50 protein-coding genes are annotated in these 55,808 nt (G+C 65.9%); 25 read left to right on the forward strand and 25 right to left on the reverse strand.

All coding sequences use genetic code 11. The features are described 5' to 3' along the window. From AC1DS6_RS31460 to AC1DS6_RS31470, 3 genes are all read right to left on the reverse strand, one after another. Window positions 1-1,166: methyl-accepting chemotaxis protein (locus tag AC1DS6_RS31460; RefSeq protein ID WP_477103885.1), on the reverse strand; the 1,166-nt coding region annotated here is incomplete at its 3' end. 45 nt (window positions 1,167-1,211) lie between these two features. Beyond that, the gene (locus AC1DS6_RS31465; RefSeq protein ID WP_477103886.1) at window positions 1,212-1,688 is read right to left on the reverse strand and encodes a chemotaxis protein CheW; all 477 of its coding nucleotides are present in this window, start codon (window positions 1,686-1,688) and stop codon (window positions 1,212-1,214) included. Window positions 1,689-1,857: 169 nt separating this feature from the next. Beyond that, window positions 1,858-2,241, reverse strand: a complete 384-nt coding sequence (locus AC1DS6_RS31470; RefSeq protein WP_441635414.1) for a response regulator — start codon at window positions 2,239-2,241, stop codon at window positions 1,858-1,860. Between the two features lie 396 nt (window positions 2,242-2,637). On the opposite strand from AC1DS6_RS31470, the gene AC1DS6_RS31475 reads away from it, so the two are divergent. Next, window positions 2,638-3,390 carry a hypothetical protein gene (locus tag AC1DS6_RS31475; protein WP_477103887.1) on the forward strand — a complete coding sequence of 251 codons (753 nt, stop codon included), beginning with the start codon at window positions 2,638-2,640 and terminating at the stop codon, window positions 3,388-3,390. Window positions 3,391-3,438: 48 nt separating this feature from the next. Here the strand turns inward: AC1DS6_RS31475 and AC1DS6_RS31480 are convergent, their stop codons facing one another. The 3 genes from AC1DS6_RS31480 to AC1DS6_RS31490 all read right to left on the reverse strand — a co-directional run bounded on the left by AC1DS6_RS31480 (window position 3,439) and on the right by AC1DS6_RS31490 (window position 8,056). Then, window positions 3,439-5,388 (reverse strand): putative bifunctional diguanylate cyclase/phosphodiesterase, encoded by a 1,950-nt coding sequence (locus tag AC1DS6_RS31480; protein WP_477103888.1) that lies wholly within the window; start codon window positions 5,386-5,388, stop codon window positions 3,439-3,441. Window positions 5,389-5,520: 132 nt separating this feature from the next. Continuing rightward, window positions 5,521-7,254: a methyl-accepting chemotaxis protein gene (locus AC1DS6_RS31485; protein WP_477103889.1), complete on the reverse strand. Its 1,734-nt coding sequence runs from the start codon at window positions 7,252-7,254 to the stop codon at window positions 5,521-5,523. Between the two features lie 196 nt (window positions 7,255-7,450). After that, window positions 7,451-8,056, reverse strand: coding sequence for a flavin reductase family protein (locus AC1DS6_RS31490; protein WP_441635442.1), 606 nt, complete (start codon window positions 8,054-8,056; stop codon window positions 7,451-7,453). A 349-nt stretch (window positions 8,057-8,405) separates the two neighbouring features. Here AC1DS6_RS31490 and AC1DS6_RS31495 point away from each other — a divergent pair, with 349 nt between their 5' ends. After that, on the forward strand, window positions 8,406-8,711 hold the full coding sequence (locus AC1DS6_RS31495; protein ID WP_441635422.1) for an H-NS histone family protein: 306 nt from the start codon (window positions 8,406-8,408) through the stop codon (window positions 8,709-8,711). A gap of 175 nt (window positions 8,712-8,886) precedes the next feature. Here AC1DS6_RS31495 and galE read toward each other — a convergent pair whose 3' ends face one another. Together galE and AC1DS6_RS31505 are read right to left on the reverse strand one after the other, a co-directional pair. After that, a complete protein-coding gene (gene galE / locus AC1DS6_RS31500) occupies window positions 8,887-9,906 on the reverse strand; it encodes a UDP-glucose 4-epimerase GalE (protein WP_441635424.1) in 1,020 nt (339 codons plus the stop codon). Window positions 9,907-10,079: 173 nt separating this feature from the next. Next, window positions 10,080-11,111 (reverse strand): tyrosine-type recombinase/integrase, encoded by a 1,032-nt coding sequence (locus AC1DS6_RS31505; protein ID WP_441635426.1) that lies wholly within the window; start codon window positions 11,109-11,111, stop codon window positions 10,080-10,082. A 365-nt stretch (window positions 11,112-11,476) separates the two neighbouring features. Here AC1DS6_RS31505 and AC1DS6_RS31510 point away from each other — a divergent pair, with 365 nt between their 5' ends. Both AC1DS6_RS31510 and AC1DS6_RS31515 read left to right on the forward strand, forming a co-directional pair. Beyond that, window positions 11,477-11,857: a nuclear transport factor 2 family protein gene (locus tag AC1DS6_RS31510; RefSeq protein ID WP_441635444.1), complete on the forward strand. Its 381-nt coding sequence runs from the start codon at window positions 11,477-11,479 to the stop codon at window positions 11,855-11,857. A 45-nt stretch (window positions 11,858-11,902) separates the two neighbouring features. After that, a complete protein-coding gene (locus AC1DS6_RS31515; protein ID WP_441635428.1) occupies window positions 11,903-12,904 on the forward strand; it encodes an NAD(P)H-dependent flavin oxidoreductase in 1,002 nt (333 codons plus the stop codon). Window positions 12,905-13,006: 102 nt separating this feature from the next. On the opposite strand, the gene AC1DS6_RS31520 is transcribed toward AC1DS6_RS31515, so the two are convergent. After that, on the reverse strand, window positions 13,007-13,558 hold the full coding sequence (locus AC1DS6_RS31520; RefSeq protein WP_441635430.1) for a PadR family transcriptional regulator: 552 nt from the start codon (window positions 13,556-13,558) through the stop codon (window positions 13,007-13,009). Window positions 13,559-13,931: 373 nt separating this feature from the next. On the opposite strand from AC1DS6_RS31520, the gene AC1DS6_RS31525 reads away from it, so the two are divergent. Next, window positions 13,932-14,153: a hypothetical protein gene (locus AC1DS6_RS31525; RefSeq protein ID WP_441635432.1), complete on the forward strand. Its 222-nt coding sequence runs from the start codon at window positions 13,932-13,934 to the stop codon at window positions 14,151-14,153. 198 nt (window positions 14,154-14,351) lie between these two features. On the opposite strand, the gene AC1DS6_RS31530 is transcribed toward AC1DS6_RS31525, so the two are convergent. The 7 genes from AC1DS6_RS31530 to AC1DS6_RS31560 all read right to left on the reverse strand — a co-directional run bounded on the left by AC1DS6_RS31530 (window position 14,352) and on the right by AC1DS6_RS31560 (window position 23,702). Next, window positions 14,352-15,371 (reverse strand): Bug family tripartite tricarboxylate transporter substrate binding protein, encoded by a 1,020-nt coding sequence (locus AC1DS6_RS31530; RefSeq protein ID WP_045235483.1) that lies wholly within the window; start codon window positions 15,369-15,371, stop codon window positions 14,352-14,354. Window positions 15,372-15,495: 124 nt separating this feature from the next. Next, entirely contained in the window at window positions 15,496-16,227 is a 732-nt protein-coding gene (locus AC1DS6_RS31535; protein WP_045235484.1) for an SDR family NAD(P)-dependent oxidoreductase, read from the reverse strand. A 215-nt stretch (window positions 16,228-16,442) separates the two neighbouring features. After that, window positions 16,443-17,645, reverse strand: a complete 1,203-nt coding sequence (gene pcaF / locus AC1DS6_RS31540; RefSeq protein WP_441635435.1) for a 3-oxoadipyl-CoA thiolase — start codon at window positions 17,643-17,645, stop codon at window positions 16,443-16,445. 84 nt (window positions 17,646-17,729) lie between these two features. Then, complete coding sequence (locus tag AC1DS6_RS31545) at window positions 17,730-18,377, reverse strand: 3-oxoacid CoA-transferase subunit B (RefSeq protein WP_043357060.1); 648 nt, start codon at window positions 18,375-18,377, stop codon at window positions 17,730-17,732. Between the two features lie 20 nt (window positions 18,378-18,397). After that, window positions 18,398-19,081 carry a 3-oxoacid CoA-transferase subunit A gene (locus tag AC1DS6_RS31550; protein WP_441635438.1) on the reverse strand — a complete coding sequence of 228 codons (684 nt, stop codon included), beginning with the start codon at window positions 19,079-19,081 and terminating at the stop codon, window positions 18,398-18,400. Between the two features lie 401 nt (window positions 19,082-19,482). Further along, window positions 19,483-22,560 carry an AAA family ATPase gene (locus AC1DS6_RS31555; RefSeq protein WP_477103890.1) on the reverse strand — a complete coding sequence of 1,026 codons (3,078 nt, stop codon included), beginning with the start codon at window positions 22,558-22,560 and terminating at the stop codon, window positions 19,483-19,485. Beyond that, entirely contained in the window at window positions 22,557-23,702 is a 1,146-nt protein-coding gene (locus AC1DS6_RS31560) for an exonuclease SbcCD subunit D (RefSeq protein ID WP_477103891.1), read from the reverse strand. The genes AC1DS6_RS31555 and AC1DS6_RS31560 overlap by 4 nt, the downstream gene beginning before the upstream one ends. A 235-nt stretch (window positions 23,703-23,937) precedes the next feature. Between AC1DS6_RS31560 and AC1DS6_RS31565 the strand changes: the two genes are divergently transcribed. Next, window positions 23,938-24,282, forward strand: a complete 345-nt coding sequence (locus tag AC1DS6_RS31565) for a YgiW/YdeI family stress tolerance OB fold protein (protein WP_441631919.1) — start codon at window positions 23,938-23,940, stop codon at window positions 24,280-24,282. 42 nt (window positions 24,283-24,324) lie between these two features. Here the strand turns inward: AC1DS6_RS31565 and AC1DS6_RS31570 are convergent, their stop codons facing one another. Then, the gene (locus AC1DS6_RS31570; protein ID WP_477103892.1) at window positions 24,325-25,302 is read right to left on the reverse strand and encodes a Bug family tripartite tricarboxylate transporter substrate binding protein; all 978 of its coding nucleotides are present in this window, start codon (window positions 25,300-25,302) and stop codon (window positions 24,325-24,327) included. 380 nt (window positions 25,303-25,682) lie between these two features. Here AC1DS6_RS31570 and AC1DS6_RS31575 point away from each other — a divergent pair, with 380 nt between their 5' ends. The 5 genes from AC1DS6_RS31575 to AC1DS6_RS31595 all read left to right on the forward strand — a co-directional run bounded on the left by AC1DS6_RS31575 (window position 25,683) and on the right by AC1DS6_RS31595 (window position 32,800). Then, a complete protein-coding gene (locus AC1DS6_RS31575; RefSeq protein WP_477103893.1) occupies window positions 25,683-26,567 on the forward strand; it encodes a helix-turn-helix transcriptional regulator in 885 nt (294 codons plus the stop codon). A 76-nt stretch (window positions 26,568-26,643) separates the two neighbouring features. Continuing rightward, window positions 26,644-26,970: a hypothetical protein gene (locus AC1DS6_RS31580; RefSeq protein WP_045235492.1), complete on the forward strand. Its 327-nt coding sequence runs from the start codon at window positions 26,644-26,646 to the stop codon at window positions 26,968-26,970. Window positions 26,971-27,149: 179 nt separating this feature from the next. Next, complete coding sequence (locus tag AC1DS6_RS31585) at window positions 27,150-29,438, forward strand: TonB-dependent receptor (protein ID WP_441631914.1); 2,289 nt, start codon at window positions 27,150-27,152, stop codon at window positions 29,436-29,438. A gap of 255 nt (window positions 29,439-29,693) precedes the next feature. Then, entirely contained in the window at window positions 29,694-31,910 is a 2,217-nt protein-coding gene (locus tag AC1DS6_RS31590) for a TonB-dependent receptor (protein WP_441631927.1), read from the forward strand. Window positions 31,911-32,002: 92 nt separating this feature from the next. Continuing rightward, window positions 32,003-32,800: a tetratricopeptide repeat protein gene (locus AC1DS6_RS31595; RefSeq protein WP_441631912.1), complete on the forward strand. Its 798-nt coding sequence runs from the start codon at window positions 32,003-32,005 to the stop codon at window positions 32,798-32,800. On the opposite strand, the gene AC1DS6_RS31600 is transcribed toward AC1DS6_RS31595, so the two are convergent. Together AC1DS6_RS31600 and AC1DS6_RS31605 are read right to left on the reverse strand one after the other, a co-directional pair. Continuing rightward, window positions 32,769-32,975 (reverse strand): dodecin, encoded by a 207-nt coding sequence (locus AC1DS6_RS31600; protein WP_045235494.1) that lies wholly within the window; start codon window positions 32,973-32,975, stop codon window positions 32,769-32,771. The genes AC1DS6_RS31595 and AC1DS6_RS31600 overlap by 32 nt on opposite strands. 160 nt (window positions 32,976-33,135) lie before the next feature. Then, complete coding sequence (locus AC1DS6_RS31605; RefSeq protein ID WP_441631909.1) at window positions 33,136-34,107, reverse strand: LysR family transcriptional regulator; 972 nt, start codon at window positions 34,105-34,107, stop codon at window positions 33,136-33,138. A gap of 421 nt (window positions 34,108-34,528) precedes the next feature. On the opposite strand from AC1DS6_RS31605, the gene AC1DS6_RS31610 reads away from it, so the two are divergent. Both AC1DS6_RS31610 and AC1DS6_RS31615 read left to right on the forward strand, forming a co-directional pair. Beyond that, window positions 34,529-35,935, forward strand: coding sequence for an amidase (locus tag AC1DS6_RS31610; protein ID WP_477103894.1), 1,407 nt, complete (start codon window positions 34,529-34,531; stop codon window positions 35,933-35,935). An 85-nt stretch (window positions 35,936-36,020) separates the two neighbouring features. Beyond that, window positions 36,021-37,025, forward strand: coding sequence for a Bug family tripartite tricarboxylate transporter substrate binding protein (locus AC1DS6_RS31615; protein WP_441631905.1), 1,005 nt, complete (start codon window positions 36,021-36,023; stop codon window positions 37,023-37,025). Between the two features lie 7 nt (window positions 37,026-37,032). Here the strand turns inward: AC1DS6_RS31615 and AC1DS6_RS31620 are convergent, their stop codons facing one another. Then, the gene (locus tag AC1DS6_RS31620) at window positions 37,033-37,956 is read right to left on the reverse strand and encodes a LysR substrate-binding domain-containing protein (RefSeq protein WP_441631903.1); all 924 of its coding nucleotides are present in this window, start codon (window positions 37,954-37,956) and stop codon (window positions 37,033-37,035) included. A gap of 95 nt (window positions 37,957-38,051) precedes the next feature. Here AC1DS6_RS31620 and AC1DS6_RS31625 point away from each other — a divergent pair, with 95 nt between their 5' ends. Beyond that, complete coding sequence (locus AC1DS6_RS31625; protein ID WP_441631901.1) at window positions 38,052-39,194, forward strand: tartrate dehydrogenase; 1,143 nt, start codon at window positions 38,052-38,054, stop codon at window positions 39,192-39,194. A 37-nt stretch (window positions 39,195-39,231) separates the two neighbouring features. On the opposite strand, the gene AC1DS6_RS31630 is transcribed toward AC1DS6_RS31625, so the two are convergent. After that, complete coding sequence (locus AC1DS6_RS31630) at window positions 39,232-40,281, reverse strand: PAS domain-containing protein (RefSeq protein ID WP_441631899.1); 1,050 nt, start codon at window positions 40,279-40,281, stop codon at window positions 39,232-39,234. Window positions 40,282-40,638: 357 nt separating this feature from the next. Between AC1DS6_RS31630 and AC1DS6_RS31635 the strand changes: the two genes are divergently transcribed. The 6 genes from AC1DS6_RS31635 to AC1DS6_RS31660 all read left to right on the forward strand — a co-directional run bounded on the left by AC1DS6_RS31635 (window position 40,639) and on the right by AC1DS6_RS31660 (window position 47,520). Then, window positions 40,639-42,264 (forward strand): BCCT family transporter, encoded by a 1,626-nt coding sequence (locus tag AC1DS6_RS31635; RefSeq protein WP_477103895.1) that lies wholly within the window; start codon window positions 40,639-40,641, stop codon window positions 42,262-42,264. Between the two features lie 80 nt (window positions 42,265-42,344). Then, window positions 42,345-43,466, forward strand: coding sequence for an aromatic ring-hydroxylating oxygenase subunit alpha (locus AC1DS6_RS31640; protein WP_441631895.1), 1,122 nt, complete (start codon window positions 42,345-42,347; stop codon window positions 43,464-43,466). 15 nt (window positions 43,467-43,481) lie between these two features. Next, window positions 43,482-44,930: an NAD-dependent succinate-semialdehyde dehydrogenase gene (locus AC1DS6_RS31645; protein WP_477103896.1), complete on the forward strand. Its 1,449-nt coding sequence runs from the start codon at window positions 43,482-43,484 to the stop codon at window positions 44,928-44,930. A gap of 46 nt (window positions 44,931-44,976) precedes the next feature. Next, window positions 44,977-45,945, forward strand: coding sequence for a PDR/VanB family oxidoreductase (locus AC1DS6_RS31650; protein ID WP_477103897.1), 969 nt, complete (start codon window positions 44,977-44,979; stop codon window positions 45,943-45,945). Between the two features lie 64 nt (window positions 45,946-46,009). Further along, on the forward strand, window positions 46,010-47,092 hold the full coding sequence (locus tag AC1DS6_RS31655) for a porin (RefSeq protein WP_441631889.1): 1,083 nt from the start codon (window positions 46,010-46,012) through the stop codon (window positions 47,090-47,092). A 173-nt stretch (window positions 47,093-47,265) separates the two neighbouring features. Further along, window positions 47,266-47,520, forward strand: a complete 255-nt coding sequence (locus tag AC1DS6_RS31660; RefSeq protein WP_477103898.1) for a hypothetical protein — start codon at window positions 47,266-47,268, stop codon at window positions 47,518-47,520. Window positions 47,521-47,552: 32 nt separating this feature from the next. On the opposite strand, the gene AC1DS6_RS31665 is transcribed toward AC1DS6_RS31660, so the two are convergent. Together AC1DS6_RS31665 and AC1DS6_RS31670 are read right to left on the reverse strand one after the other, a co-directional pair. Next, a complete protein-coding gene (locus tag AC1DS6_RS31665) occupies window positions 47,553-48,296 on the reverse strand; it encodes an SDR family oxidoreductase (RefSeq protein WP_441631925.1) in 744 nt (247 codons plus the stop codon). Window positions 48,297-48,465: 169 nt separating this feature from the next. Beyond that, the gene (locus tag AC1DS6_RS31670; protein ID WP_477103899.1) at window positions 48,466-49,374 is read right to left on the reverse strand and encodes a LysR family transcriptional regulator; all 909 of its coding nucleotides are present in this window, start codon (window positions 49,372-49,374) and stop codon (window positions 48,466-48,468) included. A 297-nt stretch (window positions 49,375-49,671) separates the two neighbouring features. Here AC1DS6_RS31670 and AC1DS6_RS31675 point away from each other — a divergent pair, with 297 nt between their 5' ends. The 3 genes from AC1DS6_RS31675 (at window position 49,672) to AC1DS6_RS31685 (ending at window position 53,109) form a co-directional block, all read left to right on the forward strand. Further along, window positions 49,672-50,406 (forward strand): DNA/RNA non-specific endonuclease, encoded by a 735-nt coding sequence (locus AC1DS6_RS31675; RefSeq protein ID WP_441631883.1) that lies wholly within the window; start codon window positions 49,672-49,674, stop codon window positions 50,404-50,406. A gap of 216 nt (window positions 50,407-50,622) precedes the next feature. Next, window positions 50,623-51,330 (forward strand): dienelactone hydrolase family protein, encoded by a 708-nt coding sequence (locus AC1DS6_RS31680; RefSeq protein ID WP_441631881.1) that lies wholly within the window; start codon window positions 50,623-50,625, stop codon window positions 51,328-51,330. 243 nt (window positions 51,331-51,573) lie between these two features. Continuing rightward, entirely contained in the window at window positions 51,574-53,109 is a 1,536-nt protein-coding gene (locus AC1DS6_RS31685) for an acyl-CoA synthetase (RefSeq protein ID WP_441631879.1), read from the forward strand. A 118-nt stretch (window positions 53,110-53,227) separates the two neighbouring features. On the opposite strand, the gene AC1DS6_RS31690 is transcribed toward AC1DS6_RS31685, so the two are convergent. Both AC1DS6_RS31690 and AC1DS6_RS31695 read right to left on the reverse strand, forming a co-directional pair. Further along, entirely contained in the window at window positions 53,228-53,923 is a 696-nt protein-coding gene (locus AC1DS6_RS31690; RefSeq protein WP_276288985.1) for a glycine zipper 2TM domain-containing protein, read from the reverse strand. A 152-nt stretch (window positions 53,924-54,075) separates the two neighbouring features. Then, complete coding sequence (locus tag AC1DS6_RS31695) at window positions 54,076-54,528, reverse strand: MarR family winged helix-turn-helix transcriptional regulator (RefSeq protein WP_477103900.1); 453 nt, start codon at window positions 54,526-54,528, stop codon at window positions 54,076-54,078. Between the two features lie 206 nt (window positions 54,529-54,734). On the opposite strand from AC1DS6_RS31695, the gene AC1DS6_RS31700 reads away from it, so the two are divergent. Both AC1DS6_RS31700 and AC1DS6_RS31705 read left to right on the forward strand, forming a co-directional pair. Continuing rightward, window positions 54,735-55,304 carry a YggT family protein gene (locus tag AC1DS6_RS31700; protein ID WP_276288986.1) on the forward strand — a complete coding sequence of 190 codons (570 nt, stop codon included), beginning with the start codon at window positions 54,735-54,737 and terminating at the stop codon, window positions 55,302-55,304. A 169-nt stretch (window positions 55,305-55,473) separates the two neighbouring features. Next, entirely contained in the window at window positions 55,474-55,788 is a 315-nt protein-coding gene (locus AC1DS6_RS31705) for a hypothetical protein (RefSeq protein WP_441631875.1), read from the forward strand. Window positions 55,789-55,808: the final 20 nt, after the last annotated feature.

A 55,808-nucleotide genomic window follows, 5' to 3' on the forward strand; every position in this document is an offset into this window, starting at 1 on the left:
GCATTCAGCGCCAGGATATTGGTCTGGAATGCAATGCCTTCGATCACGCCGATGATGTCGACGATCTTCTTCGATGCCCCATTGATGTCGTCCATGGTCTGCACCACGCGGCCGACCACTTCGCCGCCCTTGACGGCTGTCTCCGATGCATTCGCCGCCAGGCCGCTGGCCTGCCGCGCGTTGTCCGCGTTCTGGCGCACCGTGCTGGTCAGCTCTTCCATGCTCGATGCGGTTTCTTCCAGCGACGCGGCCTGCTGCTCGGTACGTTGCGACAAGTCGCTGTTGCCCGCGGCAACCTGGCGGGTCGCCGTGGAGATGCTCGACATGCCCTCCTGAATCTCGCCAACCACCGACAGCAAACTGCGCTGCATGGTGCGCATGGCACGCGCCAGCGCACCGACCTCGTCGCTCGCGCGGTAATCCAGGCGCGTGGTGAGGTCGCCGGCCCCCATGCGCAGCGCGAAATCGAGCATGTCCTGCACCGGCCGGTTCACGCGCGCCAGCAGCAAAGTGCCGGCGACGAACGAGGACACCAACGCCAGCGCGAAGCCACCCCACAGCCAGGGCCGCAGCGAACCCGCTGCCTCGCCGCCTGCCAGCGCTTCAAAAGCGGCCAACGCAGCCAGAAACCACACCAGGCCCGCCACTTGCGACATCAGGATGCGCCGCTTCAACGTGGTCTTGGTGAGGCGCCCCGGCAATCCCGCCAGGCCGCGCCGTACCACAGCGCCATCGCGCACCGCGAGTCCATGGCCCTTGCCCTCGCGCAGGCGCGCATATGCCGCGCTGGCCGCCTCCACCTGCTCTCGCTGCGGCATCGAGCGCACGGAGGTGTAGCCCACCAGTTGGCCGTCGACGACCGTAGGCGTCACCGTGGCGGTGACCCAATAGAAGTCCCCGTTCTTGCGCCGGTTCTTGACGATACCGACCCACGAGCGGCCAGCCTGGATCGTCTTCCACAGATCCGCGAATGCTTCCGGCGGCATATCCGGATGGCGCACCAGGTTGTGCGCGGCGCCGAGCAATTCCTCTGCATCGAAGCCGCTAGTCTCGATAAAGGCGCGATTGGCAAACGTAATGCGCCCTTTGAGGTCAGTCCGGGAAATCAGGTAATCGTCTGCGGAGAGCTTGTGCTCTCGGGAGGTAACGGGTTGGTTATTTCGCATGGATGGAGGACTGCGTGGATCGGGCTCTGTCTGTTTGCAGCCGCTTCAAGCGGCCGCGGCTGCTTCAAGCGCTGCGAGCTCTTCGGTGTCTAGCAGTTTCTCGATATCGACAAGGATCAGCATGCGGTCTTCGACCGAGCCAATGCCGCGGATGTATTCGGTGTCCCCGGACAGCTGGGGTGCCTGACGGATCTGGCCCGGCGCCAGCGTCAGCACGTCGGACACGCCGTCGACCACGATGCCGGTGATGCGCTCGTGCAGGTCGACGATGATCACCACGGTGTACTGGTCATAGTTGACCGTGTTCTGGCGAAACTTGATGCGCAGGTCGATGATCGGCACGATGATGCCGCGCAGGTTGACCACGCCTTTGAGGTAGGCCGGTACATTGGCGATCTGCGTGACATTCTCATAGCCACGGATCTCCTGCACCTTGAGGATGTCGACGCCGTATTCCTCGCCGCCCAGCCTGAACGCGAGGAATTCCTCTCCCGCGCCCTCTGTCTTGTTCCCGCTTTTCATTTTCCTGGCTCCCGCTGCCATGACCGGCCATCGCGCGCAGCCAAAGCCACGGCTGGCCGGCCCGAAAACGGGCAGCCTTGCCGAGACCCGGCCTGCGCCAAGGCACGAATATCGTTTACCTCTTAACGGCAGTAGGCCGCGTGCCTGAAGGGAAACAATGACAAGGCATTTACCCTACCTTCGAGGGGTCCAGCAGCGCGCCGACGGCTTCCATCAGCTGATCGGGATCGAAGGGCTTGGCGAGGAAGCCGGAGGCGCCGGCATCGCGGGCCTGCTCACGTACCTGGCCGTCGACCTCGGTGGTCAGCATCAACATCGGGATTGCGGCATAGGCCGGAGTCTTGCGCAGCGTGCGGATCAGGGTCAGGCCGTCCGTGCCGGGCATGACCTGGTCGGTCACCAGCATGCCGAACGACGTATCCATGGCCAGCGCCAGGGCCTCGTCGCCATCGGCGGCCTCGGATACGGTGTAACCTCCGGCGCGCAGGCAGGCGCCGATCATGCGGCGCAAGGAGGGAGAATCGTCGACGACTAGAATATGAGGCAAAGACATAACGGCTCCGTTGACAGCACGATGGTGAGTCCACAAGCCCAGGTCCTGGCCCGGTGGACCGATATTCGTTCTCGCCTGGGACGGCGGCGGCGGGCAAACCCGAGCGATTTCCCTGTGCGTTCCCATGCCAGGGACCACGCGGATGCAAGCTGCTACGGCACTCGCGCAGCGCGGTGCGAACCGCGCCCCTGCGGGGAATATCGGCAGCGTTGGCCGAAACCGTAGTACGGTTGCGCTGATAAGCGCAGATTTGTTACCCCCCGGTTATGGGGTGCATCCGCTCGCCGAGGGTCGGCATACTACGGCCGCCGCGCAAAACGTCCCACTCCCATTGCTGGCCGTGGACGGTTTGCGCTACCCGGGGCAGTGGCACTGCAACACTATCGGAACGTCAACATGTCGAACTTGCCAGGCCCGCAGTGGAGCAAACGGGAAGTCCCGGAATCGCGTCAAACCGACAAGCTCACGGTGCTCATCCAAGGCGCGCCGGACGCATTGCTGGCGCCGCTGCCGGATTTCGGCGGACGGCTGCACTGGGTATCGCGGCGTCCGCGCCAGCCGGCCGATGTGCAGCTGGTCATCGTGGAGCGGCAGATCAGCGCAGCCATGGCACAACGCCTGCGCGCGCTGCGGCACCCCGATCGCCTCGTTGTCACCCTGCTCGTCGATGGCCCGGCGTATGCCACGACGGGCTGCGGGCCCATCGTGCCGACCACCGCCGAGGGACTGCCACGCACCCTCGAATTGCTTTCCTCGGTGTTGTTCGCGCCGGTGCTGGGGGATGGGCCCATGCCCCTGACATGGCGGGATGTACAGGCGGTGGCCAGCCGCGATGCAATCGGCCTGGCATTGCACGTGGAAACCACCAGCGAGGCCAGCATGGCGGATGAGCTGCTGATGCAGCTGGCGCGCTTCCACGGACGTACCCGCATCGAACCCGAGGCGCTGCTGGCCAGTATTTACCTGCCGCGGGGATTGCCATCGCTGGTGAATTGCAGCCAGCAGCTGCGCAGGCTGGGGGCGCTGACGGGGCACTATTGCGAGACCCGGTTTGCGTTGCTGGTGCCGGAAAGCGGGCGATTTACCCGCCTGCTGGCGTTGTTTCCGTCTGCCGGAGCGCTGCCTGACCCTTATACGCCCAGGCGGTAAACGGGTGAGTGCCGGATGTCGCTGGATTTCCGAGCGGCATCTCACGCCTCAATCCCCCGAGACCAACTCCGCGAACGCCCCCGGATCCAAGGGATGCGACAACAAATACCCCTGCACCTCGTCGCAGCCCATCGCCGCCAGAATATCCAGCTGCGAATTCGACTCCACCCCTTCCGCCACCACCCGCATCCGTAGCTCATGCGCCAGCGCCACCATCGACCCGACGATGGCTCGGCCTTGCGGGTCGGCATCCAGCCCGCCAATCAAAGTACGGTCGATCTTCAGTGTCCCGACGCGCAACCGTTTCAGATACCCCAGGCTGGAATAGCCGCTGCCGAAATCGTCCAGCGCGACATGGATGCCAAGCGCTTGCAACTCGGCCAGCGTCTCCAGCGACTGCGCGATATCCTTCATCGCCGCGGTTTCGGTGATCTCGAGCGTGACGGCCGACGGTGGAATGTCGTGCTGATGGATCTGCTCGAGCAGGTATTGCGGGAAATCGCGGCTGGCAAAGCGCAGTCCGGAGACATTGATGGCCACCGGCACCACCGGGATGCCCTCGTCCTGCCACTGCCGGATCTGCCGGCACACCGTGGCGATCACCCAGTCGTCCAGCTTGTCGATCTGGCCCGACTGTTCCGCCACCGTGATGAACTCGGCGGGATTGACCTGCCCCAGCGTCGGATGGCGCCAGCGGCACAGCGCCTCGGCGCCGATCACGGTGCGCTGGCGCACGTCGAACTTCGGCTGGTACTGCAGCGCGAGACCGTCGTCCTGGATGGCCAGCCAGAGGTCGCGACGGATGACCCGCATGCGCCGCGCGCGCTCGCCGGCGGCGGAATTGAATACGCGCACCTGGTTGGAGCCGCTCTCGCGCGCTTCGCTCAGGCTCACGCGTGCCGCCTGCATCAAGGCTTCCGACGTTTGCGCGTCGCGCGGGTAGATGGCGATGCCGATATTCACCCCGATCTGCATCTGCAGGCCGCGCGTGGACACGAACTCCGCGAGCGAGCTCAGCAACCGCGTGCCCAGTTCATTGGCGCGGTTGTGCTGGATCATCTCGGGCACGCCGACTGCGAACTCGTCGCGCGCCAGGCGTGCCAGGAAATCGTGCGGCTCCAGCGCTGCCTGCGCCAGGGCCCCGGCATCCTGCGCCAGGATATCGTCCGCGCGCACCTCGAAGACTTCGTCGACCTCGCGAAAGTCGGCGATATGCACCAACAACACGGCACAGCCGGTCTCCGCCAGGCGCGCCTGCGCGATCGACTGATCGAGCCAGCGCGCAAAGGCGGTGCGGTCGGGAAGATCGGTGCTGACGCTGTACTCCCCGACCGTACCGTGTCCACGCGCCGTCGCGCGCACGGTCAGGCGGCCCGGGATGCGGCCGCGCCGACGTACCGGCAGGGTGGTTCCCCCGCCCGTGGCGGGCGGCTGGCTATCGAAAATATCGTCCAGCGCCTTGGTGTCCGGGATGGCGAAGCCGGGCGGGTTGGCCAGTTGCCATGCGAGCGGGTTGGCGCGGCGCAGGCCGACGTATCCGAGCGCCGCCAGAAGAAGCGCGGCCACCGCCAGCCAGGCCGGCTGCATGAAGTTGCCGGGTTCCACGCATAGCGCGGACGGGCGCTGCGCATTGCCGCACAGGGCGCTCAGACGCGCGCCGGCGGCCACCACCACCCCGGCGCCGGCCAGCGTCACCGCCAGGGCGGTACCGCGCAGCAGGGGTATGTGCCGGCGCAACCAGGGGATGGCAAGCGTGAGCCCGGCAGTCATGGCGAGCACGGCCGCGGCCTGCGACACCTCGCGCGTGCCCCGCAGGCTGCCGGAACCCAGCGCGACCCACAATGGCAGTCCGACGGACGCGGGTGAAAACAGCAAGACCGCCCATTGCAGCGCCCGGCTGGGTCTGCCCGCCGGCTCCCGGTCCGGCTTGGCTGCGCGTATACCCAACCCGACCGCGAGGCCGGAGAAGGCAGCGAGCAGCAGAAGGCTAGCACTCATGTCAGTAAGGAAGCTGCGCAAAAATTGGGGGCGATGGCGCGACGATCCGTACGATGCGGGCGCAAGACCCGCATCATCGCATCACGCGCGCTTCCCCGGGGATGAAAACAGCGGCAAGCTGTATGCCATGGCTCAGAACGCGCTCCAGTCGTCGCCGCCGGTACCGGCTGCGGCCAGTGCGGAGGCCGCCGGAGACGCGGGACGTGCCTTGCGCTGGACCGGCGGGCGGGCTCGCGTCGGCATGGCCGCGACAGCCTTGGCCTTGCCCGTGGCCGCGACGCGCGTAACCGGGGCCGGCGTGGCCACGGCATGGCTGCCTGACAGCCGGAACACGGACACGACGCCATTGAGCTTCTGCGCCTGCTCTTCCAGCGCGCCCGCGGCCGCCGCGGCTTCTTCCACCAGCGCGGCATTCTGCTGGGTGACCTGGTCCATCTGCGTGACCGCCTGGTTGACCTGCTCGATGCCGCTGGTCTGCTCCTGGGTGGCCGCGCTGATCTCGTTCATGATGTCGGTGACGCGCTTGACCGCATTGACGATCTCGCCCATGGTCTGGCCAGCCTCGGCGACCAGCCTGGTGCCGCTTTCGACGCGCTGGCCGGATTCGCTGATAAGAGCCTCGATTTCCTTGGCGGCGGCGGCGGAGCGTTGCGCCAGGGTGCGCACCTCGCCGGCAACCACCGCGAAGCCGCGGCCCTGCTCGCCCGCCCGGGCCGCCTCCACCGCGGCGTTCAGCGCGAGGATATTGGTCTGGAAGGCAATGCCCTCGATCACGCCGATGATTTCCACTACCTTGCGCGACGAGCCATTGATCTCGTTCATGGTGTCGACAACACGGCCTACCACGTCGCCGCCCTTGAGCGCGATCTCCGAGGCATCGCTGGCCAGCACACCAGCCTGGCGCGCGTTATCGGAATTCTGGCGCACTGCCGATGTCAGTTCTTCCATGCTGGCCGCGGTCTGCTCCAGCGAAGAGGCTTGCTCTTCGGTACGTTGCGACAGATCGAGGTTGCCGGTGGCGATCTGTTGCGTGGCCGAGGCAATCGAGTCAGTACCGCCGCGCACCTGGGCAACGATGTTCGACAAGCTTTCCTGCATGGCCACCAGCGCTTGCATCATGCGCCCCACCTCGTTGCGCGACACATTGGTAATGCGCGCGGTCAGGTCGCCGGCGGCGATACGCTCGAACACCCCCAGGGCCTCCTCCACCGGCCGCACGATAGCCCGGTGCAGCGTCACGGCACACAATACGGCGACCAGCAGGCCAAGGGCGATCAGCGCGAAGGACAGCGCGCGCACCTGCCCGAAGCGGTCTTGCGAGACGTTGTAGTTGGCTTCGCCGGTACGGATCTGGAAAGCCTGCAGGGCTTCATAGGCGGTAGCCAGGCTGCGCTGCAAGTCGGGCAGCGCCTTCTTGGCAATCGCAAGCGCCCCGTCCGCGTTGTTCTCGATCAGCGCTTTCTGCAGAGGCAGGATGCCCTTCTCCATGAATTCCTGGCGCTTGCGGCCAAATTCCGCGGCGAGCGCCTTTTCCTCGGCGTCCTGCGGCAGCGCCATGTATCGCTTCCAGGCTGTCTCGGCGCTGTCGACGAACACCATGGAGCGGTCTACCGCCGCTTTGCCATCGTCACCATCGCCAGGCATCACGCCGCGGTCCAGCGCCAGGCGCATGCGCGTCGTGCCGAGCATGGTTTCACTGAGCGCCTGCGCCGACGCAAGCTGGTTGCCATAAGTTTCCTGGAGCGCGTCGTTGCTGTGCGACATGCCATAAAGGCCCGCACCGCCAACCAGAATCAGCAGAAGCGACAACATTGCCATTGCGCCGCGCAACAAGGTTTTGATCTGGATATTGTTATGGAAAGACATGAAGCACCCGATACGGTAAGGAATGCACAGGACCTCCTCCGGCCCCGGCCCGGCGAATCGACACCCCAGCGACCCGCTCAGGGCAGATAACGGCGTGGTCGCGTGATTCCTTGAGCGAGGTGCCGTGCCCGCCACGCCGGCAGCGTCCCCTCTCCTACCCTGCGTCGCCAATTGGGGCCGTGTCCCTGCGCTGCGCTCATTCGGTGGCCCCCGGCTCCACCTGGAAAGCCTCCCCGGTGGCAAAAAATGCGCCGCCGGCAAGGTAGTGCATCGAACGACACTCCCGATCCGGAAAATGCCATCTGCCATTCGAAAAAGCGGCGGAATCTGCCCACGCAGCCACCACTTCGGCAATAAACAGATCGTGGCGCGCGGCGTTGGCCGGCTCGGGGATTACCCGGCATTCCAGCCAGCCAAGGCAGCCGGCAACCAGCGGTGCGGCAATCTCTTTCGCCGCAAAGGTGGCCAGGCCCGCGGCGGCAAACTTATCCTGCTCGCGGCCGGAACGCGAGCCGGATTCCAGCGTGGCGGCGGCCTGCGCGCGGGCGGGGATGTTCAATGCGAACTCGCCGGACGCTTCGACCAGTTCGCGGGTGAGGGTGCGGGAATCGATCACGACCGCGACCTTGGGCGGCTGGAAATCCAGCGGCATCGCCCAGGACGCCGCCATGACATTACGCCGGCCAGCGTGGGCGCTGGTCACCAGCGTAACCGGCCCGTGATTCAACAGGCGATAGGCTTTCGCCAGTTCGACCGGGACGAGCCTGCCCGCGGCGCCGGCGTTAATCGAATCGAAAGACATGTTTGAGGCGAAAGCAGGTTTGGTCGTTTTGCGAAGGGATCGGCATTGTTGCACCAAAATCACTTCCCGCTGCGCGCCATTACGGCGGGCAGGGTTATTACGCAGTCCGGATTGCAAAACGGCGGGGTGGTGTCGGCACGCCGTTTTCTCGAACATTCGAAAGCAGCCGCTCTGTCGGCAAATGCGAAACTGCCGCTGACCCGTGGTCTGCACGGAAGTTCATTAATTAGATCATACCGCCGATTTATCAGAATTCTCTCCATCGCGGTTTAAAAGCGTTTGCAGGATCGCTTGGTGCCGTTATAATTCATCCGAATCATCATGCTCACCCAGTAAATCGAGGCTCGCAATGGCGACTTATCAGGAAATTGTTCAGAAAATCAGTGAACTGCAAAAGCAGGCCGAGGAAATCAAGGCTCGCGAGCAGGCTTCCGTCATCGCCGATATTCGCCAGAAAATCGACCAATATGGCCTGACCGCGGACGATCTGGGTTTCGGCGCCAAGCCTGCCGCCGGCAAGAAGGCAACTCGCAAGGTACCGGTGCGCTATCGCGACGGCGCGGGCAATACCTGGACCGGCCGCGGCAAGCGTCCTGGCTGGCTGACCCAGGCCCTGGCCGCCGGCAAGAATATCGATGACTTCCTGATTCGCTGAAACCGGGCGCCGGCAACGGGCATCGCGGCCGAGCACCCGCTGCGCTCCTGAGAACGGCCGGGCACTTGCCCGGCCGTTCTCATTTTCACTGCCCGGTCCTCGCCGTGTCCACAGAGCGCCCACAAAGCCGGGCACGCAGAAACGGGTACGCACCCCGCCTGCCCGGCCACGCCACTCAGCCGGCAAACCCCAGCGGGTTCATCGACTGCCAGCGCCACGAATCCTCGCACATGCGATCGATATCGTGCTGCGCGCGCCATCCGATCAGCGTGTGCGCCAGTGCGGGATCGGCATAGCAAGAGGCGATATCGCCGGGGCGGCGAGCCCCTATTTCGTAGGGTACCGGGCGGCCGCTGGCGCGCTGGTAGGCCGCGACGACCTCCAGCACGCTGTAGCCCCGGCCCGTGCCGAGATTGACCGTCAGGCATTGCTGCTTGTCGCGCAGGTAGACCAGGGCCGCAAGATGGCCGGCCGCAAGATCGCAGACGTGGATGTAATCGCGCACACCTGTGCCGTCGACCGTGGGGTAGTCACCGCCGTGCACCATCAACTTCTCGCGGCGCCCGCCGGCGACCTGCGCTACATAAGGCATCAGGTTGTTCGGCACGCCGCCGGGGTCTTCGCCGATCAGGCCGCTTTCGTGCGCGCCCACCGGATTGAAATAGCGCAGGTACGCAATCCGCCAGTCGGGATCGGACCGTTCCAGGTCACGCAGGATCTGCTCGCTCATCAGCTTGGTCTGGCCGTACGGATTGGTGGCCGAGAGGGGAAAGTCCTCAAGGATCGGCACCGAATGCGGATTGCCATATACCGTGGCGGAGGAGCTGAACACCAGTTGCTTGACACCAGCAGCGTTCATCGCCGAGCACAGGGCAAGCAAGCCATTGAGATTATTGTCGTAATAATCCAGCGGTTTGCTGACCGATTCGCCCACCGCCTTGAGCGCCGCGAAATGAATCGCCCCGGAGATCCGGTGTTCGGCAAACAAACGGTCCAGCAAAGCGCGGTCCCGGACATCGCCCTCGACAAAATGCGGACGCTGGCCGGTAATCTGCGCAAGCCGTTCGACCACGGCGCGATTGCTGTTGCAGAGATTATCCAGGCCAATCACGTGATAGCCGGCCTCGAGCAAGGCGACCCAGGTGTGCGATGCGATATAACCGGTGGCTCCCGTGAGCAGCAAAGTTTCAGACATAGCGATTCATCAATAGGTTGTGAAAAGAGACTGAGCGGGCACCGCGACAGCGCGCCTGGTACATCTGGCGAAGCGCCTGTTTCAGCATCCCCTGGCACGAGGCTGCCATCGGCGGCTGGCAACGGCTCCAGGTTAGCGCCACCCGCATTGGGCCGAACGACGACTAATGGCGACTAAGCATAGCAGGACGCATCTGTCGTGCCGGCGTCACCGGCCGAATTCCGTCCTGCCGCCAGGCCTGCGCGCGCCTGCCAGGCCTCGAAAGCGGCACGCAGGCGCCAGCCGGACTCCAGGTCCCGCATGCCAAGGCACTGCGCCACTTCAGCCGGGCCGGCGCCGCCCTCGAAGTGCAGCGCGCCGCAAGTATTGCGCAGCGTCTGCGGAGACGCCCGTTCACTGCGGCCCGCCAGCACGCCGGCTTCATCCAGCAGGATCTCCACCCGGCGGTACAGCGAAGCGGCATGCAAGTGCCGCCCGCTCGGCATGGCGGGAAAGACCAGGTTGCCCAATGTGCCACTCGTGCCGCGGATCTCCAGCCAGGCCAGCAATGCCGGCCGCGCGAAGGCAAAGACCGGTGCCTCGTAGGCGCGGCCGTTGTCGGCCCGGACCAGGCGCAGCCTGGCGGCATCCTCCGCGATGCTACCGGTGCCCAGGCCACGCGCTTCCCCCACCTTCAGGCCGGCGCCCAGCAACACCGCGACCAGCGCGGTGTCGCGCGCGCGCTTCCATTGGGTCGGCGACAGCGCGGCGGCATCCTGGCCCGGCGACCGGGCCGCCGGCGCCAGCACCCGGGCAATCAAGGCTTCTCGCTCGGCAGGCAGCAAGAAGGCGGTGGGATCGTTCTCGCCTTCGGCAAGGTGGGCGCGTACGGCCTGGCTCGCAGGATTGTGCAGGCCGTCCTGCAGCAGCGACAGATGGTGAAAGACGCGCTCGATCAATCGTGCATAACGATAGCGGTGGTGCTTGTGCAAGTCCTGCTCGTCGAGGAAGGCTCCGATCTGCTCCGCCGACCATGCCAGCGGTGCCACCCCGCGCTCCCCCGACCACCGCAAAAGCTTGCCCCACATCGCGCGATAGACCACGGCGGTGCCATGGCGAAAGCCGTGGCTGACCAGCCAGCCGTCGAAAGCCCGCTCGGGTTGGGTCCGCCAGGCTTCGAGATCCGCATCGAAAAGGGCCCCGGACGGCCCTACTTTGGCGCTCATGTCAGTACTCACTCGCGCTCCTGCGCTGTTTTGCGGCAATGCCCGTATTGTAGACAAGCCGCCACAAAAGACCGAGGCCTGCGGCCCCTCCCTTCGGCCAAAAAAAAAGCCTCATGAGGCATATAAACGCCAAAACATTGCAATTGCCGTCGCGTGCTGCTACCTTTCTACACATCGCTATGCAACTGGTTGCATAGCGATGTGTAAGCTGCCGTCGCCGCGGCGCCCACCGGGCAAGCGGAACGATGCAGCCCAGCGCGCCGGAACGGGCGATTTCCGCGCCCTCGGCCCACTCCGGAGGAGACACCGTGACCCAAGCAACCTTGTCAGCGGCGGCGCAGGCCTCGCTGGCAATCTGGCACCGCATGATCGCCACCCATTCCATGGCCGACCTGGACAGCATCGTGGCCGATGAGGTGGTATTCCACTCGCCCGTCGCCCACACACCGTACCCGGGGCGCATCGCCCTGCGCATGGTGCTGGAATCGGTCAACCAGGTATTCCAGGACTTCCGCTATCACCGCACTTTTGTCAGCGACGACGGGCGCAGCGTGGTGCTGGAGTTCAGTGCGACAGTCGACGGCAGGTCCGTCAAGGCCATCGACATGATCCGCTTCAACGACGCCGGCAAGATCGACGACTTCGAGGTCATGGTCCGTCCCAAGAGCGGCCTGGACGCGCTTGCCGCCGCCATGGGCGCGCGGCTTGCCAGCCAGAAGTCCGTACTGCAGGGCGCCAGCGCCTGATACCGGCATCTTCCACTCACCGTTTCAACTTCGCAAAAGAACGCTATGTCTCTTCCCGCCATCCTGCAGGACCGTCTTTCGCTGCCGGTAGTCTGCTCGCCACTGTTCATCATCTCCAACCCCGACCTGGTGATCGCCCAATGCAAGGCCGGCGTGGTCGGCTCCTTCCCCGCGCTAAACGCGCGTCCGGGCCCGGTGCTCAACGACTGGCTGGACCGCATCACCACCGAACTGGCCGAACACGACGCCAAGCATCCAGATCGTCCGGCCGCGCCATTCGCGGTCAACCAGATCGTGCACAAGTCGAACGACCGGCTCGATCACGACCTGGAACTGTGCGTGCGCTACAAGGTGCCCATCGTCATCACTTCGCTGGGCGCGCGCACCGAGGTCAACGACGCGGTGCACTCGTATGGCGGCATCGTGCTGCACGACATCATCAACAACACCTTCGCGCGCAAGGCCATCGAGAAAGGCGCCGACGGCCTGATCGCGGTCGCCACGGGTGCGGGCGGCCATGCCGGCGTCCTGTCGCCGTTTGCGCTGCTGCATGAAATCCGCGAGTGGTTCGACGGCCCGCTGCTGCTGTCGGGCGCCATCGCCAGCGGCGACGGCATCCTGGCGGCGCTGGCCGCGGGCGCCGACCTGGCCTACGTGGGTTCGGCATTTATCGCCACCGAGGAAGCCAACGCGCAGGCCGCCTACAAGCAGATGATCGTCGATAGCAACGCGTCGGACATCGTCTACTCGAACCTCTTCACCGGCGTGCACGGCAACTACCTGCGCCAGAGTATCGTCAACGCCGGGCTCGACCCGGCAGCGCTGCCGGAATCGGACCCGTCCAAGATGAATTTCGGCTCGGGCAGCGTCAAGGCGTGGAAGGACATCTGGGGCGCCGGGCAGGGCGTGGGCGCCATCAAGCGCGTGGTGCCGGCAGCCGACCTGGTGCGCCGCTTCGCCGAGGAATATGCGCTGGCACGCCGCCGGCTGGGCCTTGCCCCGCAAACGGCGCACACCAGCGGCGCCACGGCAGCCGACCTGGCCTGATTACGTCGTCGCGGGCAGTCCGTCGCATTCGGCGGCGGATTGCCCTTTCCCCCGCGCCTTTGGAGGGGGGACCTTATCTCGGCGCCAATGGCGGCCAGCGCCTCAAGCCGGATCGTCCTGCTTATCCAGCAGCGGCAATAGCTCCTCCGCCCAGGACACCCAATCTTCCTCATAGCGGATACCCCGCTTCAGCAGTGCATGTTGCAGTTGCTGCGCGCGCGTGGGCTGCGCGGCGGAGAAATCACGCCTCTCTATCTGGCGGTAGGTGTCGAGCCGCTCCTGGTGCAGTCCGATCAGGCGCTGCATCTCCGGCCTCAACCCTAGCGGACCCACGACGGCATCCGCCCGCAACTTCACCAGGATCTCGTCGCGCAGGTCCAACCCGGCGGTAGGCGCAAGCACCCAGCGCGCAAGCTCGTCGCGCCCCGGCGGCAGCACGAAATAAACCTTCTTGCGATTGCGCGCATCGCTCTCGCCCTCGCCCTCTTCCTCGGCAATCCAGCCATGTTCGGCCATGCGGCCCAGTTCCCGATAGATCTGCTGGTGCGTGGCATGCCAGAAATAACCGATTGAACGGTCGAAGCGCCGCGCCAGCTCGTAGCCGGAAGACGGTCTTTCCAATAAGGAAGTCAGGAGTGCGTGCTGAACGGACATGCGGGAAGGGTAACGTGAGAGCCCGTCGCCAGGCAGTGAAGTCTTCCCTCCCGGCGTGGCTTTGATGGCAAGCGCCTATGGTAGCGCAAAGGAAGTGCAAAACCGCGCACGGCGCGACCGTCCCGGGTCGCCGCCGTCCGCACTGCCAGCCCCGCGGCCCCGGAGAGGGCCGCCGCCATCGATGCGCGCGGTTTCTGGCGGTTAATTGCGGAAAATATGACAAATAAGCGACAGACCAGATCCAGATATTAAAAATGCTGAATGGCATTTTGCCGCTGTCTGCAATACATTTGCAGACATAGTCATTTCGCATGCCTGTCGCCGGTTCTCGGCCGCGGCGCAGCGCATGCCCGTCATTCACCAGGAGTGGTCCATGCAAGGACAAACAGATTTCGCCGAAGACCGGGATGTCCAGTGGGAAACGGATGGCCCTCCTGTAGTTTGGCAAGCGGCACCGGCGGCAACCATGCCGGTGTATTACCGCCTGCCGGACACGCCGGAAGGGCACCATATCAAGGAGTACGCGAGCGGCCTGCGCCAGCTGGTGCGCTTTGTCGGTGTCGAAGAGCAGGTCGTGAAGTACAGCCTGGCCTGATCCGCGCCGGCCGCGTCTTTCCGTCGTTTCCTCCCTTGTCTCCTCCTGCCCTGTTCGAGCGGGCCAGGATTAAGCCCGCGAGAAATCGCGGGCTTTTTTCTGTGCCATGGACGTAAAGAAGCCGGCCCCGAAGGGCCGGCTCGTGGCTGCCGGCAGGCCGGGCATTGCGTCCGGGCCGGGCTGGCGATCAGGAACCGATCAGTCCACCGTGGCGCCCGAAGCCTTCACCACCTTGGCCCACTTGGCGGTTTCCGACTTCATGAACGCGGCCAGTTCAGCCGGCTTTTCCGGACGAGGCTCGGCACCCTGGTCGGCCATCTGCTTCTTCACTTCCGGCATGGCCAGGATCTTCACCACTTCCGCGTTCAGGCGATCGATGATCGGCTGCGGCGTGCCGCCGGTGGCGTACAGCGCGAACCAGGAGGTAGCTTCATAACCCGGCACGCCGGATTCCGCCACGGTCGGCACGTTCGGCAGCGCGGGCGAGCGCTTGGCCGAAGTTACGGCGATGGCACGCAGCTTGCCGGCCTTCACGTGCGGATACGACGACGGCATGTTGTCGAACATCAGGCCGATCTGGTTGCCCAGCAGGTCGTTCACCGCCGGTGCGCTGCCCTTGTAGGGGATGTGCTGGATATGCAGGCCGGTCATCGAGTTGAACAACTCGCCCGACAGGTGCATCGACGAACCGCTGCCCGACGAACCGTACGACAGCTTGTCCGGGTTGGCCTTCACATAGGCGATCAGTTCCTTGACGTTGTTGACAGGCACCTTGGGGTTCACCACCACGATGTTCGGCACCATCGCCACGCGCGAGATCGGCGCGAAATCCTTGACCGGATCGTACGGCAGCTTGGAGTACAGCGACTGGTTGATCGCATGGGTACCGATGGTGCCCATGAACAGCGTGTAGCCATCGCCCGGCGCCTTGGCCGCGATCGATGCACCGATATTGCCGCCAGCACCCGGGCGGTTGTCGATCACCACCGGCTGGCCAAGCACCTTGCCCAGTTGCAGGCCGACGATGCGCGCCAGGATGTCGGTGGTGCCGCCGGCCGAGAACGGCACGATCATCGTGATCGGCTTGGTCGGGTAGGTACCTTGGGCGTAGGCTGCACCGGTCATGCCGCCAACGGTTGCGGCCAGTGCCACGCCGGCGGCCAGCAGGCGACGGCGCGCGCTGTTGTGCAGGGTGCGGGCTTGGGAATCGGATTTCATGTTTACTCCAGGATAGATCGCTGTAAGCCCGCACTTGTGGCGCGGGTCATCTTTTTAGTTTTTACTGACTAAATGCTGTGGCGTGATAACGTGGCGCGATTGCCCCGGTCACGCCCAGGGACTACTACACGGGTGCGACGCCGAGCGTGGTGCCGCCGCAAACGTAGAGCACCTGGCCGGTCACGAAACCGTTCTCCGGCGACAGGAAAAACATCGAGGCGCGCGCCACGTCTTCCGGCGTGCCCATGCGCTTGACCGCGATGCTGGCGAGGATGCGCTTGGTCTGCTCGCTGCCTTCGGGGTTGCTCTTGCGGAACAGGTCGGTGGCGATCGGGCCGGGCGCCACGGCGTTGACCGTGATGCCGTCGCCGCCCAGCTCCATCGCCAGCGTGCGGGTCATGCCGATCAGGCCGGCCTTGGTGGCGGAATACACCACGCGCTCCGGCTTGCCCAGCGCCGCGCGCGAGGCCATGTTCACAATACGGCCGAAGCCCGCCGCGCGCATCGCGGGCAGGCAGGCCTGGGTCAGCAGCAGGGTGGCTTGCAGGTGCAGGCCCACGACATAGTCCAGGTCTTCCACGCGCGCGGTGTCGGCGGTACCGGGGCGGGTGGCGCCCGCATTGTTCACCAGCCGGGTGACGGCAAAGCGCGAGGTCACCTGCTCGGCCACGGCGCGGGTCGCGGCGGCATCGGTCAGGTCGGCCTGAAAAAACGTCATATTGGGATGGGACCAGGCGGGCGCGACATAGTCGACATTGACCACCTGCGTCACGCCATCGGCCAGCAGCATTTCGCTGATGGCACGGCCGATACCGGAACTGGCGCCGGTAACGAGCGTGGCAACGGGAAGGGACATCTTGTACTCCGACCGGCCACAACTGCGCCGGGTCATGCTGGAAAGGGATGCGACCAGAGCCGGCGAGCCAGTCGGCCCAGTCGCACTGCTTCTTTGCGTTGGGAAACTTCAAAGCCTGCGCATCCACCGGGTACTAACGGCGGCGATGCGGCATTCTTTAGCAGACGGCGCCCGCGGGCCGAAACCCGCGGGCGCCGAAACCACACCCGCTGCGATCAGACGCGCTCGATCACCATGGCGATGCCCTGGCCCACGCCGATGCACATCGTGCAAAGCGCGTAGCGGCCGCCTGTACGGTGCAACTGGTACATGGCGGTGGTAACCAGGCGGGCGCCGCTCATGCCGAGCGGGTGGCCCAGCGCAATGGCACCGCCATTCGGGTTGACGCGAGCGTCGTCGTCGGCCACGCCGAGTTCGCGCAGCACGGCCAGGCCTTGCGCGGCAAACGCTTCGTTCAGCTCGATCACGTCCATCTGGTCGATGGTCATGCCGAGTTGCTTGAGCAGCTTTTGCGAAGCCGGCGCCGGGCCGATGCCCATCACGCGCGGCGCCACGCCGGCGGTGGCCATGCCGACGATGCGGGCCTTGGGCGTCAGGCCGTGCTGGCGGGCCGCGGCTTCGCTGGCGAGCAGGATGGCGCAGGCGCCGTCGTTCACGCCCGAGGCATTGCCAGCCGTGACCGTGCCGTCGGCGCGAACCACGCCGCGCAGCTTGCCCAGCGCTTCCATGCTGGTGGCGCGCGGGTGTTCGTCGCGCTCCACCACCAGCGGATCGCCCTTCTTCTGGGCGATCGTCACCGCGGTGATTTCCTGCGCCAGCGTGCCGTCGGCCTGGGCGCGCGATGCCTTTTCCTGGCTGCGCAGCGCCATCAGGTCCTGGTCTTCGCGGCTGATCTTGTAATCGGTGGCGACGTTCTCGGCGGTCTCGGGCATCGAGTCCACGCCGTAGGCCGCGCGCATGGCCGGGTTGATGAAGCGCCAGCCGATGGTGGTGTCGAAAATCTGCGCATCGCGCGAGAAGGCGCTGGTGGCCTTGCCCATCACGAACGGCGCACGGCTCATGCTTTCCACGCCGCCGGCCAGCATCAGGCCGGCTTCGCCGGCCTTGATCGCGCGCGCGGCGGTGCCGGTAGCGTCCATGCCCGAGCCGCACAGGCGGTTGATGGTGGCGCCCGGCACGCTTTGCGGCAGGCCTGCCAACAGCAGCGACATGCGCGCCACGTTGCGGTTGTCTTCGCCGGCCTGGTTGGCGTTGCCGTAGATCACGTCGTCAATGGCGGACCAGTCCAGGTTCGGGTTGCGTGCCATCAGGGCCTTGAGCGGCACCGCGCCCAGGTCGTCCGGGCGAACGCCGGACAGGCTGCCGCCGTAGCGGCCGATGGGGGTGCGGATGGCGTCGCAGATAAAGGCTTCGGTCATGGTTGTCTCTCTCTTGCTTGTACGTGAAAGCGTGAAGCTTGGAAGGCTGCTCGCCGGGGGTGGCCCCGCCGGTCAGGCCGGCACTCAGGCAGAAGCGCCCTGCTTGAGCGGCACGCCGGTCAGGCGTTGCAGTTCGTCGAAGGACAAGCCTTCGACCAGGTCGCGCGCCACCAGCCCGTCGGGCGTGACATCGATGGTAGCCAGGTCGGTATAGATGCGCGTGACGCAGGTCATGCCAGTCAGCGGATACGTGCATTCCGCCACGATCTTGCTCTCGCCCTGCTTGGTCTGGTGCTCCATCATCACGAACACTTCCTTGGCACCGATGGCCAGGTCCATGGCGCCGCCCACGGCCGGGATCGCGCCGGGCGCGCCGGTATGCCAGTTGGCCAGGTCGCCCTTCACCGACACCTGGAAGGCGCCGAGCACGCAGAAGTCGAGGTGGCCGCCGCGCATCATGGCGAACGAATCGGCGTGGTGGAAATACGAGCCGCCCGGCTTGATCGTGACAGGCTGCTTGCCGGCGTTGATCAGGTCGCCGTCTTCCTCGCCGGCGGGCGGTGCCTTGCCCATGCCGAGCAGGCCGTTCTCGCTGTGCAGCAGGATTTCACGGTCGGCCGGCAGGTGATTGCCAACCAGGGTGGGCAGGCCGATGCCGAGATTGACCACGGCACCGTCGGGAATGTCTTTGGCCACGCGGGCGGCCATCTGATCGCGGGTCAGGCGTTGCATATTCTGGATCTCCTTGGCGCTCAGGCGGCAGCCTGGCTGGCGCCGTCGATCTTGACGACGCGCTTGACGAACAACCCCGGCGTCACGATGTGTTCCGGGTCCAGCTCGCCGAGTTCGACGATCTCGCTGACCTGCACGATGGGGCATTTGGCGGCCATCGCCATGATGGGGCCGAAGTTGCGCGCGGTCTTGCGGTAGGTCAGGTTGCCCCAGCGGTCGGCGCGCAGCGCCTTGATCAGCGCGAAGTCGGCGTGGATCGGTGTCTCGTAGACATAGCCCTGACCATCGATGATGCGGGTTTCCTTGCCTTCGGCCAGCGGCGTGCCGTACGCGGTGCGGGTGAAGAAGCCGCCGATGCCGGCGCCAGCGGCGCGGATGCGCTCGGCCAGGTTGCCCTGGGGCACCAGTTCCAGCTCGATCTCGCCGGCGTGGTACAGGGCATCGAAGACGTAGGAATCGGACTGGCGCGGGAAGGAGCAGATGATCTTGCGAACGCGCTTGGTCTTCAGCAGCGCCGCCAGGCCAGTGTCGCCATTGCCGGCGTTGTTATTGACGATGGTCAGGTCACGCGCGCCCTGGGCGATGAGCGCGTCGATGAGCTCCGCCGGCATGCCTGCCATGCCAAAACCGCCAATCAGGATAGTGGCGCCGTCGTGGATGTCGGCCATGGCCGATTCCACGGAGTCGAATAGCTTGTTGATCACTTGCGTTCCAGTTCCGAGAGTCCGGACGAACTATCCGGAACCGGCCGCCAAGGAGGGAAATCAGGCGGCACGCAAACGCTGTCTCCGGACAGTCCTGCCGGAAGAGCCATCCGGCTTGCGCGCCTTGCAATTCCTTGCAAAAGTGCACCGCCGGACACGAATCCAACAGACTTTGGTTTTTCTTATTATTCTGGTTTGTTCTAACTGCGAACTTCAATTCGCAGAATGAACAGGTTACACTCCCTATCCGACGGTGGTCAAGGCGGCGGCAAATCGCTTGTGCGTTTGTCGGACACGATCGTAGGCCAGTTGAAAGCTACCTTGCGCACCTGCCCGCGTATGCCTGAGCAAACCATAGCTTACGCGCTTCGGGCTGCCGCGAGGCAGTCACCTCCCGCCCCTCATGGCAATTGCAGCTCGGCCCGGCTGCCGCCCGCCCCGGGACGGATTTCCAGGCGCACGTCGATACGCTCGCGCAGCTCGGCCACGTGGGAAATGATGCCCACCAGCCGCCCCGCCTGCTGCAGGTCGATCAGCGTGCGGATGGCGAAATCCAGGCTCTCGGGATCGAGCGTGCCGAAGCCCTCGTCGACAAACAGCGTATCGAGCTGGATCCCGCCCGCGCGCGACTGCACCACATCGGCCAGTCCCAGCGCCAGCGAGAGCGATGCCAGGAAACCCTCGCCGCCGGACAAGGTATTCGCCGGGCGCGTCATGCCGGTGTCATGGTCGAACACCTCCAGATCGAGCCCGCCGGCGGCGCGCTTGTCGCCCAGTTCGCGCACGCGCTGCAGTTCGTAACGGTTGCGGCTCATGCGCATCAGGCGCAGCGAGGCGGCTTCCAGCACCTCGTCGAGCAAGGTCGCCAGCACGAAACGCTGGAAGGTGATGCGGCGCGGATTGTTGCCGTTGGCCACTTCGGCCAGCCGCCCGAGCACCGCGTAGCTGCGTTCGATGTCCGCGCCCGCGGCAGCCAGCGCGTCCAGGCGCTGCTGGCATTGCAGCAGGTTTTCGCGGCTGCGGTTGAGGTCGGCCTGCTCCCGGACCAGCGCTTCGAGCGCGCTGGTGGCATCCGCCTGGGCCTGCCTGAGTGCCGGCAGGTCGGGCGCGGCCAGGTCGCGCGCGGCGACCGCGGCGCGCTCGCGCCGGTCCGCGGCGGCAGCCAGGTCGAGGTCGAAGCGATGGACGCGGGCGTCGAGTTGCGCCACCTGCGCGGCAGGCATCCGCGCCTCGGCATAGGCCTCGCGCGTGACAAAGCCCGCCTGCTCAAGCGCGTCTGCGAACGCTGCGCCAGCCTGCTGCTCGCGCAGCGCATGGCTGGCCAGGGTGGCTTGCGCGCCGGCTTGCGCGGCCTGGGCCGCGGCCAGGCCGGCGCCGGCCTGCTTGTCCGCCAACTGCGCGGCGGCCAGCGCGGCTTCACGCGCGGCCAGATCCTGCCGCGCCTGCCCCAGCGCGAGGGTGAGCCGCTCTGGCTCACGCCATTCGGACGGCACCTGGGCGCTGGCCGCCTGCCACTCGCCCTGCAGCTTGGCGTGACGCTGGCCGGCGTCCTGCGCAGCCGCGTCGGCTACGCGAATGGACGCATCGGCGGCGGCAAACGCGCCGCGCAGCCGCTCCAGTTCCGCTGCCAGCGGCGCGCACCGTCCAGCCGCCGCCCCGGCGGCCAGCTGCTGCGCGCGTAACGCCTGGATAGCCTCGGCCAGTTGCGCCTTGGCAGCGGCCGGATCCTGCGCCGCGCCTGCCGGCATGTCCGCGGCGGTCACGGCTTCGCGCAGTTCGTCCAGTTGCTCCTGACGGTGCGTCAGCGCTTGCTGCGCGGTTTGCGCCTGGCTGGCCGCGCTGTGCGCGGCCTGGTCGGCAAGCCGCGCGGCCTCGCGGGCGTGATCGAGCACTTCGTCGGAGACCGGGGCCTCGATAGGCCGGGCCATCTGAGGATGTTCGGCGCTGCCGCATACCGGGCACGACTCGCCGTCGTGCAGGCCCGCAGCCAGCCGCGCGGCTTGTCCTGCCCGCCAGGCCTGCTCCGTCTCGCGCAAGCGGAGCGCGCTTGCCGCCTGAAGTGTGGCGGCTTGCCCGGCAGCAAGCCGGCCGGCTTCGGCCTGGCGGCGCGCCTGTTCCCAGTGCGCCAGCGTGGCCGCGTATTTGTCCAGCGTGGCCGCCTGCTGCGCCAGGCCCGCCAGCCGCAGCTGGATCGTCTCTAGTCCGCGAGCGCCCTCCTGGGCCTGGGCCAGTTCAGCCTCCGCCTGTTTCAGCGCGGCAGCCGCTTGCTGCTGCGCCTGCACGGCACCAGCATGGGCCGCCGCCGATTGTGTCTGCCCACGGGCGGCGCTTTGCAAGTCCTGCCGCAGCACGCCAAGCCGTTGCGCCTGCGGCAGCATGGCCTCCAGTTCCGTCACACGCTTTTGCGCCGCCTGCCGATCGCTGGCGCGCGCCATTTCGGCTTCGAGCGCCGCCGCTGCCGCCGCCGACGCCACGGCGCTTTCGCTGGCGCGCGCATTCGCCGCGGCAAGCGCTTGCTGCGCCTGCAGGTGTTCCTGCGCAGCCTGTCCGAGATGCTGCTCGAAAGGCTGGACCTGCGCGGCCCGGCGCGCGGCCAGCAACCGCTGGCGCTCGGCTTCCACCTCGGGCCGCTGCGCCATCAGCGCGGCATGGGCAGCCTCGGTCTCGCGCTGTTCGCGCAGGCGGGCTTCTGTCTGCTCGCCTTGCTTGCTCGCCAGTGTGGCAAGTTCAAGCACGGTGCGCGCCGCGCCGTCGCGCTGCCTGAGTTCATCCAGCCGGACTTGCAACGCCGCTGCCTGCTCGCGCAAGGCGTCCACGGATTCCAGCTGATACTGCTGCAGCAAGGCCGTTTGTTCGATCCGCAGCCGCTCGGCCTGCTGGCGGATGCCGGCGGCCTGGCCCTTGAGCAGTTCTTCCACGCGCCGGTACAACTCGGTGCGGAACAAGCGCTCCAGGATCGCCTGACGGCTCTTGGAATCGGCAGTCAGCAGTTCGCGAAAACGTCCCTGCGGCAGCACGATCACCTGGCGGAACTGGCTGCTGTCGAAACCCAGCAGGTTGCGCACATGGTCATCGACCTTGTTGGGCTGGCTGGCCATGCTGGTCCAGCCACCCTCGCCCATGGTGTCGAGCTGGGCCTTGGGCGTTTCCTTGACAGTGCCCTCTCCGCGCAGCTTCGGCCGCTCCTGCGCGGGCGAACGCGTAGCCAGGTAGCGCTGGCCTGCCAGGCTGAATTCGAACGTCACTTCCGTGCGCAAACCCGGATCGGCGTTGGCGCTGCGCATGTCCTGCGCGCTGCGCTCGCCACCGGACGTATCGCCGTAGAGCGCGAAGCAGATGGCGTCGAGCAGCGTGGTCTTGCCGGCGCCGGTGGGGCCGTGGATCAGGAAGAAGGCACGCTCCCCAAGCTGGCTGAAATCGATCTCCTCGCTGGCGGCAAACGGGCCGAAGGCCTGCAGCTTCAGGCGTAGCGGTCTCATGCGGACTCCCTCTCGACGGCGGCCATGCCTTCCAGCAACTGGGCCAGCACGCGGCGTTTGTCGTCGTCCAGTTCTTCGTCCGCGACCTCCTTGAAGAAGTTGGCGAACAGCTCGGCGGTATCGAGCTGGCGCAGGCGCTGGCCCGGGGCGCTGGCTTCGCCGGATCGCGCCAGCACGGCGCGCTCGATGGCCAGGGCATTGGGATAGGCCTGGCGCAGGCGGGCCATCGGATCGAGCAACGCGCCGGTATCGGTCAGCACCGCGTGGATATAGTCGTCGCGGTGCGGGTCCTCCGCGCCATGCGCCAGCAGGTCGGCCAGTTGCCCTTCGATGATGCGCAAGTCGCGCCGGGGCGAGAGCGCAATCGGTTCGATCGTCACCGTGCCATCGCCCGCCAGCTCGATCAGCGAGACGGACTTGGCGTGCGTAACTTCGGACAGCGAGTATTTCAGCAGCGAGCCGGCGTAGTGAACGCGCTGGCCAAAGGTCTGCGGCCGGTGCAGATGGCCGAGCGCGACCAGGTCGAAGCCGTCGAACACACCAGCGGCAACGGCGCCGCTGCCGCCCACCGAAAGCGGCCGCTCCGATTCGCTGGCCTCGCCGCCGATCACGAAGGCATGCCCCACCACCACCGAACGCGCGTGCGCCGGATGGCTCGCGCGGATCGCTTCCAGGCGCGCCGCGAGCGCCGCCTCGTGGCCGGGCAGGTCCACGCCGAAGGCATCGCGCACCGCAGCGGGCTCGGCATAAGGCAAGGCATAGATCTTCACTTCGCCGTCCGGGTCGGACAAGGTCACGCAGGTCGCCTCGCGCTCGGTGCGGCCAGCCACATGCAAACCCTGCGCCGTCAGCAGGCGCGCGCCGAAACCGAGCCGCTGCGCGCTGTCGTGGTTGCCCGAGATCATCACCACCGGCACACCCGCGTCCACCACAATGCGCGCCAGCACGTCGTCGAGCAATGCGACCGCTTCGGGAGGCGGCACCGCGCGGTCATAAACGTCGCCGGCGATCAGCACCGCATCGGGCCGCGCGTCGCGCACCAGCGCGACAAATTGATCGAGCACCCAGGCCTGGTCTTCGAGCAGGCTGCGCGCGTGAAACACGCGCCCGAGGTGCCAGTCGGCAGTGTGAAGAAAACGCAATGTGAATCCCTTTGGTGGATGGCCGCAGTGAGCGCGAGTGAGCCGGGCATGGTCCGGAGCGGACCGCGCGACAGGCGCCATCATAACGTTGCCCGTTCGCCGTTCAGCTTCGGTTCAGCCCCTGCCACCCACAATCGCCTGCGTGCTGGTGCAAAAGCACCGGCTCCGGCACAATGGCCCGGCCAGGTGGCCGCCCCCCAGCCGGTACGTTCCAATCATTCTTGAGAGAGAAACCATGAAACGCATCCTGATCGCGGCAGTTCTGACGGCTACGGCCGTCATGGCACAGGCACAGTACGTAGGCCCTTCCACGGTACCGGCGACTACCGTCAAGGCCCTGGCGGAGCAAGGCAAGGACGACCAGCACGCCGTGCTGCGCGGGAAAATCGTCAACAACGTCGGCCACGAGCTCTACCAGTTCGACGACGGCACCGGGCAGATCCGGATCAAGATCGACAAGAAGCTGTGGCCGGCCGGCCAGCCGGTGGATGCGTCCACCCAGGTGGAACTGCTGGGCGAATACGACAAGGAACTCTTCGGCGACTCGAAGTTCAAGGTCAAGCAGATCCGCATCCTGTAAGGATGCAGGCACGATGCCCGGAGAGCCCGGGCATCGGCATGCTTACTCCTGGATATTCGCTTCGCTGACGATCTTGCGGTAAGCCTCGGTTTCCTTGGCGATAAACCCACGGAAGGCGACCGCGTCCTTTGCATCGACGTCCACGCCAGCCTCGGACAGCTTGTTCCTGACCTCCGGCGCATTGATCGCGCGGGCGAGCGCGTCGGCCAGCTTGTCGGTCACCGCCTTGGGCGTATTGGCCGGCGCGAACAACCCGAACCACAAACGCATATCGACACCAGCCAGCGCTTTGTTCTCCGCCAGCGCGGGGATATTGGGCGCGGCATGCGAACGCGTGGCCGAAGTCACGCCGATCGCCTGCAGCTTGCCTGACTTGATCTGCGGCAGCGCCGTCGACAGCACCAGCACGCCCAACTCGATCTGGTTGGCCATCAGGTCGGCGATCGCCGGCGCGCCACCTTTGTAGGGGACGTGGGTCATATCCACCGTGCTGGCGCCGCGGATCAGTTCGCCCGACAGATGCAGCGGCGTGCCGATGCCCGAGGTGCCATAGTTCACCGCCTTCCTGCTCTTGGCCAGCGCCAGGAAGCCATCCACGCCACGAATGCCCGATTGCGCGCCGGACACCAGCACCATGGGCTGCGAGCCGACCATGCGCAGCGGCACCAGATCGCGCTGGCCGTCGTACTTGATCTTCGGGTTGGTCAGCCTGGCGATCGAGATTTCACTGTTGGAGCCCAGCAGCAAGGTATAGCCGTCGGCCGGGGCGTTGATGGTCTTGATGGCACCGATGGTGCCGCTGGCGCCCGGCGCGTTGTCCACGACCACCGAAACCCCGAGATCCTGGGCAAGACGCTGGCTCAGCACGCGCGCCACCATGTCGTTGCTGCCGCCGGCGGCGTAGGGCACGACGATGGTGACCGGGCGTTCCGGATAGCCAGCGGCACCGGCGGGCGCGGCGGCAACGGCAAGAGTGAGCGTAACGGCGGCGCACAGCGCCGTGGCAAGGGCCTTCTTCATCGGATTCCTTTTCTGCGCCAGGGGCGCTCCTATCTCTGTGTCTTGTGTAGTTTGTGTGTCTTGCGTGATGCGAAGGATCGGCGGATTACCATCCCGGCGTGCGGTCCGCAATATACATGCCATCCAAAAATCTAGCCAAGTCTCATTTACGATGACAGATGAATGGAGATTGTCCCCTCTTACCCACCAGAAATGCACATTGATTCACAACGCCCGAGCACTCGCGGGCGCATCGGCGTCGTCGCCGCGTTGCCCTGACCAGCCAGGCCTGCAGCAAGGGAAAGCCCGACAGCGTTGCTTCCTGGCTCGATACATCTCTCCCCATGCGACGGCGGACCGTGCTAGGATAGGCCCTGTCTTATTTTTGAGATTTTCACAAGATGGACGCTCTCCTTGCCGCAGGCCCACCCGTTGATTTCGTCGAGATCGGCAATCGGCTGCGCGCCTATCGGCTGGGGGCGGAGATGCGGGCGGAGGCCATTGCGGAGCAGCTCGGCGTGTCGCGCGCAGCGATCTACCGCATGGAAAAGGGCGACATTGTCAAGATCGAGACGCTCGGCCGGCTGGCGCGGCTGCTTGGCACTTCGCTGGCGTCGATGCTTGGGGTCGAGTCCGAGTACTACCACTCGGCGGTGGCCTATATCGAGCGCATGCGCCAGCTCGAACATGGCGCGACCCGCATCCTTGCCCATTTCGAACCGGTTTCCTACCTGCTGACATCGCCCCACTACGCCGGCCATCTGCGGCAGATGCTGGCCGAGAGCCCGCAGCCGGCGCCGGCGGCGACCATCGATGCCTTGCTGGCCCTGCTGGAGGAACGCAAGCAATCGTTCGCGCGCAGCGTGCCGCCCATTACCAGCCTGATCGACCTGCGCTCGCTCGAGCGCTTCGTGCATTTCGGGCTGGTGGGGCGCCTGGACCTGCCGCCGGCGGTGCGCATGGAACGCTCGCTGGCTGCCCGGCGCGAGATCGAACGCGTGATCGAGCTGCTCGACGCGCAGCCGATCGGCCTGCAGATCGGCATTGTCGACGGCAGCATGCCCAATGTCACCTTCCAGGTCTTCGAGCGGCCGGGCAAGGCCTACGTGGCAACCAGCCCGTTCCGTTTCGGAGAGTTTCCCAATGTCTCCACCGGCATCGCCACGGTGACGGCCGCGCCCGAGGCGGTACGGCTCTACACCGCCATGGTCAATGACCTGTGGCAGCGCGCCTATAAGGGACGCGATGGTGCCGCGCTGCTGCGGCGCATGCTGAACAGCGTATGAGCGGACACGCGGATCCATCGCCGGCGCGTCCCCTCACCTTGTATCCGACCCAGTTTTCACTAGCCCACATTGCGCCATGACGCTTGAAACCACCCTCCAGCAATTCCAGGACTCGCTCCCTGGCACCGACGCCTTCGTGACGGTGAAGAACGCCACGCGCGAACTGATCGACACGGATCCGGCGCACGCTGCTGCCTACTTCCTGCTCTACGGCTTCGCCCGCTCCTACGTGCTGCTGTACGAGGACCAGGCGGTGACCATGGACTTCGCCGAAGCCGCCAGGCAGGAACTGCTCGGCTATATGCAAGGCATCGCGCGCACCCTGCACGGTGAGCCCGCCGCGCTGGTGGCGGAAATGAACCGCATCGTGAGCGCTTACCAGGGCGGCAAGAGGACCTTCTGAGGCGCCAGCGGACGGTACCCTGGCGGCGGACCGCGTTTGAGCGCGGCCTGCCGCTGCCGGTTCTATCAGAACACGCATTTGGGAAATTTCCCAACGCATTGCAGATTTTTCCGACGCTTCGCGGATTGAATACGAATGACACTTATTCTTATTCAATCCACCGCAGCCGACGGAGAATCATGCAAAGCGCCCTAGTTATCAGGACCAGAAGAAAGAAGCACGCGATCCCGCGCCTCACGGGCGCGGTTGGCGCCGCCATCGCGGCCGCGCCGGTGGCCGCCCAGGCAGGCGGGGACCTGAAAGTGGCAGCGGTTGAGTTGCCGCCTGTCACCGTCAGCGGCTCGCAGCACAGCGAGTTCAAGGCTGACGGCACCTCGTCGATCAAGACGCCCGGACCTCTGCTCGACATCCCCAAGTCCATCACCGTCATCCCGCACGAACTGATCCAGAGTACGGCGTCGACCAGCCTCAGCGAGGTATTGCGCTCCGTTCCCGGTATCGCCTTCGGCGCCGGCGAGGGCGGCAACCCGGTCGGCGACCGGCCGTTCATCCGCGGCTACGATGCGCAGGCCAGCACCTTCCTGGATGGCTTCCGCGACATCGGTGCGCAGTCGCGCGAAATGTTCAATATCGAATCGGTGGAAGTCACCAAGGGCCCCGCCGGTGCTTACGACGGACGCGGCTCGGCCGGCGGCAGCATCAACATCGTCAGCAAGGCGCCCAGGCTCGGCAACTTCGCCGAAGGCAACTTCGGCGTTGGCAACGCCAGTTACAAGCGCGCCACCGCCGACGCCAACTGGCAGTTCGGCGAACGCACGGCCGTGCGCATGAACGCCATGTATCACGATGCCGGCGTGCCCGGCCGCGACGCCACGCACCAGGAGCGCTGGGGCTTTGCCCCTTCGGTGGCTTTCGGCCTTGGCACCGATACGCGGCTGACGCTGTCCTACTACCACATGGAATCGGACGGGCTGCCCGACACCGGCATGCCCTACAACAATCCGAACTTTGTCCCGCGCACCGATGGCCGCCCGCGCACGCGGCTGGCCGGCGACGGTTCGCCGCTCAAGGTGCCGCGCAACACTTACTACGGCCTGGTCGACCGCGACTTCCGCAAGGACAGTGCGGACGTCGGCACGATCCGCTTCGAACACGATTTCAGCCCCGCGCTCAAGTTCCGCAACCAGACGCGCATCGCCCGCACCATGCAGGACTATCTCTGGACGCGGCCCGACGGCAGCTTCGATGGCAATATCTATTACGACATGGTCTGGCGCCGGACCAACCAGCGCCACGGCATATCCAATACGCTGGCCAACCAGACCGACCTGTCTGGCGAGATCCTCACTGGCACCCTCAAGCACAAGTACGCCTTCGGCGTGGAGTTCTCCCAGGACAAAAGCGAAAACGATAGCTACGACGTAGCCACAGGCAACAAACGATGCCCAAGTGGTCCGGGCGCGGCCAGTGGCTACAACTGCACCACCTTGTACAGCCCGAACCCGAACGACCCGTGGAACGGCCGGATCACCCGCACCTACAACCCGACCAACCACAAGGCCACCACCGCATCGGTCTACGCCTTCGACTCGATCGAGCTCAACAAGCAATGGCTGGTGAATGCCGGACTACGCCTGGACCGCTACCGCGGCGAGGTTCAGACCTCCCGAGCCAGCAGCGGCGCCGGCCAGCGCAGTACGTATGCGCGAGACGACAATCTCTTCAACTACCAGTTCGGCGTGGTCTATAAACCGGTGGAAAACGCCAGCATCTACGCGTCCTACGGTACCTCGTCCACCCCCGCAGGTGCCGTGGTCGGGCAAGGCAGCGAGCCGAGCGGGCTGGCGCCGACCAAGGCAGGCAGCGCGCTGTCACCCGAGAAAAATCGCAGTTTTGAACTCGGCACCAAGTGGGATGTACTGCACAAGCGCCTGGCACTAACCGCCGCCATCTTCCGGGTGGAAACCACCAACGCGCGCATCACCCTGGAAGACGGCCTCGCGGCCATGGCCGGTAACAAGCGTGTGGACGGCGTCGAACTTGGCTTTTCCGGCAACGTCACCGACCAGTGGGCGGTCTTCGGCGGCTACACCCACCTGAAGAGCGAACTGCGCAACAACGGCGGATCCGGCGCCGACTTCGGCGCGAGCGATGGCCACGCCTTCCCCAACACGCCATCGGACAGCTTCAGCCTGTGGAGTACCTACCAGCTATTCCCCAACCTCACCCTGGGCGGCGGCGCTTACTACGTATCCAAGGTGTGGGGCAGCCAGGCCCGCAACAATTGGGTGCCGGCCTACTGGCGCTTCGACGCCATGGCCGCCTACCAGTTGAACAAGAACGTGTCGATGCAGCTCAACGTGATGAACCTGGCCGACAAGGTGTACTACAACCAGGCCTATCCGGCGCACTACGCCTCGATTGCCCCCGGGCGCACTGCGATTCTCAACGTGAACCTGCGCTATTGAACGCCGGTTAACACGAAGAGCCATGGCCACCCGCGCGGGTAGGCCATGGCAGGCAGCACCTGTCGCCAAGCCAAAATGTAACGTTTTCGCTACAGACGTTTCATATGTATGTCTTGACGGACATATAAACACAAATGATAATCCCTCTCATTCGCAACATTATTCAAGCAATCGGGGATTTTTGTGCAAACCGCTGTCGTTATCAGGAAGAACAAAAAACACAACGTCATCCCGCGCCTCTCCGGTGCGGTAGGCATGGCCGTGGCAGCCGCTCCGGTGGCTGCCCAATCCGCTGATACCAAACTGGCAGCGGTCGAATTGCCGGCGGTAACCGTCAACGGCGCATCGGAAAGCGGCTTCAAGGCGGATACCGCTTCGTCAATCAAGACGCCCGGCGCCCTGCTCGACACGCCCAAGTCGATCACGGTCATTCCGCAGGAAGTGATCCAGAGCACCGCTTCGACCAGCCTGAGCGACGTGCTGCGCACGGTACCCGGCATTTCCTTTGGCGCCGGCGAAGGCGGCAACCCGGTTGGCGACCGGCCTTTTATCCGTGGCTATGACGCGCAGGCCAGCACCTTCCTGGATGGCTTCCGCGACATCGGTTCGCAGAGCCGTGAATTGTTCAATGTCGAGTCTGTCGAGGTCACCAAGGGCCCGGCTGGCGCCTATGACGGCCGCGGCTCGGCCGGCGGCAGCATCAATATCGTCAGCAAGGCGCCCAAGCTGACCAGCTTCGCCGAAGGCAACATCGGCGTCGGCAATGCGGAGTACAAGCGCGCCACCGTCGACGGCAACTGGAAGTTCGCCGAACATGCGGCCTTCCGTTTGAATGCCATGGCTTACGATGCCGGTGTCGCCGGGCGCGATACCACCCACCAGAATCGCTTGGGCATTGCACCGTCCGTGGCGTTTGGCCTGGGTACCGACACGCGCCTGACGCTGTCCTACTACCACATGCAGTCTGATGACACGCCAGACACCGGCATCCCCTATAACAACCCCACCTTCAACGCCCGCACCGACGGCCGCCCGCGCACGCGCGTGGCCGGCGACGGCTCGCCGGTAAACGTGCCGCGCAACACCTACTACGGCCTGGCGGACCGCGATTTCCGCAAGGACAACGCGGATATGGGCACGATCCGCTTCGAGCACGATTTCAGCCCGGCGCTCAAATTCCGCAACCAGACCCGTATCGCACGCACGACGCAGGACTACATCTGGACCCAGCCTGACGACAGCCAGGGCAACCTGTACTACGACATGATCTGGCGCCGCGCCAATACGCGCATCTCCACCGCCAATACCATCGCCAACCAGACGGACCTGTCCGGCGAGTTCGCCACCGGTTCGATCAAGCACAAGTACGCCTTCGGCGTGGAGTTCGCGCAGGAAAAAAGCCAGAACGACACTTACAACGTGGACACGGGCAACAACCGCTGCCCGAAGGGCCCGGGCGCGGCCGGCGGCTACAACTGCACCACGCTGTATAGCCCGAACCCGAGCGATCCCTGGGCCGGCGCGATCAGCCGCGTGAACAACCCGACCAACTCGAAGACCAACACCAGCTCGGTCTACGCCTTCGACTCGATCGAGCTGAACAAGCAGTGGCTGGTCAATGCCGGCGTGCGCTTCGACCACTACAGCACCGAGTTCCAGGCAGCCCGCGCCGCCAACGGCACCCGCGCCGAGTATGCACGCGACGACAACCTCTTCAACTACCAGTTGGGCGTGGTCTACAAGCCGGTGGAGAACGCCAGCTTCTATATCTCCTACGGCACCTCGTCGACGCCGGCCGGCTCCTTCCTGGCCCAGGGCAGCGACGGCAACGCGCTGGCACCGGATCGCAATGGCCGCAATCCCGGTTCCAACCTTGCCCCCGAAAAGAACCGCGCCTTCGAAATCGGCACCAAGTGGGACGTGCTGCGCAAGCGCCTGGCGCTGACCGCGGCGATCTTCCGGGTGGAAACCACCAACGCCCGCATCACGATGCAGGATGGCACTGCTGCCATGGCCGGCGACAAGCGCGTTGATGGCGTGGAACTGGGCTTTTCCGGCAACGTCACCGACAAATGGGCTGTGTTCGGCGGCTATACCCACCTGAAGAGCGAACTGCGCAACAACGGCGGGGCCGGTTCGGCCTTTGGCGCCACCAACGGCCAGTCCTTCCCCAATACGCCTGCGGACAGCTTCAGCCTGTGGAGCACCTATCAACTGTTCCCCAACTTCACGGTGGGCGGCGGTGCCTACTATGTGTCCAAGGTGTGGGGCAGCGAAGCCAGCAACAAGTGGGTGCCCTCCTACTGGCGCTTCGATGCGATGGCTTCGTATCGCATCAACAAGAACGTGGCGCTGCAACTCAATGTGATGAACCTGGCCGACAAGGTCTATTACAACCAGGCTTACGCCAGCCACTATGCGTCGATCGCTCCCGGACGCCAGGGCATCCTGAGCCTGAACGTGCGCTATTAAGCGGCCGCAAGCGCCCGGCAAACACCGCGGCGCCGGCACACGGCACACCACCCTCGCGGCGCGGTGTGCCGTTTTTACTTTATCCGCCCCGCATGGACACACTGCACACACTCCCCTTCCGCATCGCCTCCCCAGGCGAACTCGACCAGCTCGGCGCCGCCGGGCTGGCGGACAAGCTGCGCGAGCCCCCGCGCCTCGCGCTGCCCTGGCTGGGCGGTGCGGCCGTGCAGGGCAACCTCGATGCGCAGATGATCCTGGGCCAGTGGTTCCTCGCCGGCCACGGGCTTGACCGCGACGATGCGCGCGCCTTCGCCTGGTTCAAGCACGCCGCGCACGCGGGCCATGCCGGCGCCGCGAACATGGCTGGCCGTTGCTATGAAAACGGCTGGGGCACCACGCAAGACGACAACGCAGCGGCGCAGTGGTACACACTGGCCGCGCAACGCGGCTCCGACTGGGGCATGTACAACCTGGCCACCGCGCTGGTGCTCGGCCGCGGCATAGCCGCCAGCCGGACCGAAGCGCTGGACTGGTACCGGCGGGCCGCCGGCATGGGACATGCGAAGTCGCTCAACATCGTGGGCGGCTTCTACGAAGACGGCTGGGAAGTCGAACGCGACGCGGCCATGGCGATGGACTACTATCGCCGCGCGGCCGAGGGCGGCGACTTCCGTGGCCAGTTCAACTATGCGCGCGCGCTGGCGCTGTGCGGCCAGGAGCACGAGGCCATCCGCTGGGTGCGAGAGGTGCCGCGCACCGCCACTGCGCCCTTTGTCGAAAAGATGCTCGACTTCCTGCGTGACGCGCCCGACGCGGTGCTTAACCGGCTGTTCAGCCACGCGGACGCCGCCGCGCGGCTCAGCTCACGCGAAAGCCGATCTTCAGCGTGACCTGGAAGTGCGCGACCTTGCCATCGGCAATGTGGCCGCGCGTCTCTACCACTTCGAACCAGTCGATGTTCTTGATGGTTTCGCTCGCCTTGTCGATGGCACTACGGATCGCCGCATCGCAACCGTCCGGCGATGAGCCAACGATCTCGACCAGCTTGTAGGTGTGGTTTGACATGTCCGCTCTCCTTGGCCCGATGGCCGCAGACGATCGTGCACGCCGGCCAGTCCGGTGCGCGCGATACACCCCTCCATCATAGGCAGCGGGCAACGCAAAGCCCAAGCGCGGTTACGCGCTGACAAGGGATTGTTGCAGCGCTCACCGGGCCAGTGCCGGATCATGCCGAAGCGGCCCCCGATACGCCGGCACGCCGGCGCGCGGGAAGGCCCGGCACGGCACGGCGCCGCCCGGCGATGTCCTCCTCCAGCCATTCGGCAAAGGCGCGCACCGCCGGCGGCAAGTGGCGCCCCGCCATGGTCTGGATCTGCAGGGCGCGCTGCTGCATGGCCCGGCTGGCGATCGGCACCAGTACGCGGCGCTCCGCGCGCAGGTTGTTGCGCACCGCCAGGGACCCGGTCAGGTACACCGCATCCGCGTACGCCTGATAACCCACCAGCGCGCTCAGCGAATTGCTGCTGAGCAATATGCGCGGGCGCAGGCCTTCCAGCCCGCAGGCCAGGTCGAATAGCTGGCGGATGGTATTGGTCTCGCTGGGCAGCGCCAGCGGGTATGCCACCACCTCCTTCAGGCTGGCGCGCTTGAGCGCCGCGAGCGGATGCTTGCGCGCCACATAGGCATAGACCGGCGCAGCCTCCGAATACACTACCTCGATGCCCTCCTGCGCCGCGATGGCAAACGTCAGGGCCAGATCGGCCAGGCCTTCGCGCACCATGCGCGTGGCGGCGGCAGGGGCGCACACTTCCAGAGAGAAGCTCACACCGGGATAGCGGCGCTGGAACAAGGCCATTGCGTACGGCATGTAGTCGCGCGCAAAGCCGTCGGTGCAGGCCAGCCTGACCGTGCTGTGCGCCACGCTGAGCAGACCCTGCAGGTCAGCCTGCAAGGTCTGCGCATCCAGGAAGGCGCGGCGCCCGTATTGCTGCACCACGAGGCCGGCCTCGGTCAGCCGCATGCCGCGCGGCTCGCGCTCGAACAGCGGCGCGCCCAGTTCGGCCTCGAGCCGCGCCACCTGCCTGCTGATCGCCGATACCGCCACATGCAGCGAGGCCGACGCCGCGCTGAGCGAGCCGCGCTCCGCTACTTCCAGGAAATAGGCGAGAGGAACGGCGTGGATCGACGTGAGCTTCATGGTTGCTGTTTCGCTGGTGGGGAAGACAGGCCGCTGCCACCGCCAGCGGGTGCGTCGGCCTTTGCGCAATGATAAGCCCGCGCGGTATTTGCCTTGCCGATTTTAGAAAGCAGCTTTCTGTCCGCCCCGGGCGCCGATGGTGCCGAAATGCCGCCCATTGCCGCCGCTGCGGCACCTTCTCGCGCAAACGGCACCTCGGCGGTGCGGATAATGCGCCGCGCCACGCCATAGGTGTGCGCGAAGCCGCCCGCGAGCGCCGGGAACGCTGTTGGCATTGCGACACGGCCCACGCCAACGCAGGGACGGCTGCCATTATCGTTATGCCATGCCCCTGCCTCGCTCTGCCTTCCGGACCACAGCTTGATGCGTCGCGGCGGGTCGAGAGAGAGCACCACAAGCCAACGAAGGAGACCAGGACCTCATGGAAGACATCTGCTACCTCGGCGCCGTGGAGATGGCCGCCGCCATCCGCAGCCGCGAACTGGGCGTGCGCGAAGCCGTCAGCGCGCACATTGCGCGCACCGAACGCGTCAACCCCGCCATCAACGCCATCGTCACCACCACCTTCGAGCAGGCGCTGGCCGCCGCCGATGCGGCCGACACGGCGCTGGCGCGCGGCGCCGCGCCCGGCCCGCTGTTCGGCCTGCCGGTGGCGCACAAGGATTCGTTCCTCAGCGCCGGGGTGCGCACTACCTTCGGGTCCGCCGTGTACCGGGACTTCGTGCCGGTCCAGGACAGCGCCGTGGTGGCTCGCCAACGCGCAGCGGGCGCCATCATGCTGGGCAAGACCAACCTGCCGGAGTTCGGCGCCGGCTCGCACACCTTCAACGCTGTATTCGGCGCCACCCGCAACCCTTACCGGCACGACGTCTCCGCCGGCGGCAGCAGTGGCGGCAGCGCCGCCGCGCTGGCCGCGGGCATGGTCGTGCTGGCCGATGGCTCCGACATGGGCGGCTCGCTGCGCAACCCGGCCAGCTTTTGCAATGTGGTGGGCTTGCGGCCTTCGATCGGCAGGGTGCCGATGACGCCGGCCAGCCATGCGTTCAACACGCTCACGGTGGGTGGACCGATGGGCCGCTCGGTGGCCGACGTGGCGCTGATGTTCAGCGTGCTGGCAGGCGACCATTCCGCCGACCCGCTGGCCATGGCCAACGGCGCGGCGGAATTCGCCGCGCCGCCCCGCCTCGATGGCAAGGGCCTGCGCATCGCCGTCAGCCCGACGCTGGGCGGGCTGCCGTTCGAGCCGGCGGTGAGCCGCATCCTGCAGGATGGCATTCGTCACTGCCAGGCGCTGGGCTGCACGGTGGATGAAGCCGAGCCGGACTTCAGCGGCGCGGACCATGCCTTCGAGGTGCTGCGGGCGCTGGCGTTCGCGACCAACTACGGCCCCGCGCGGGCCGAGCACGGCGAACTGATGAAGGACACCGTGCGCTGGAATATCGACCTGGGACTGACCCAGGACGGCGCTGCGATAGCCGAAGCCGAGCGTGCGCACAGCCGCATGTTCGCGCGCATGCAGGCGCTGCTGGAACGCTACGACTTCCTGATTGCGCCGGTGTCGCAGGTCCTGCCGTTCGCGGTCGAAACCGAATACCCGCAAAGCATCGATGGCGTGGCCATGCCGAGCTATATTGGCTGGATGCGTTCCTGCTACCGCATCACCATCACCGGGCATCCCGCCATCTCGGTGCCTTGCGGCTTCACGGAAGACGGCTTGCCGGTGGGCCTGCAGGTCGTCGGCAAGTATCGCGGCGAACGCGCGCTGCTGGCATTCGCGCAATTGTTCGAGCAGGCCAATCCGGCCGGGCGCATCCGGCCGGCTTTGTAAGGGGCCATGGCTGGCGGCGGCCATTCGATCCCATCGACCACATTGATCGCAACACCAAGGGGAAACACAGATGTTTGCAACGCGCATGACGAGATGGACCCTGAATGGCACCGGCAGCGTGGCCCGGGGCTTCGCGCTGGTTGTGGCGGCCTGCGCGGCCCTGGCTGCCGCCTGGCCGGCGCTGGCCGCGCCGTACCCGGACAAACCGGTCAAGCTGGTGGTGCCGTTCCCGCCCGGTGGCTCCACCGACGTGCTCGCCCGCCTGGTGGCGCGCAAGCTCGGCGAAGTCCTGCAGCAGTCCGTGGTGGTCGAGAACAAGGCCGGTGCCGGCACCATCGTCGGCGCGGACTACGTGGCGAAATCCGCGCCGGATGGCTATACCCTGCTGCTCAGCGCGGCCACCACGTTCACCGTCAACCCGGTCACCTACTCGCGCCTGCCCTACGATTCGCTAATGAGTTTCGAGCCGCTTGGCATGGTGGGCTCGACCGCGCTGGTGCTGCTGGCCAACCCCGCGGTCAAGGCGGATACGCTCAAGCAACTGGTAACCGTGGCCAAGGCCACGCCGGGCGGCATGTCGTACGGTTCCTATGGTGCCGGCACCACCGCGCACTTTGCCGGCGAGATGATCAACGCGGCCACCGGCATGGGCTTGCTGCACGTGCCTTACAAGGGCAGCGCACCGGCCATGGCCGACCTGATCGGCAACCAGATCCCGCTGTCGGTCGATACCGTGGTGGCGGCGGCCCCGCAGATCAAGGGCGGCAAGGTCAAGGCGATCGCCGTCACCAGCACCACGCGCTCGATGCTGCTGCCCCAGGTGCCAACCGCGATCGAAAGCGGTTTTCCCGGCGTGTCGCTCAGCACCTGGTTCGCCATCGTCGCGCCCAAGGGGATTCCCGTCCCGGTACGCCAGACGCTGGAGACCGCCATCGCCAGCATGATGAAAGATCCGGCGCTGCAGCAAAGCATGACCGCGAACGGATTCGAGCCGGAGTACGGCAGCGCCGCCGAGTACCGCGCGCGCGTCACCAGCGAGATCGCGCGCCTGCGCAAGATCGCGCAGGCGGCGAATATTCACGCGGACTAAGCCGGTATCAGCCTCGCATGGCTCCATGCGAGGCGGCCCGCTCGCGAAAGAACGTCTCGAAGAATTCCACGCAAACGCGAATCTTGGCCGAACTGGTCAGGCGCGACGGGTACACCGCCCAGATATTCGCGTCCTGACCGCACTCCGGCAGGATCTGCTCCAGTTCGCCGCTGGCCAGCATCGGGCCCACATCCCACAGTGAACGCAGCACGATGCCGCGTCCATCCATCGCCCAGCGCACCACGACCTCGCCGTTATTGGAGGACAGCGGCCCGGTGACCTTGACGGTGTGCTCCGCGTTGCCGTTACGCAGCTTCCACACGCCAAAGGGATGGTCGCGCTCCTTGATCACCAGGCAGTCGTGGCTGGCCAGGTCGGCCAGCGTGCGCGGCCGGCCGCGGCGTGCCAGGTAGGCGGGCGACGCGCACAGCACGCGGCGGTTGTCGCCCAGCCGGCGCGCGATATGGTGCGGCGCGATCTCATCGCCCACGCGGATGTCGAGATCGAAGCCTTCGGTCGCCACGTCAACGAGCCGGTCGAACACTTCGAAGCGCACCTGGAGCGCGGGGTACAGGGTGGACAGTTCCGAGATGGCCGGCGCCACCACCCGGCGCCCGAAGCCAAAGCTGGAGCAAACCCGCAGCAGGCCGCGCGGGTTGCGGCGCGTGCTGGAGACTTCCTCGTAGAGATGATCGATATCGTCCAGGATCCGCTGCGCCAGCGCGTAGACCCGCTCGCCCTCCTCGCTCACCACCACGCGGCGGGTGGTGCGGTGGAACAGCTTGACCGCAAGCGCAGCTTCCAGCATATGGATGCGCTTGCTGATATAGGCCGGCGACACGCCAAGCGCCTCCGCGGCGGCGGAGAAACTCGACTTGCGGGCGACTTCGATGAAGACGCGCAGGTCCTCGTTGAGCAGGTCATTCTTCACGAAGTGTGTTTTATCGGTTCACGGATTGGCCGATTATATTCCGACGGGAATTCCTTACCATGGGCCATCCCAATCCAGACTGTGAACCATCCGCCATGACAACCACCTCCCCCGCACCCTTCCGCATTGCCGTCATCCCTGGCGACGGCATCGGCAATGAAGTCATGCCCGAGGGCCTGCGCGTACTCGAAGCCGCCGCCGAGCGCTTTTCGCTGGGCCTGGAATTCGTGCGCTTCGACTGGGCGCATTGCGACTACTACCTGCGGACCGGCGCCATGATGCCCGCCGACTGGCGCGAGCAGTTGGAAGGGTTCGATGCGATCTATTTCGGCGCCGTGGGCTGGCCCGCCAAGGTGCCCGACCACGTCTCGCTGTGGGGTTCGCTGCTGAAGTTCCGCCGCGACTTCGACCAGTACGTGAACCTGCGCCCGGTGCGGCTGTTCGAGGGCGTGCCCTGCCCGCTGGCAAACCGCAAGCCGGGCGATATCGACTTCTTCGTGGTGCGCGAGAACACCGAGGGCGAGTACACCTCGCTGGGCGGCCGCATGTTCGAGGGCACCGAGCGCGAGGTGGTGCTGCAGGAATCCGTATTCAGCCGAGTCGGCACCGACCGCGTGCTGCGCTATGCCTTCGAACTGGCCAACTCGCGCGCGCGCCGGCACCTCACCGTGGCCACCAAGTCCAACGGCATTGCGGTCAGTATGCCGTACTGGGACGAGCGCACCGACGCGATGGCGCAGCACTATCCCGACGTGACGGTGGACCGCCAGCACATCGACATCCTCACCGCACGCTTTGTGCTCCAGCCCAACCGCTTCGACGTGGTGGTGGCCTCCAACCTGTTCGGCGACATCCTTTCCGACCTGGGCCCCGCCTGCGCCGGCACCATTGGTCTGGCGCCCTCCGCCAACCTCAACCCGGACCGCAAGTTCCCGTCGCTGTTCGAGCCGGTGCATGGCTCCGCCCCCGACATCTACGGCAAGGCCATCGCCAACCCGATCGCCATGATCTGGTCCGGTGCGTTGATGCTGGAGTTCCTCGGCGGCGCCGAAGGCATGGATGAAGCCGGCAGCGCGCGCTGCCGCGAGGCGCACGACGCCATCGTGCGCGCCATCGAGACCGTGCTGGCGCGGGGCCCGCGCACACCTGACCTGGGCGGCGACGCGCATACCGGGGACGTGGGCGAGGCGATCGCCGCGCTGGTGCGCCAGGCCGATGCGCAAGCCCTCGCCGCCTGAAGCGCTCTGGCCGTGCCTCGCGCCGCGGGGCGCGGCGCTATTTCACCTTGCCGGTCGCCTTGCCCGTCGCCTTGCCCGTCGCCTTGCCGGTCGCCTGGACGGCCACGATCACGTGCGTCGGCTGCCCGGACTCTTCGTCGCGGCATAGCGCGGCCCGGATGCTGACCGGCAACTGCCGCCCGTCCTTGCGCACAAGGCGGGCTTCGAACGCGCAACGCTCCTCGCTACCCGTCAGCAGGGCCTGCAGCGCTTCGCCATCGCCCGCCAGCAGATCTGGCAAGGTGATATCCGCCAGCTCCGCCTCCGCATAGCCGAGCATGCCGGTCAGCGCCGCGTTGACCGACTCCCATTGCCAGCCGATCCCGATCAGCGCCATGCCTTCGGAGGCAAGCTCGAAGACCGCGCGAAAGCGCGCCTGCTGATCGCGCAGCGACTGCTCCACCTTCTTGCGCGCGGTGTTGTCCATGCTGATGCCGACCATCTTGACCAGGCGGCCTTCGACATCGCGGATCGGCGTCGCGCGCGAGGAAATCCAGCGGATGCCGCCATCCGGCGGCAGGATGCGGAAATCGAACTCGTGCGGCTCGCCGGTGCGCAGCGAGTCCTCGTAGATCCGCTCCATCATCGGGATATCGTCGGGGTGCGCGCGCTTCCAGAAGTCGGCATTGCTGGCGATCGGCCAGCCGTACACGCTTTCCACGTTCGGCGAATAGGTGACGGCATCGGTGATGAGGTTCCACTCCCAGGTCACGATGCGCGCGGCCTCCTGCGCCAGCTTCATCCGGGCTTCGCTATCCATGATCTCGGCGGTGTACTTGCGCCGCACATCCGTCATCGTCATCGGCAACGGCACGGCGCTGGACGACTCGGCCTCGCGCTGGGCCTCTTCGCCGTAGCGCAGCCAGATCCAGTTGACGTTGAGGAACGCGGCCAGCTTGCGCAGGTTGTCATAGTCGATCTCGCCGCCGCGCGTCCATTTATGGACGGCGGGGCGCGACAGCCCCAGCGCGGTGGCGACGGCCTGGAGCGTGAGCTTCTTGTGCTCGAGCAATTCCTTCAGGCGGAAAGCAAAGCTGTTTTCTGTCATGGTAGCGGCCGCATGAGCCTGGGTCACCCGAGGTCAGGCCAGTAACGAATCCTAAGAGTCCGAAAGGATACACCGCCGACACGCGAACACCTTCCGCAACGCGTCCCGAACGCGCGGCACGGCACGAAGTGCATCGTTCTCCACGCCCACCCCGGCATTTTTCAGGAGCGCGCACAGGTAAAGCGAAATCCCGCTTGTGCAAGCCGGAATTCTTCCTTAGACTACGCTTCGTTAACCAATGGTTATTGTAACTTATTGGTTAACTTTCCAAAAATCATCAAGGAGCCCGGAGAAGGCCCCATGCCCCGCAACTGCCAACCATTCCGTGCGCACGGACGCATGGAGGAGGAGACTAAATTGAGTACTACAAAAAGCAGCAGGGACTTGTTCCTGACAGGCTGCACCGTGGCTGCGGTCGCCGCCACCGTGGTCGCCATGACCATGTGGCCCAGCCAGGCAGCCGCCACCGCGTCGCAACTGTTCAACTGGGCCACGCGCTCGTTCGGATCCTTTGTCCAGGTGTTCGTTTTCGGCTGCGTCATCGCCTGCCTGGCGCTGGCGTTCAGCAAGTACGGCAATGTGCGCCTGGGCGAAGGCAAGCCGGAATACGCCACGCTGTCGTGGGTTTTCATGTTCATCTGCGCCGGCATGGGGTCGTCGACCATGTACTGGGGCGTGATGGAATGGGTCTATTACTACCAGTCGCCGGGCCTGAACATCGCCACCGGTACGCGCCAGGCGCTGGAGTACAGCATCAGCTATTCGTTCTTCCACTGGGGCCTGAGCGCCTGGGCGGTCTACGCCCTGCCCTCGCTCGCCATGGCGTATCACTTCCATGTGCGCAAAAACAAGGGCCTGAACCTGGCCTCGATGGTGCAGGCCGTGACCGGCTTCAAGGCCAGCGGTCCCGTGGGCCGGGCGGTGGACCTGATCTTCCTGCTGACCATGTTTGGCGCACTGACGGTATCGATCGCCCTGACAGCCTCCACCTTCACGCGCGGCCTGTCGGGCCTGAGCGGTGTGCCCGATACGTTCGTCACGCAGTTGATCGTGATCGTCGGCGTCTCCGTGATCTTCTCGCTCAGCGCCTATGTCGGCATCGACGGCGGCATGCAGCGCCTTAGCCATATGGTGTGCTGTGGCGCGCTGCTGCTGGCCGCCGTGGTGCTCGCGGTGGGCCCGACGCTGTTCACTGCGAACAATGTCGTCAACGGCCTGGGCCTGATGCTGCAGAACTACATCCACATGAGCCTGTTTACCGATCCCACCGGCGACGGCACCTTCAGCCGCGGCTGGACGGTGTTCTACTGGCTGTGGTGGGTGTCGTACTCGCCGGGCGTGGCGATGTTCGTGGCCCGCGTGTCGAAGGGCCGCAAGATCAAGGAAGTGATTTACGCGCTGTTGCTCGGCGGCAGCGTCGGTTGCTGGTTCTTCTTCGGCGCGCTGGAAAGCTACAGCATGCACCAGTACATCAGCGGCGCCATCGACGTGCCGCGCATCCTGAAGGAGCATGGCGGCGAATCCGCGGTGGAAATGCTGTTGCTGGCCTTGCCTGCCGGCAAGCTGTTCCTGGCGGCCTACCTGTTCATCATGATCATCTTCCTGGCGGCGCACGTGGATGCCGTGGCCTATGCGGTGGCCGCCACCACCACACGGAATATGCGCGAAGGCGAAGACCCCGCGCCAGGCAGCCGCGTGTTCTGGTGCGTGCTGCTGACGCTGGTGCCCCTGGCCATGCTGTTCACCAAGGCATCGCTGGACACCATGAAGACCGCCGTGGTGCTGACCGCGATCCCGTTCCTGGTGATCCTGGCCATCAAGCTGTTCGGCCTGTTCCGCTGGCTGCTGCAGGATTTCGGTACGGTGCCCGCGCACGACATCGAAGCTGGCTTCGTGCCCGAGCGCAACGCCGGCGCCCCTGCGCCCGCCGGCCAGCCACCCGAAGCCCTCCCGCGCGACCAGTCCGCCGCCGCCACGCTTTGAAACGCCGGCCCGGCAATGGGTCTCCTTTTTGCCCGATTTGTTAAATATAGATTAACAGTTAACCATCATAGACAACGATCATGAAAGACATTGCTCCGCTCGCTCCAGACTTTTGCGCCGACCCCGAAAACGCCTGGACCCTGCCCAAGTCGTACTACACCAACGAAGCGATCTTCGAGTTCGAGAAAGAAAAGGTCTTCGCCAACAGCTGGATCTGCATCGCCCATCGCAGCGAACTGGCCCAGCCCAATGACTACATCACGCGCGAGGTGATCGGCGAGAACATCGTGGTGCTGCGCGACCGCGACAACGTGCTGCGCGCGTTCTACAACGTGTGCCCGCATCGCGGCCACCAACTGCTGTCGGGCAGCGGCCGCGCCAGGAACGTGATCACCTGCCCGTACCACGCCTGGACCTTCAAGCTCGACGGCGAGCTGGCCCATGCGCGCAATTGCGAGAACGTCGCCCACTTCGACAAGGACAAATCCAGCCTGGTGCCGGTCAGGGTCGAGGAGTACGCCGGCTTCGTCTTTATCAACCTCAACCCGGACGCCGGCACGGTGGAAGCGCAGTTGCCGGGCCTGCAGGCCCGCATGCGCGAAGCCTGCCCCGTGATCGACGACCTGCACCTGGGCGCGCGCTTCGTGACCGAGACCCCGGCCAACTGGAAGAGCATCGTTGACAACTACATGGAGTGCTACCACTGCGGCCCGGCCCATCCCAGCTTCGCGGACTCGGTGCAAGTGGACAAGTACTGGCACACGCTGCACGAGAACTGGTCGCTGCAGTTCGGCCATGCCAAGTCGTCCGAGAAGTCGTTCAAGCTCGACGAGTCGGTCAAGGACCCGAGCTTCGCCGGCTTCTGGGCCTGGCCTTGCACGATGTTCAACGTGCCGCCCGGCGCCAACTTCATGACGGTGATCTACGAGTTCCCGGCCAGCGCCGAAGTCACGCTGCAGCACTACGAAATCTACTTCCTGAACAAGGAACTGACCGAGGAGCAGCAGAAGCTCGTCGAGTGGTACCGGGACGTGTTCCGCCCTGAAGACCTGCGCCTGGTGGAGAGCGTGCAGCGCGGCCTGAAGTCGCGCGGCTATCGCGGCCAGGGCCGCATCATGGTCGACCAGCAGCGCAGCGGCATCAGCGAGCACGGCATCGTGCATTTCCATCAGAAGATGGCCAAGCAATACCAGCCCGTCTGAGCCAAGGGAGCCAGCATGAAACGCAACGACAACACGCTGTTCCGGCAACAGGCCTGCATCGATGGCCGCTGGTGCGACGCCGCCTCCGGCGACACCGTGGCGGTGTTCGATCCGGCCCTGGGCGAACAGGTCGGTACCGTGCCGCGGATGGGCGAGGCGGAAACCGTCGCCGCCATCGAGGCGGCCAACGCCGCGCTGCCGGCCTGGAAGCAGCGCACCGCCAAGGAGCGCGCCGGCCTGCTGCGCAAATGGTTCGAACTGATCTTGCAGCACGAGCAAGACCTGGCCGTGCTGATGACGCACGAGCAAGGCAAGCCCCTGCAGGAAGCACTGGGCGAGGTGCGCTATGCCGCCTCGTTCATCGAGTGGTTCGCCGAGGAAGCCAAGCGCCTCTACGGCGACGTGATCCCCTCGCCCACGGCGGACAAGCGGCTGCTGGTAGTGCAGGAGCCAATCGGCGTCTGCACGGCCATCACGCCCTGGAACTTCCCCGCGGCAATGATCACTCGCAAGGCGGCGCCGGCCCTCGCCGCCGGCTGCACCATGGTGGTGAAGCCCGCCAACGAGACGCCGTTCACGGCGCTTGCGCTGGCCGAACTGGCCCTGCGGGCCGGCATTCCGGCGGGCGTGCTCAATATCGTCACCGGCGACGCAGTCGCCATCGGCAAGCAGTTCACCAGCCATCCGCTGGTGCGCAAGCTGTCGTTTACCGGCTCGACGCCGGTGGGCCGCCTGCTGATGGCGCAATGCGCCGGCACCATCAAGAAAGTGTCGCTGGAGCTGGGCGGCAATGCACCCTTCATTGTGTTCGACGATGCCGACGTGGAAGCGGCCGTCGAAGGCGCCCTGCAGGCGAAGTACCGCAATGCCGGGCAGACCTGCGTGTGCGTGAACCGGCTGTACGTGCATGACGCGGTGTACGACCGTTTCGTCGACCTGTTCACCAGCAAGGTGGCCGAACTGCGCGTGGGCAACGGCTTCGACGCCGGCAGCGAGATCGGTCCGCTGATCACGCCCAGGGCGGTGGCCAAGGTCAGCGAGCTGGTCGACGACGCCGTCGCCAAGGGCGCGCAGTTGCGCATCGGCGGCCAGCCGCACGCCGCCGGCGAGCAGTTCTTCGCGCCCACCGTCCTGACCGGGGTCAAGCCCGGCATGCGCGTGCTCGACGAGGAAATCTTCGGGCCGGTGTCGCCGGTCGTGCGCTTCTCGTGCGAGGAGGATGTGGTGCGCATGGCGAACGACACCATCTATGGCCTGGCCGCCTACTTCTACAGCCGCGACATCGGCCGCGTCTGGCGTGTCGCCGAACAGCTCGAGTACGGCATGGTCGGCATCAACACCGGCATGATCTCCAACGAAGTCTCGCCGTTTGGCGGCGTGAAGCAGTCTGGCCTGGGCCGCGAAGGCTCGCGCTACGGCATCGACGACTACCTGGAAAAGAAATACCTCTGCATGGCGCTGTAAGCCACGCACGAGAGTGATACCAAGCCTGAAGAAAGAAGGAAGCAGCATGGGCAACCCCTACCAGTCGATGCGCGTCACCGTCACCCGCATCGAAGACGTCACGCCACAGATCAAGCGCTTCACGATGGCGCTTCCGGAAGGCGGCCCCATGCCGGGCTTCTCCGGCGGCGGCCATGTGATCGTGCAGATGGAAGACAGCGGCCAGCGCTACAGCAATGCGTACTCGCTGATGAACTCGCCCGAGGACCGCAGTTGCTACCAGATCGGTGTCCGGCGCGAGGAGCGATCCAAGGGCGGCTCCGCCTTCCTGCATGACAAGGTACGCGCCGGCGATACGCTGACGATCACCACGCCGAACAACCTGTTCGGCTTGCGCGAGGAGGCGCGGCGCCACGTCCTGATCGCCGGCGGCATCGGCATTACGCCGTTCATATCGCAGTTGCACGAACTGCGGCGGCGCGGCGCGGACTACGAGCTGCACTACGCCTTTCGCAGCCCGGAGCATGGCGCCTTTCGCGACGAGCTCGCCGCCGCGCCGGACAGCGGCCGCTTCCGCTTCTACGCCGACAGCCTGGGGCAGAAACTCGACCTCGGCACGCTGCTGGGCAGGCTGCAGGACGGCGCGCATGTCTATGTATGCGGGCCGCAGCCGCTGATCGAAGCCGTGCAGGACGCGGCGGCGGCGCACGGCGTTCCCAGGGAGCGCGTGCACTGGGAGCAGTTCGCCGCGGCGCCCCAAGGCGGCGGCGCCTTCTCGGTAGTGCTGGCGAAATCCGGCAGGACCGTGGAGGTGGCCAGCGGCGAAACCATTCTCAAGGCCATCGAGCGCGAGAACGCGGCAAGCGTCGACTGCCTGTGCCGCGAAGGCGTGTGCGGCACCTGCGAGACGCGCATTCTCGAAGGCGAGGCGCAGCACTGCGACCAGTACCTGAGCAACGCCGAAAAGGCCGCACAGAAGACCATGATGATCTGCGTTTCCCGGGCCAGGGGACAGCGGATCGTGCTCGACCTGTAAGCAGCGGCCAATCCGGGGACGGCACCCGCCCACCTGGCTATCCCACAGACCGGAGGAGACATCAATGCACAAGACAGCCCTGCGCTGGCTGCTTGCGGGGGCGCTGCTGCCCGCCGCCGGCGGTAGCCACGCGCAATCCAGCGTCAACCTGTACGGCGTGGTCAGCACCGCGGTGCGCTACACCAGCAATATCGATGGCCTGCATCACGACCAGGCGGAACTGGTGGCGAGCGGCATCGGCGGCAGCCGCTGGGGCCTGAAGGGCGAGAACGACCTGGGTAGCGGCAACAAGGCGGTGTTCCTGCTGGAAAACGGCTTCGGCATCGACAACGGCCAGACCGCGTACAACGCGCTGTTCGGCCGCCAGGCCTATGTCGGCCTGGCTGGCGCCTGGGGCAGCCTCACCTTCGGCCGGCAGTACAACGCCCTGAACAACGTGGGCTGGAGCTTCAATCCGCTGGACCAGGGCTGGGGCAATTTCTGGTCGGACCCCTTGTACCTCGGCGGCGATATCTTCTTCCAGGACTACCGCATCAACAACAGCGTGGTCTACAAGGGCACGCTGGGGCCGGTGACGGTGCAACTGGACTACGGCTTTGGCGAGCAGCCCGGCAGCGCCGGCAAAGGCCAGACCCTCGGGGGCGGCGCCATGTACCAGAAGGGGCCGCTCGCGCTTGGCCTGTCGTACGACCAGCGGCGCACGGCGGACGGGGCCGGCACCATCCGCAACTGGTCGGCGGGCGGCTCGTACGCCGTCGGCAAGACCACCCTCTACCTGGGGCATATGGGCCGCCACGAGGATGCCGGCGCCGCGCGCTTCGGCATCTACTTTGCCGGACTCGGGCATCAGGCCATGCCGGCCTTGCACCTGTCGGCCGCGTACTATCGCTACCAGCAAGGCGGCGGCGTCACCACGCAGTTCCAGGCCACCTCCCAGTGGCTCGGGGGAGGATCGGCGGATGCCGTGGCCGCCGTGGCGGACTACGCGTTCTCCAAGCGAACCAGTCTGTTCCTGGAAGTCGATGCGGTCAGGGCGCGCGGCGGGGCCGCGGGACGCGAGACGGAGTACTGGGGCGGCAGCCCCGTGACTGCGTCCGCCGGCACGACGCGGTTCGGTGTCATGCTTGGCATGCGGCAGATTTTCTGAGACGGTGCGGCCGGGGCTCGGTGTTTGCGCCGGCAAGGATCATGCCATCGCGTTGCCCGTTGCGATGTGTTGCCAAATGCGTAAAACGCATGCATGCGCCGAGAAAGTGTTTGTCCTTTCCCGCGCATACGTTCTACCTTACGAATGTGCGCCCTGCCTTTCCGGAGACCGCAATGGCAATCCGCTCCACCGCTTCACACAGTACCGCACAGTTAAGGCGACTGGTCGGCCAGTTGCAGGCCGAGGTCGACTCGCTGGATCACCTTGCCATCTTCGACGCCGAGACCCAGACCGCGCTGGGCCAGGCCCGCGACCGCCTCACGCAAGGTATCGAGGCCATTGAGGACGCCATCCAGAGCCTGCGCGCGCTGCAACAGGTGCGGCCATCGGCCATGCGGCCCCGAAAGACGACGCCGCGCGCCGCCTGATGCGCGGGAGCGCGTGCTGCCTGCCACCTTGCTCAGAATTCCTGCACGGCAGGACGCAACACGATTTCGTTGATATCCACGTCGGCCGGCTGTTCGATCGCGTAGGCGATCGCGCGTGCCACCGAGTCCGCCGGGATGGCCTGCCGGTAGAACTCGCCCACCGTCTTCGCACTCTCCGCGTGGCTGCTGCCCAGCTTGAGCTCTGAGTCCACCGCGCCCGGCGAGATCACCGTGGTGCGGATGGCGCCACCGGCTTCATGGCGCAAGCCTTCCGAGATGGCGCGCACCGCGAACTTGGTGCCGCTGTACACCGTGCCGCCCGGGCTGAACACCTTTACGCCCGCGACCGAGGCAATATTGATGAAGTGCCCGGCGCCCTGCTTCTGGAACACCGGCAGCGCGGCGGCGATGCCGTACAGCACGCCCTTGATGTTGATGTCGATCATGCGCTCCCATTCCTCGACCTTTGTCTCGCTCATGGGGGCGATGGCCATGAGGCCGGCATTGTTGATCATGACATCGACCCGGCCATAGCTGTCGACCGCCTTCTGCACCAGGGCTTCGACATCGGCACGCCGGCTCACATCGGCGATCGCCACCTCGGCCTTGCCGCCCTTGGCGCGGATCTCCGCGGCCAGCGTCTCCAGACGATCGCCGCGCCGCGCGGCCAGCACCAGCGAGGCGCCGGCGGCGCCCAGGTGGCGCGCGGTGGCTTCGCCCAGTCCACTGCTGGCGCCAGTAATGACAACGACCTTGCCTGCGATATTTGTGCTCATCATCCACTCCGTATCCGTGCGCAGGCGGTTTGCCTGCCGACGAGACGATTATGTTGGCTGACGGCATCAACAAAAATGGAAATGTTTTGATTTCAGTATTCCACCGGATGGAATTATCTCCACGGATAGCTGCCGCCGGCCTCTCGCCGGCGAGCGAGAGAACGGTAGCTCAGGGCGCCACGGCGGCGCTGCCAGTGAAGTAGGCCACCAGCGCGTCGAATACCAGCCGGATGCGCATCGGCACCGGGCTGCGGCGCGAGCGATAGATATACAAGCCCCACGGTGCCGGTGCATGCCGGTCCAGCACGCTGACCAGGCGGCCCGAGCGCAGGTGGGGGTGCGCGAGGTAGTCGGGCAACTGGCCGTAAGCGAGTCCGGAGAGGATCGCCTCCATCTCGGTTTCCGGATCGTCGGTAAGAAAGGCCGGAGAGCGCGGGTTGAACTGCTCGCCCTGGGCGAAATACCACGGCCAGGCCCGGCCGCTGCTGCGGTCGATCAGGCCGGTGGTGGGCAGCGCGGCCAGCCCGGCCAGGTCGGCCGGCTTGCCCACGCGCGCCACCAGTTCCGGCGTGCCCACCACATGGAAGCCCACCCGCGTCGTCATGCGCGCGACCAGCCGCTGGTCGCGGAACATGCCAAGGCGCAGGCCGATATCGATTTCGTCGTCGACCACATCGGCAATCTGGTCCGAGAGCCGGATATCGAGCGTGATGCCCGGATGCGCCAGCGCCACCTGCCGCAGCGCCGCCAGCAAGTGCAGCCGGCCGAGCGTGCTGGGCGCGGTAATCCGCACAGTGCCCTTGAGCTCGGTGTCCGAGCGGCCGGCCGGATGCGCGAACAAGCTGTCCACATCAAGCAATGCCGAGCGCGCGCGCTCGGCCAGCCGCTCACCGGCGGCAGTGATGCGGATCTGACGCGTATTGCGGTGGAACAGCGGTTCGCCCACGGCTTCCTCAAGGTCCTTGACCGCGCGCGTCACGGTTTGCGGGGACGTGCCCAGCCGGGTGGCGGCTGCCTTGAACGAAGCCGACTCCGCCGCCGCGCAGAAGATCCTAAGCATTTCCAGCCGGTTAAGCATGGTGATATGCGCCGTGGAAGTGAGGGCGTCTGATGATTATGCAAAGCGCGATTATAAAAGCTGCTGCCGTGCGAGATGAGATCCCTCTCATTGACGCCCTGCGCTATCTCCCTCGCTCATTGCGCCCCGGTCTGGCAGAATGCCCGACGCCCGCGGCCCGGACCGAGCCACTGTCCGGGCGCCGCACGGCCTGCCCTCGCGTCCATGCGGTCGCCTTGCGCGGGCTTAACTGTGATGAACGCCGGCACGGCGCACGCCTGCGGTGTTCACCCTGATCTTTAAGGATTCCGTTCCCGAATGAAGAAGCTTTTCCTCTCGCTGGCTCTGTGCCTGACCTCCGGCCTGGCCAGCGCTTCCGGTGGCTTTTCCGAGTGCCCTCAATTCTTCGCGCAACAGGCAGCACCCAAGGCGCCGGGTTCGCCGGAACTCAAGCTGCGTGCGCTGTGCTACGACGCATTCGCGGTCATGCACTCCGGCCGCAGCAAGACACCGCTTTTTGTTGCCGAGCGCCTGTCGCGCGCGCAGTTGATGGATGCCAAGGACGAAGAGCGAACCAACCGTTTCTTCTCCGATGCGCGCCTGCCGCGCTCGGAGCGGGCAGAGCTGGACGACTACAAGGGCAATGAAGGACTGGACCGGGGACACATGTCGCCTGCTGCCGATCAGCCGACCGCGCAGGCCATGGCGCAATCGTTCACGCTGGCTAACGTCGTGCCGCAATACAGCCAGAACAACCGCAAGGCGTGGGCCTCCATCGAAAAGGCCACGCGCAAGTATGCGATGCGCGCGACCGGCGATGTCTATGTCATTACGGGCCCGGTATTCGACGGGAACGTGCGCACGATCGGCAGCGGGAAAGTCTGGGTCCCGACGTATCTCTACAAGCTGGTCTATGACCCGTCGACGAACCGGGCCTGGGCGCACTGGATCGAGAATTCAGACGCCGCGCGGCCCGGCAAGCCGATCTCCTATGGCGAACTGGTGAAGCGCACCGGAATCGAGTTCCTGCCTGGCGTTCACCCTGCGAGCTGATCCGGCGCCGACGCGGCAGGGAAGTGGCGGGCGCGTGGCAAGCGCGCGCCCGCCACGGCGGCGTGGCGGCACGGGTTGCTGCACGCCCGGCACGTCTGGCCGGACAGTGGCACACTTGCGGTTTGCCGGATTTACGTCCCGTCACTGCCTTACCGCCGTCTTATCCCCGCGTTACCTTTTCATTCCTCAAACCCAACACCGATGGAGCAAGCCACCATGCCCGACAACAGCCAATGGATCCGTGTCGAAACCGAAGGCGGCGCCTTCGATGCCTACCTGGCCCTGCCCCCCGCCGGCAAGGCCGCCAGCGCGCCGGGCATCGTGCTTGTACAGGAAATCTTCGGCGTCAATGAGCATATTCGCGCGGTAGCGGACCAGTACGCGCTCGACGGCTATGTGGTACTGGCGCCCGATGTATTCTGGCGCCACGCGCCGCGCGTGGAACTGGGCTACTCCGGCGATGACTGGGCAAGCGCCATGGAACTGCGCCAGAAGACCGACGTGGAACTGGCGGTGAAGGATATCGCCGCTACCGCCAAGGCGCTGCGCGCCCAGCTCGGCGCGGGTGCGAAGATTGCGGCGGTCGGCTACTGCTTCGGCGGCCTGCTGTCCTACCTGAGCGCCGCGCGCGGCCTGGTCGACGCGGCGGTCCCGTATTACGGTGGCGGCATCCAGAACAACCTGAAGGAAGCCGCCAGCATCAAGGTGCCGGTGCAGTTCCACTATGGCGCGCTCGACGCGCACATCCCGGCGGAGGCTGTCGAGCAGGTGCGCGCCGCGGTGGCCGGCAATCCGCGCGCGGAGATCCACGTCTATGCCCAGGCCGATCACGGCTTCAACTGCTGGGCGCGTGGTTCCTATCACCAGCCCTCTGCCGCGCTGGCACATGGCCGCGCACTGACCTTCCTCGCCGGCGCGCTGTAAGCCCGTCCGCCGCATCGCTGCGCTGCACAAGCTGCGGCGCAGCGCCTCCCCCAGCGTCCCCCTCGCCCGGGTGCCTTGCACCGCGGGCGCCCCGCCCGTATCCTGGCTCCCGAGCGCCAACGCCGCAGCCATCGCGCATCATCGCCCGCCATCGGTACTGATCCGTGCATGATCGACCCATGACCCGCTGCGGCATCGGCTCAAGACTTGCTGGACCCTAAAAAAAACAGAACGGAGACCACCATGCAGTCAGAGCAGCAACGCGTCCTGCGCAACACCGTCCCCGATGCCCTCGCCCGTGCGGTAAGGCGCAGTCCCGACAAGATCGCCCTGCGCTTCGGCGAGCGCAGCTGGAGCTACCGTGAGCTTGAGGCCGCGGCGGCCAGCGTGGGCGCGGCGCTGCAACGGTGGGGCCTGCGCCCCGGCGACCGGGTGGCGGCTTTTGGCAAGAACTCGGATGCCTATGTGCTGCTGTGGCTGGGCTGCCTGCGTGCCGGGCTGATCCATGTGCCGGTGAATTTCTCGATGACGCGCGGGGAAGTGGAGTACATCGTCAACCAGTCCGGCGCCAGCGCGCTGTTCGCCGATCCGGCGCTGGCCGCGCAAGTCGACGGCCTGCCTTGCCCCCTGCTGGGCAGCCTGCATGGCGGTGGCCCGCGCGATGTGCTCGCCGCCGCCCAGGGCCCCGGCGCGGATATTCTTGCCACGCTAGATGAGGCCATGCCGGCGCAGATCCTGTATACATCCGGCACCACGTCGGCGCCCAAGGGCGCGCTGATGACTCATCGCGCCTTGCTGGCCGAGTACATGAGCGCGATTGCAACGTGCGATATCAAGCCGGAAGACTATTCGCTGGCCGCGCTGCCCCTATACCATTCCGCGCAGATGCATGTCTTCCTGATGCCGCTGCTGCTGATGGGCGGCACCATCTTGCTGGCGCAGAGCCCCGAGCCGGGTTTTTGCCTGCGCACTGTGCGCGAGGCCGGCATCACCAGCTTCTTTGCGCCGCCTACCGTATGGATCGCGCTGCTGCGCCACCAGGACTTCGATCCGCGCGAGCTGACCTCGCTGACCAAGGCTTACTACGGGGCGTCGATCATGCCGCTACCGGTGTTGCTGGAGCTGCGGGAGCGCCTGCCGGCGCTGGGCTTCTACAACTGCTACGGGCAGAGCGAGATCGGGCCGCTGGCCACGGTGCTCGGGCCGGAAGCGCACCGGGAACGCCCTGCCTCGGCAGGCCGGCCCGTGCTCAACGTGGAAACCCGCATCGTCGATGAGAAGATGCAGGATGCCAAACCCGGCGAGCTCGGGGAGATCGTGCACCGCTCGCCGCAGTTGCTTACCGAATACTGGGACAAGCCGGGACAGACCGCTGAAGCCTTCAGCGGCGGCTGGTTCCACTCCGGCGATCTTGGCTATATGGACGAGGCGGGCTATCTGTACGTGGTTGACCGCATCAAGGACGTGATCAATTCCGGCGGCGTGCTCGTATCGAGCCGGGAAGTCGAAGAGTGCCTGTACCAGCATGAAGGCGTGGCCGAAGTGGCCGTCTTCGCGCTGCCGCATCCCAAGTGGGTGGAAGCGGTGGCGGCCTGCGTCGTGCTCAAGCGCGGCGCGGGCGCGGATGAGGAGGGGATGCTCGCCCATGCCCGCGCCGCGCTCGCACCGTTCAAGGTGCCCAAACGCATCGTGTTCGTGGCGGACCTGCCGCGCAACACCGCCGGCAAGCTGCTCAAACGGCAACTGCGGGAAGACTACGCCAGCTTGTTCGGCGCCTGAGCCAGGAGCTGTGCGCCCTGGTGTGGGACAGATCGCGCCATGTGGCGTAGCGGGTGCACGGCACCGGCTACGCCACCTGGGAACCCCTTACGCAATGGAAGACCCGGCAGCCACGCCTTCAGTAGGGCATCGCCACGCCGTTCTGCACCTTGACCCGGTCGCCGTTGCGCAGGTTGTAGGGCGTCGACTGCGTCAGCGTGAGATAGCCGTTGTCGGTGGTGCGTACCCGGATGCGGTACGCGGGCGGCGCCGTAGTAGTACGCTTCTCGACCTCGTTGCCAGCCAGGGCACCGGCCACCGCGCCGCCAATGGTCGCCACCGTATTGCCACGGCCGCCTCCCACCTGGTGGCCAAGCAGGCCGCCGACGACGCCACCGATCAGCGCGCCGGCGACGCCGCCTGCCGGCGCCTGCCCGGGCAACATCTCGATGGATTCGACGTTGCCGTAGCGCACGCCATAGGCATCGCTGCCGTAGGCGCCCTGGGCCGTATTAGCCTGCGGGTAGCCCGCTTGCGGATAGGACTGCTGGGGATAACCTTGCTGCGGGTAGCTCTCCTGCACCGGCGCCTGCTGCGGGTAGCCGGCCTGCGGATATTCCGGCTGCGGGTAGGCCGGTTGCGAGTAGCCCTGCTGCGGATAGGCAACGGGATAGCCGCCGCTTGCCTGCGTGCTGCTGCCATACGCGCCGGAGTTGCCATAGCTCCCGTAGCCACCATACCCGCCGCCATATGGCGCGGTCACGCAACCGGCCAGGGCGCCCGCGGCAAGCAGGGCGAGCGCGCTGGTACGAAGGGGGAAAGAGGGGAAAGGCATTTGTAGCTCCTGCGGATATCGCGAGTGGGAATGCGCGCGAGTCTAGGGCCGCGGGGCCGCCTCGGGTGTCACCGAGCCTTGTGAATGGTAACTGCCTGTAACGGCGCATGCGGTTTGGGTCGAAAAACCCGGGCCGCCTGCTTCACGACGGCTCAGGCGCGCTCCGCGCCATCGTCGTTGAAGGCCGTAAGGCGCGCTACGCGGAAGGTGCCGCGCAGCGATTCGAGTTCGCTCCGGTGCAGCATGGCCAGCCGGTTCAGGAAACGCTCGCCCTTGGCGAGCAAATGGACTTCCACGATCCGGCGGTCATCCGGATTGGCCTTGCGCTTGACCAGGCCGGCTGCCTCGCAGCGGTTGACCAGCGCCACCACGCCGTGCTGCTTGGCTTGCAGGCGCTCCGCCAGTTCGCCGATCGAAGCCCAGTCCTTGCCGGCGCAGCCACGGATATGCAGCATCAGCAGGTACTGCTGCACGGTCAGGCCTTCGTTGTGCGCGGCATTTTCGGAAAACCGCAGGAAACGCCGCAACTGGTAGCGGAAATCGGAGAGGGCTTCGAAGTCCTGCTTGTCGAGCAGGGATCGGGATGCGGCAGGCTGGCGGGTCATGGCGGGGCAGCGTGCGGACGCTGGGGGAACTTGGCTCGACGCTCATTATAGGGGCTGCCTCCGGCGGTCCCCCGACTCATCGGCGTTAGCCAGTTGACAAAGGCAGGCTCCGGTTTCGACCGCCGCCTGTGCGGGTATGGCAGAATCTGTGCGTCCGCAGACACTCCTGACTGCCGACATCACTACTGCCACCGGAACCGAAACCGATGTTCACGGAAATCGCCCTTTTCCTGCTCGATACCGTCTTCACCCTGTTCGGCATGGCGCTACTGCTGCGCCTGTGGATGCAATGGGCACGGCTACCCACGCGCAACCCCGTCTCGCAAGGCGTATTCCAGGTTACCGACTGGCTGGTCAGGCCATTGCGCCGGGTCATTCCGGGCCTTGGCGGCATCGACTGGGCGACCCTGATCGGCGCCTGGCTGACCGCCCTGGTGTTCCTGCTGCTCGTGCTGCTGCTTTCCGGAGGCGACCTCGCGCCCTACCTGCCGCTGGTCCTGCTGATTGCCGTTCTCAACGTATTGAAGTGGGGCATCAGCATGGTGATGTGGGTCACGCTGCTGATGGCGATCCTTTCCTGGGTCAATCCGCATTCGCCGGTCACGCCTGCCATCAACCACCTGACGGAACCGCTGCTGCGTCCGATCCGCCGCGTGGTGCCGCGCCTGGGCGGCTTTGACATCTCGCCGCTGGTCCTTTTCGTGATCGCGCAGATCCTGCTGATGATCATTGCCCGGCTTGGCGCAGGGCTGTTTGGCGCACGTTTCGGTCTCTGACTCAAGCCGGCGCGGGTGCGGATGGCCGCCCAGGCCAAAAATCCGGGCGGGATTATCCAGACTGACGAACAGTGTTTTGAGGATTAGCTCTTTTTCCTGGGCAGAAGGCCGCCTACAGTACGTGCAACGTGGAACACACCACGACATGCCAGAAGGAAAAAGCAGCATCATGAAGACTCTCACACAGCCCCGCACCCTCGCCGTTACCCTCCTCTGCGCCATCGGCTTGTCGATGGCTGCCGCCTCCGCGCACGCCAACTCGCCGGTTTCCGACCTCGCCCGCCTCGACGGCAGCATCGGCCGCACGGTGGACGCGTTCACCGACGGCGCCCGCACCGGTCCGCGCGATCCGTTCACCGATGGCGCCCACAACGGCCGCCGCGACCCGTTCACGGATGGTGCCCACAACGGCCCGCGTGACCCGTACACCGACGGCGCCCGCGGCACGAACGAAGCCCGCAGCAGCTTCAGCGACGGCGCCTGATTGCGCCCCGGCATTCACCT

This window comes from Cupriavidus sp. 05L310, assembly GCF_056398185.1.

What these genes read in the sequence shown, in the direction of transcription:
- AC1DS6_RS31610 (WP_477103894.1), top strand. Translation starts at nt 34,529, where the DNA reads ATGGAAGACATCTGCTACCTCGGCGCCGTGGAGATGGCCGCCGCCATC.
- AC1DS6_RS31535 (WP_045235484.1), bottom strand. Translation starts at nt 16,227, where the DNA reads ATGTCCCTTCCCGTTGCCACGCTCGTTACCGGCGCCAGTTCCGGTATC.
- AC1DS6_RS31705 (WP_441631875.1), top strand. Translation starts at nt 55,474, where the DNA reads ATGAAGACTCTCACACAGCCCCGCACCCTCGCCGTTACCCTCCTCTGC.
- AC1DS6_RS31475 (WP_477103887.1), top strand. Translation starts at nt 2,638, where the DNA reads ATGTCGAACTTGCCAGGCCCGCAGTGGAGCAAACGGGAAGTCCCGGAA.
- AC1DS6_RS31655 (WP_441631889.1), top strand. Translation starts at nt 46,010, where the DNA reads ATGCACAAGACAGCCCTGCGCTGGCTGCTTGCGGGGGCGCTGCTGCCC.
- AC1DS6_RS31605 (WP_441631909.1), bottom strand. Translation starts at nt 34,107, where the DNA reads ATGAAGCTCACGTCGATCCACGCCGTTCCTCTCGCCTATTTCCTGGAA.
- AC1DS6_RS31680 (WP_441631881.1), top strand. Translation starts at nt 50,623, where the DNA reads ATGCCCGACAACAGCCAATGGATCCGTGTCGAAACCGAAGGCGGCGCC.
- AC1DS6_RS31590 (WP_441631927.1), top strand. Translation starts at nt 29,694, where the DNA reads ATGGCCGTGGCAGCCGCTCCGGTGGCTGCCCAATCCGCTGATACCAAA.
- AC1DS6_RS31490 (WP_441635442.1), bottom strand. Translation starts at nt 8,056, where the DNA reads ATGTCTTTCGATTCGATTAACGCCGGCGCCGCGGGCAGGCTCGTCCCG.
- AC1DS6_RS31505 (WP_441635426.1), bottom strand. Translation starts at nt 11,111, where the DNA reads ATGAGCGCCAAAGTAGGGCCGTCCGGGGCCCTTTTCGATGCGGATCTC.
- AC1DS6_RS31495 (WP_441635422.1), top strand. Translation starts at nt 8,406, where the DNA reads ATGGCGACTTATCAGGAAATTGTTCAGAAAATCAGTGAACTGCAAAAG.
- AC1DS6_RS31525 (WP_441635432.1), top strand. Translation starts at nt 13,932, where the DNA reads ATGCAAGGACAAACAGATTTCGCCGAAGACCGGGATGTCCAGTGGGAA.
- AC1DS6_RS31480 (WP_477103888.1), bottom strand. Translation starts at nt 5,388, where the DNA reads ATGAGTGCTAGCCTTCTGCTGCTCGCTGCCTTCTCCGGCCTCGCGGTC.
- AC1DS6_RS31650 (WP_477103897.1), top strand. Translation starts at nt 44,977, where the DNA reads ATGGGCAACCCCTACCAGTCGATGCGCGTCACCGTCACCCGCATCGAA.
- AC1DS6_RS31565 (WP_441631919.1), top strand. Translation starts at nt 23,938, where the DNA reads ATGAAACGCATCCTGATCGCGGCAGTTCTGACGGCTACGGCCGTCATG.
- AC1DS6_RS31585 (WP_441631914.1), top strand. Translation starts at nt 27,150, where the DNA reads ATGCAAAGCGCCCTAGTTATCAGGACCAGAAGAAAGAAGCACGCGATC.
- AC1DS6_RS31580 (WP_045235492.1), top strand. Translation starts at nt 26,644, where the DNA reads ATGACGCTTGAAACCACCCTCCAGCAATTCCAGGACTCGCTCCCTGGC.
- AC1DS6_RS31530 (WP_045235483.1), bottom strand. Translation starts at nt 15,371, where the DNA reads ATGAAATCCGATTCCCAAGCCCGCACCCTGCACAACAGCGCGCGCCGT.
- AC1DS6_RS31690 (WP_276288985.1), bottom strand. Translation starts at nt 53,923, where the DNA reads ATGCCTTTCCCCTCTTTCCCCCTTCGTACCAGCGCGCTCGCCCTGCTT.
- AC1DS6_RS31615 (WP_441631905.1), top strand. Translation starts at nt 36,021, where the DNA reads ATGACGAGATGGACCCTGAATGGCACCGGCAGCGTGGCCCGGGGCTTC.
- AC1DS6_RS31555 (WP_477103890.1), bottom strand. Translation starts at nt 22,560, where the DNA reads ATGAGACCGCTACGCCTGAAGCTGCAGGCCTTCGGCCCGTTTGCCGCC.
- AC1DS6_RS31670 (WP_477103899.1), bottom strand. Translation starts at nt 49,374, where the DNA reads ATGCTTAACCGGCTGGAAATGCTTAGGATCTTCTGCGCGGCGGCGGAG.
- AC1DS6_RS31570 (WP_477103892.1), bottom strand. Translation starts at nt 25,302, where the DNA reads ATGAAGAAGGCCCTTGCCACGGCGCTGTGCGCCGCCGTTACGCTCACT.
- AC1DS6_RS31510 (WP_441635444.1), top strand. Translation starts at nt 11,477, where the DNA reads ATGATCGCCACCCATTCCATGGCCGACCTGGACAGCATCGTGGCCGAT.
- AC1DS6_RS31575 (WP_477103893.1), top strand. Translation starts at nt 25,683, where the DNA reads ATGGACGCTCTCCTTGCCGCAGGCCCACCCGTTGATTTCGTCGAGATC.
- AC1DS6_RS31675 (WP_441631883.1), top strand. Translation starts at nt 49,672, where the DNA reads ATGAAGAAGCTTTTCCTCTCGCTGGCTCTGTGCCTGACCTCCGGCCTG.
- AC1DS6_RS31600 (WP_045235494.1), bottom strand. Translation starts at nt 32,975, where the DNA reads ATGTCAAACCACACCTACAAGCTGGTCGAGATCGTTGGCTCATCGCCG.
- galE (WP_441635424.1), bottom strand. Translation starts at nt 9,906, where the DNA reads ATGTCTGAAACTTTGCTGCTCACGGGAGCCACCGGTTATATCGCATCG.
- AC1DS6_RS31625 (WP_441631901.1), top strand. Translation starts at nt 38,052, where the DNA reads ATGACAACCACCTCCCCCGCACCCTTCCGCATTGCCGTCATCCCTGGC.
- AC1DS6_RS31645 (WP_477103896.1), top strand. Translation starts at nt 43,482, where the DNA reads ATGAAACGCAACGACAACACGCTGTTCCGGCAACAGGCCTGCATCGAT.
- AC1DS6_RS31700 (WP_276288986.1), top strand. Translation starts at nt 54,735, where the DNA reads ATGTTCACGGAAATCGCCCTTTTCCTGCTCGATACCGTCTTCACCCTG.
- AC1DS6_RS31470 (WP_441635414.1), bottom strand. Translation starts at nt 2,241, where the DNA reads ATGTCTTTGCCTCATATTCTAGTCGTCGACGATTCTCCCTCCTTGCGC.
- AC1DS6_RS31640 (WP_441631895.1), top strand. Translation starts at nt 42,345, where the DNA reads ATGAAAGACATTGCTCCGCTCGCTCCAGACTTTTGCGCCGACCCCGAA.
- AC1DS6_RS31545 (WP_043357060.1), bottom strand. Translation starts at nt 18,377, where the DNA reads ATGCAACGCCTGACCCGCGATCAGATGGCCGCCCGCGTGGCCAAAGAC.
- AC1DS6_RS31465 (WP_477103886.1), bottom strand. Translation starts at nt 1,688, where the DNA reads ATGAAAAGCGGGAACAAGACAGAGGGCGCGGGAGAGGAATTCCTCGCG.
- AC1DS6_RS31485 (WP_477103889.1), bottom strand. Translation starts at nt 7,254, where the DNA reads ATGTCTTTCCATAACAATATCCAGATCAAAACCTTGTTGCGCGGCGCA.
- AC1DS6_RS31660 (WP_477103898.1), top strand. Translation starts at nt 47,266, where the DNA reads ATGGCAATCCGCTCCACCGCTTCACACAGTACCGCACAGTTAAGGCGA.
- AC1DS6_RS31515 (WP_441635428.1), top strand. Translation starts at nt 11,903, where the DNA reads ATGTCTCTTCCCGCCATCCTGCAGGACCGTCTTTCGCTGCCGGTAGTC.
- AC1DS6_RS31685 (WP_441631879.1), top strand. Translation starts at nt 51,574, where the DNA reads ATGCAGTCAGAGCAGCAACGCGTCCTGCGCAACACCGTCCCCGATGCC.
- AC1DS6_RS31665 (WP_441631925.1), bottom strand. Translation starts at nt 48,296, where the DNA reads ATGAGCACAAATATCGCAGGCAAGGTCGTTGTCATTACTGGCGCCAGC.
- pcaF (WP_441635435.1), bottom strand. Translation starts at nt 17,645, where the DNA reads ATGACCGAAGCCTTTATCTGCGACGCCATCCGCACCCCCATCGGCCGC.
- AC1DS6_RS31595 (WP_441631912.1), top strand. Translation starts at nt 32,003, where the DNA reads ATGGACACACTGCACACACTCCCCTTCCGCATCGCCTCCCCAGGCGAA.
- AC1DS6_RS31695 (WP_477103900.1), bottom strand. Translation starts at nt 54,528, where the DNA reads ATGACCCGCCAGCCTGCCGCATCCCGATCCCTGCTCGACAAGCAGGAC.
- AC1DS6_RS31630 (WP_441631899.1), bottom strand. Translation starts at nt 40,281, where the DNA reads ATGACAGAAAACAGCTTTGCTTTCCGCCTGAAGGAATTGCTCGAGCAC.
- AC1DS6_RS31520 (WP_441635430.1), bottom strand. Translation starts at nt 13,558, where the DNA reads ATGTCCGTTCAGCACGCACTCCTGACTTCCTTATTGGAAAGACCGTCT.